The sequence below is a fragment of the Pseudomonas sp. NPDC089406 genome (assembly GCF_044900265.1).
In the GTDB taxonomy this organism is placed as follows: domain Bacteria; phylum Pseudomonadota; class Gammaproteobacteria; order Pseudomonadales; family Pseudomonadaceae; genus Aquipseudomonas; species Aquipseudomonas fakonensis.
Window position 1 is genome coordinate 57,015 of record NZ_JBJDNC010000024.1, and the last position, 48,733, is coordinate 105,747.

Consider the following 48,733-nt stretch of genomic DNA (forward strand, 5'->3'; position numbering starts at 1 on the left):
GACGATGGTGCGGCCAGCGGTGAGGAACAGTTGCTCACGGTCGGAGTGGGTGGCCAGGGTCGAACCGTTGCCCGGCAGGGCCAGGCCCAGCGCTTCGGTCAGGCAGTTCATCGAGTTGGCGGTGAACATGCCGGAGCACGAACCGCAGGTCGGGCAGGCGCTGCGCTCGTACTCGGCGACTTTTTCGTCACTGGCGCTGGAGTCGGCGGCGATCACCATGGCGTCGACCAGGTCCAGGCCGTGGCTGGCCAGCTTGGTCTTGCCGGCTTCCATCGGGCCGCCGGAAACGAAGATCACCGGGATGTTCAGGCGCAGGGCGGCCATCAGCATGCCGGGGGTGATCTTGTCGCAGTTGGAGATGCACACGATGGCGTCGGCGCAGTGGGCGTTGACCATGTACTCGACGGCGTCGGCGATGATCTCGCGGCTGGGCAGCGAGTACAGCATGCCGTCGTGGCCCATGGCGATGCCGTCATCCACGGCGATGGTGTTGAATTCCTTGGCCACGCCACCGGCGCGTTCGATCTCGCGGGCGACCAGCTGGCCCAGGTCCTTCAGGTGCACGTGGCCCGGGACGAACTGGGTGAACGAGTTGGCGATGGCGATGATCGGCTTTTTGAAGTCTTCGTCCTTCATCCCGGTGGCGCGCCACAGGGCACGGGCGCCGGCCATGTTGCGGCCGTGGGTGGAGGTCTTGGAACGATAATCAGGCATTGGCTGCTCCGGGCGGCTTAATCAGGTCACTAGTAGGAGAGTGAGCTTCTCTTGTCCTGAAACGCCGTGGCCGGTTGCCAGCGGCAAGGATGGGGGCCGATGTCCGCGCGGGATCGCCGCAGGCTCGACCAGAGCTCATAAACCCGCCGGGGATGACTGGCGATGAATAGGCCGATTCTACACCGCCGCGCCGGTGAGGGAATGGCGTTGTGATAATTGGCCGCGCCAGCACGGCCTTGGCTTTCAACCCGAGGCATTGGGTAGACTTGCGCGCCCTCGACTGGCCAAAAGGATTTGCAATGCCAGCTTCAATGCGTTCCCTGTCGTATTACATCGCCATCGGCCTGATCCAGGGCCTGGCGCTTTACCTCGCCACCAGCGACTACTTCCTCCTGCCCGGCCTGCCCTATGGGCTGTGCGCGGCCGTGCTGGTGGCCGGTGCCGAGCTGCAACTGCTCGGGGCCACGGTGCGCCAGCGGGGCACCGTCTGGCTGGTGCTGGGCCTGGCCCTGTTGATCGGTGGCCAGGTGTACTGGCTGTACAGCGATGGCCTCAGCGCCTGGGTACTGCAGACCGGGGTGTTCTGCGCAGGGGTGCTGAGCTACATCGGTATTGCCTTCATCCTCGCCTGGCCAACCCGGGCGGGCGGCTGGCCGCGCTACCAGGACCTGTTCCGGCACGCCTGGAACAACGTGTTCATCGTGCTGCTGGCGCTGCTGCTGACCGGGCTGTTCCTGAGCCTGCTGGCGCTGAGCATGAAGTTGTTCACGATGCTCGGCATCGCCCGGGTGGAGGCGCTGCTGAGCAGCCACACAGTCATCTCGCTCTCGCTGCCGGTGGTGTTCTCGCTGGGGATGCGCATGGGCCGGCAGAACGAGAAAGTCATCGGCCTGCTGCGCGGCATCCTGCTGACCTTGTGCCGCTTCCTGCTGCCGCTCGGTGCGCTGATCACCGTGCTGTTCACCCTGGCGCTGCCGTTCACCGGTGTGCAGGCGATCTGGGCCACCGGCCAGTCCACTACCATCCTGCTGACCCTGGTGGGTATCAACCTGTTTTTGGTCAATGGCGTGTTCCAGGACGGCCAGGCGGGTAGCGCCTACCCGCGGCTTCTGCGGCGCCTGGTGGAGGCCTGCCTGCTGTGCATGCCGGTGCTGGCCGGCCTGGCCGCTTGGTCGAGCTGGCTGCGGGTGGAGCAGTATGGCCTGACCCCCTCGCGCATCTTCGCCCTGCTGCTGGTGGCGGTGATGCTGGTGCACGGGCTGGCGGCGGCCTGGGCGGTGCTGGGGCGCAGCGCCACCTGGCTGGGCAGCCTGCGTTACAGCAACCCCTGGGTCGCCGTGCTCAGCGCCGTGTTGCTGGTGCTGTACTTCTCGCCGGTGATCGACCCCCTGGGCCGCAGCACCGACAGCCAGGTCGAGCGCCTGCTCAGTGGCCGCACCCCACCCGCCGACTTCGATGCCCAGGCACTGTACGGCTCGCTGGGCACCCCGGGGATCGTGGCCTTTACGCAACTTGAGCAGCGCCTGAAGCGCGACGAATTGTTCGACCCGGCCACGCGCAAGCAGTTGCTGGCGGCCATGGCCATGGCCAAACCGGGCTGGCTCGAGGAGCGGGCACCGACATTCGAATGGCTGGGGCCGCAGCAACCGGGGGTCGAGACCATCACCGGGGCTTCCGACAACCTCTACTTGTGCGACGACGGCTGCTACCTGTGGGCGGTCGACCTGGGCGGCGATGGGCGCGATGAAGTGCTGGTGATTCCCCGGGGCACCTACAACGCGCGCTTGAACGTGTACACCCAGGACGGCGCGGGTTGGCGCAAGGTCGGCAGCCTGCACACCCGCGCGCAGAACTTCGACGAAATGCTCGAGCAGATCCGGCAGGGGACGGTGAAGGCGGTGACGCCGCGTTACAAGACCCTGAGTTTTGCTGGCCAGGAGCTGCGCCAGGAGTTCGAGCAGTGACTGGCAGCCCGGCACCCCACGGGTGGAGTCGATCGTTGGGGTATTGCCTGCTGGTCGGGTTGCTGCAGGGGCTGTTGTTCCAGGCTGCGTTTTCCACCGGCTGGGTCACGGAGAAAGGGCTGGGCCTCGCCCTGTATGCGGCCATCGTGGTGGTCGGGGGCAACCTGCTATTGCTCGGTGCGGCGGTGCTGCAACGCGGCACGCTCTGGCTGGTGGCGGGCCTTGTGCTGTTGGTCGGCGCTATCAGCCTGTGGACTCATGCCTACACAGAGGAAGAGGGGCTCTGGTACTACTGGCTCGCCTGTGTTCCCGCGCTGGCCTACATCGGGACGGTGTTCACCCTCGCCTGGCCGGCCGGCCACGGGCTGCGCTTGCGCTACCAGGACCTGGCCCGGCATGCCTGGGACACGCCCTTAATCGTGCTGGTGGCGCTGTTTACCATGCTGCTGTTCTGGGCCCTGCTCTATTACTGCAGCCTGCAGCTCGTGAGGCTGGGTGTTTCGTACACCACCGTCCAGATCTGCATGAGGCCGGTAGAAGATATCGGCTGTTTCCTGGCATTCGCATTCGGGCTGCACATGGCGCAACGCAACGTCAGGCTCATCGGCCTGCTGCGCGGCCTGGCGCTGAACCTGTGTCGTCTGCTGCTGCCCCTGGTTGCCTCGGCCGTGGTGCTGCTGACCTTGCTGCTGCCGTTCATCGGTGTGCAAGCGCTCTGGGCCAGCGCTCAGGCAACGCTCCTGTTGCTGGCGCTGGTGGGCGTCGAACTGTTGCTGGTGAACGGGGTGCTTGGGCATGAACGCCCGTGGGCGGCCGGTTGCGCCCCGCTCAGGCGCCTGGTCGAGGCCAGCCTGCTGTGCCTGCCGGTGCTGGTGGGGCTGGCGGCGTGGGCGTGCGGGTTGCGCATCGAGCAGTATGGCGTGACCCCTCTGCGGCTGCTGGCTTTGCTGCTGGTGGCGCTGATGCTGCTGCATGGGCTGGCAGCGGCCTGGGCGGTGTGGGGGGCCGGGAGCACCTGGCTGGGCCGCCTGCGTGCCAGCAACCCGGGGCTGGCCTTGTTTGCCGGGCTGGCACTGGTGCTGTTCTTTTCGCCCCTGAACGACCCATTTGCACTCAGCGCCCGCAGCCAGGTGGCGCGGGTGCTCGACGGGCGGCTGGCCATTGCCGACTTCGATGCCGGCGATTTGTACTGGCGGCTGGGCAAGCCGGGGCGCGAAGCATTCGATGTGCTACAGGTGCGGCTTGAGGGTGGGGAGTTGCAGGGGCTGCCGGGGCGCGAGCTGTTGCGTGCGAAGCTGGCCGAGGTCACGGCATACCGCGAGCGAGCCGAGAATCGGTAACTATCCAACACCTTCTGGGGGTGTCAGCCGCCTAGGGTGGCCGTAGTTTCCGTTGTCCCGGGAGGACACCCCATGCGACTGTTCCACCCCCTGATCGGCATGCTCGGGCTTTTCTACGCGCTTGCCAGCTTGGCCTTCCCTCACTCTGACGATGCCTATTCCCACGACGCCAAGGATGCGTTCACCGACAAGAGCGCCTGGATGAGCGCGATCCGCGACGACGTGCGGTTGAGCGAGTTGGCCCTTGCCGGCACCCATGATTCGGCCACCTTCGACATCAGTGTGTTTCCGATCGTCGATGACATCGTGCGCACCCAGACACTCAGTTTCGATGAGCAGCTCAAATACGGCATCCGCGTGCTCGACCTGCGCATTCGACGTACGGGCGACGCGTTCGCGCTGCACCATGGTTCGGTCTACCTGGACAAGATGTTCGGCAACGCACTGCAGTCGATTGAGCACTTTCTCAAGGCGAACCCCAGCGAAACCGTGCTGTTTCGCATCAAGGAGGAGCACACCGCCGCCAGCGATGCGACCCTGAGCCTTGAGCAGGTCTTCAACCGTTATATGGACCAGTTCTCGGGCGTTTTCCTCAAGTCGCCCGCCAGCGACGTCACACTCGGCCAGGCACGCGGGAAGTTCGTCGTGCTGTCCAACATCGCCGAACTCAATAGCCTGGGGCTGAGCTATGCAAGCTTCGATATCCAGGACGACTCGACCCTGAAAACCAACTGGGACCTGCACGAAAAGTACCTCAAGGTCCGGCGCCACCTGCACCGCGCCGCGGGGGGCGACCCAGGTACCTTCTATGTGAACTACCTGTCCGGCAGTGTCGGGTCATTTCCTTATTTCGTCGCCAGCGGGCATGTCAGCTCGGCAACGGATGCGGCCAGGCTGTCCACCGGGCTGCTGGCCCTGGGGGATGTCGACTGGTACCCGTTCTTTCCAAGGACAACCTGCCTGGTGCGGGTCTGCTCGATTTCCTTCGAAGGCACCAACACCCTCGCCCGCGACGATATCAAGGACCTGAACGGCCCTGCACCGCTAAGGCGGACCGTAGGCATCATCATGGCGGACTTTCCTGGTGAGTCGTTGATCGCCAACATCATCGCCAACAACCATCACCCCACCCATGATCTTGGGCGCTGACCGGGCGCCAGGCACAGCCGCCAAGGTACAAGACCCTGAAACTTGAAGGCGTGGAGCTGGACTTCAATCCGCGCTGATGGGGCTCGGTGCAGAGGGGTAGCGATTGTCTTGTGCTGCCTGTGCCGGCCTCATCGCCGGCAAGCCGGCTCCTACAGGTACGGCACTGGTCTGAAGCTTATGCAGTCCCTGTGGGAGCAACTGTCTTGCTCAATTTCTAAAAGCTGGCGCTATCCCTGTGGGAGCGGGCTTGCCCGCGAACACGGGCGAAGCCCGTGCCAAGCCCCATAGGTGCCGGGGCGCGCTTGCGCCTGTAGTTCCCTGCGCGACAGCGCGGCCCGAAAGGGCTGCCGATCAGCTGTTGGGCAGCAGGCGGCAGGTGATGCTCTTGATGTAGCGGGTTTCGCTGATGGCCGGGTGCACCGGGTGGTCCGGGCCCTGGCCGCCGCGCTCGAGCAGTTGCAGGTTGCGGTCCAGGTGGCGGGCGCTGGTCAGCAGGATGTTGTGCAGGTCGTCCTCGGGCAGGTGCATCGAGCACGAGGCGCTGACCAGGATGCCGTCCTTGCTCAGCATGCGCATGGCCTGTTCGTTGAGGCGGCGGTAGGCGGCCTCGCCGTTTTTCAGGTCCTTCTTGCGCTTGATGAAGGCGGGCGGGTCGGCAACGATCACGTCAAAGCGCTCTTCGGCGGCTTTCAGCTCGCGCAGGGCCTCGAACACGTCACCTTCGATGCAGGTCAGCTTGTCGCCGATGCCGTTCAGCTGGGCGTTGCGCTCGACGCCGTCCAGGGCAAAGCCCGAGGCATCCACGCAGAACACTTCGCTGGCGCCGAACGCGCCGGCCTGCACGCCCCAGCCACCGATGTAGCTGAACAGGTCCAGTACCCGCTTGCCCTTCACGTAGGGGGCCAGGCGCGCACGGTTCATGCGGTGGTCGTAGAACCAGCCGGTCTTCTGCCCTTCACGTACCGGGGCTTCGAACTTCACGCCGTTTTCTTCCAGGGCGACCCAGTCCGGCACTTCGCCGTAGACGGTTTCGACATAGCGCTCCAGGCCTTCGGCGTCACGCGCGGCGGAGTCGTTCTTGAACAGGATGCCGCTGGGCTTGAGCACCTGCACCAGGGCGGCGATCACGTCGTCCTTGTGCGCTTCCATGGTGGCCGAGGCCAGCTGCACCACCAGAATGTCGAAGAAGCGGTCCACCACCAGGCCCGGCAGCAGGTCGGAATCGCCGTACACCAGGCGGTAGCACGGTTTGTCGAACAGGCGCTCGCGCAGCGACAGGGCCACGTTCAGGCGGTGCACCAGCAGCGACTTGTCCAGCGGCAACTTGATGTCGCGCGACAGCAGGCGGGCGCAGATCAGGTTGTTCGGGCTCAGGGCCACAACGCCCAGGGGCTTGCCGTTGGCCGCTTCGAGGATGGCCTGCTGGCCGGCCTTCAGGCCCTGCAGCGGGGTCGCGGCAACGTCGACTTCATTGCTGTAGACCCACAGGTGGCCGGCGCGCAGGCGGCGGTCGGCGTTGGCTTTGAGGCGAAGGCTGGGCAGGGACATGACGTCGCTCCGGGAAAAAAGAGCGGGAGTATAGCCTGTTGGGGCCGAGGCTTGCTCGGGCCGGTCGTCATCTTCACGGGCCATACAGGTGGCTGCGTTCCCCTGTAGGAGCCGGCTTGCCGGCGATAGGGCCGCCAAACCTAAAGAAAATCCTGGAACCAACGATCCACTGATTGGTGCCCTGGCGGACTGCAGGGTTTAGAATCCCCCGTCCCCATGGAGTAAGTGCTCATGTCCCAGGAACTCACCGCCGAACAGATCCAGCAGGCCCTGCAAGGCATCACCATCCCGCCGCAGCCGCAGATCATGGTCGATCTGCAGTTCGAGCAGTACATGCCCGACCCGGACCTGGAGACCATCGCCAAGCTGATCTCGCAAGACCCGGGCCTTGCCGGTGCCCTGCTCAAGCTGGTCAACTCGTCGCAGTTCGGCCTTTCCAACAAGATCGGCTCGATCCAGCGCGCGGTGAACCTGCTGGGTAGCCGCTCGATCATCAACCTGATCAACGCCCAGTCGATCCGCGGCGAGATGAGCGACGAGACCATCGTCACCCTCAACCGCTTCTGGGACACCGCCCAGGACGTGGCCATGACCTGCCTGACCCTGGCCAAGCGCACCGGCATCCAGGCCGTGGACGAGGCCTACACCCTGGGCCTGTTCCACGACTGCGGCGTGCCGTTGATGCACAAGCGCTTCCCCAACTACATGGAAGTGCTGGAAGAGTCCTACGCCAAGGCCAGTGACGAAATCCGCGTGGTCGACACCGAAAACCGCGCGTTCAATACCAACCACTCGGTGGTCGGCTATTTCACCGCCAAGTCCTGGCGCCTGCCGGAGCACATCAGTGCGGCCATCGCCAACCACCACAACGCCCTGGCGGTGTTCCGCGACGAGTCCTCGCGCAACACCCAGACCCAGCTGAAAAACCTGCTGGCGGTGCTGAAGATGGCCGAGCATATCTGCGCCTCGTACCGGGTGCTGGGCAATCAGAGCGTGGACCACGAGTGGAATGTGGTCGGCCCGCTGGTGCTCGACTACATCGGCTTGACCGAGTACGACTTCGAGCAGCTCAAGCAGAACATCCGCGAACTGGGCGGGCACTGACCGATGCCGGAATTACCCGAGGTCGAAACCACCCGCCGGGGCATCGCCCCGCACCTGGAAGGCCAGCGCGTCAGCCGCGTGGTGGTGCGCGACCGGCGCCTGCGCTGGCCGATCCCCGAGGACCTCGACGTGCGTTTGTCGGGGCAGCGCATCGTCAGTGTCGAGCGCCGCGCCAAGTACCTGCTGATCAATGCCGAGGTGGGCACCTTGATCAGCCACCTGGGCATGTCGGGCAATTTGCGCCTGGTCGAGCTGGGCTTGCCGGCGGGCAAGCACGAGCATGTGGACATTGAGCTGGAGTCGGGGCTGATGCTGCGCTACACCGACCCGCGGCGCTTCGGCGCCATGCTCTGGAGCCTCGACCCGCTCAACCACGAACTGCTGCTGCGCCTGGGGCCGGAGCCTTTGACCGACCTGTTCGACGGCGAGCGTTTGTTCCAGCTGTCACGCGGGCGGGCGATGGCGGTCAAGCCGTTCATCATGGACAACGCCGTGGTGGTGGGGGTGGGCAACATCTACGCCACCGAGGCGCTGTTCGCCGCCGGCATCGACCCGCGGCGCCCGGCGGGTGGCATTTCCCGGGCGCGGTACCTGAAACTTGCGATCGAGATCAAGCGGGTGCTGGCTGCAGCCATCGAACAGGGCGGCACCACGTTGCGTGATTTCATTGGTGGTGACGGGCAGCCGGGGTATTTCCAGCAGACGCTGTTCGCGTACGGGCGTGGCGGCCAGCCGTGCAAGGTGTGCGGCACCGAGCTGCGCACGGTGACCCTGGGCCAGCGCGCCAGTGCGTTCTGCCCGCGCTGTCAACGTTGAACCGCATTTAACAGGTACGGCGCTGGGGCCGGGTTTTGCACAATCCTGTAGGAGCGGGTTCACCCGCGAACACCGGCAGAGCCGGTGCCAGCCACCGCGTCGTCTGCTTCGCGGGTAAACCCGCTCCCACAGGTACGGCGCTGGACCAGGTTTTGCACAATCCTGTGGGAGCGGGCTTGCCGGAGTGCCGGACCACCGCGAACACCGGCAAAGCCGGTGCCAGCCACCGCGTCGTCTGCTTCGCGGGTAAACCCGCTCCCACAGGTACGGCGCTGGAGCCAGGTTTTGCAGAGTCCTGTAGGAGCGGGTTCACCCGCGAACACCGGCATAGCCGGTGCCAGCCACCGCGTCGTCTGCTTCGCGGGCAAGCCCGCTCCCACAGGTACGGCGCTGGGGCCGGGTTTTGCACAATCCTGTAGGAGCGGGTTCACCCGCGAACACCGGCAAAGCCGGTGCCAGCCACCGCGTCGTCTGCTTCGCGGGCAAGCCCGCTCCCACAGGTACGGCGCTGGATCCGGGTTTTGCACAATCCTGTAGGAGCGGGCTTGCCCGCGAACACCGGCATGGCCGGTGCCAGCCACCGCGTCGTCTGCTTCGCGGGCAAGCCCGCTCCCACAGGTACGGCGCTGAGGCCAGGTTTTGCACAATCCTGTGGGAGCGGGCTTGCCCGCGAACCCCGGCATAGCCGGTGCCAGCCACCGCGTCGTCTGCTTCGCGGGCAAGCCCGCTCCTACAGGTACGGCGCTGGAGCCGGGGTTTGCACAATCCTGTGGGAGCGGGCTTGCCCGCGAACACCGGCATAGCCGGTGCCATCCACCGCGCCTTACTTCTTGAACACCTTGTCCACCCGCTCGCTGATCTCGGTCTTGTCCCCTTGCCCGGAGATCTTGGCCTCCGGGCCGCCGCCGAGGTTCAAATCGAGCTGCCCGCCGGTGTTGATGATGCCGTTCTCGCCGGCATGGATATTGAAATTCTTGCAGCTGATGTTGATGTTGCCGTCGGCCAGCAGCTCGATCACGCTTTCGCCGCACACCAGGCGGATCTTGTCGCCGGCGTCCATCACGTAGTTGGCGCCGACGCTGTCGCGCTTGTTGCCGCCCACCTGCACGGTGTCGTGCTGGCGCACCGAGCGGATGCGGTCCTGGCCGATGGTGGCGACCTCCACCAGGCCTACGGTCTTGATCCGGCTGATGCCCACCGACAGCGTCTGGTTCTGCTCCACCACGCTGTCCATGTTGCGTTCGGCGTGCACGTACAGCTGCTCGGCGCCCTTCTTGTCCTCCATGCGGATTTCATTGAAGTTGGCCGGCGTACCGCCCTTGCTCGAACGGCTCTTCATGCCGCTTTGCGTGGCGCTGCCAGGCAAGTCGTAGGGCACTGCCTGCTCGGCGTTGTACACCCGCCCGGTGATGATCGGCCGGTCGGGGTCGCCTTCGAGGAAGCTGACAATCACCTCCTGACCGATGCGCGGCACCTGGATCGAACCCCAGTTCTTGCCCGCGGTGGCCTGGGACACGCGAATCCAGCACGAGCTGTTCTCGTTGGACTGGTCATGCCGGTCCCAGTGGAAGTGCACCTTCACCCGGCCGTACTGGTCGGTCCAGATCTCCTCGCCGGCCGGGCCCACCACCACAGCGGTCTGCGGCCCCTTGACGATCGGGCGCAGGGTGCTGCTGACCGGGCGGTAGCTCTGCTGCGCGTCAAGGCAGCTGAGGTTGCTCTCGAACTGCGCCGCGCCACTGCCGCCGCCGCTCTCCAGGCGCTCCTGGTGCACGTAGTAGCGGGCGGCGACGATCAGGTACTCGCGGTTCTGGTCCTGGCGGGTAAAGCCTTCGAGGCTGAACAGGTGGCCGCTGCCCAGGCCCCGGGCGTTGCCGCGCAGCTCGATACGCTCGTGCAGGCTTTGCAGCGACTCAAGCCGGGTGCGCGCGTAGTGCTCGCCGTCCTGGGTCTGCTCGTAGGCGCCGGGGTAGTCGTACAGCGGGTAGTCGCCGGCCTGGTGCGGGCGCGGCATGGCCGAGCGCACGTCGATGCGCGCGCTGGGGCGCTGGAAGTCGTAGTCGTTGAGCTCCATCGACCCCGGCTGCACCTCCTGGGCCAGGTGCCAGTCGTTGATATGGTCGCGCTCGCGGTGCTGCCCGTCGGGCGGGTAGTAGGGCACGCTCTCGTAGCCCGGGGCCTTCTGGTGCGCGCCATAGGCGTCGGCCAGCACCAGCACGTGGCGCTCCTGCTCGTGGCGGAAGAAGTAATAAATGCCTTCTTCCTCCATCAGCCGGCTGACGAAGTCGAAGCTGGTCTCGCGGTACTGCACGCAGTACTCGCGTTCGCGGTAGTTGCGGCTCAGGGCGTCTTCGAAGTCCGAGAAGCCCAGGTCGCGGAACACCTGCTTGATGATTTGCGGCACGCTCTGGTGCTGGAAGATCCGGCAGTCGCTGGTGCGGCTGAGCAGCCACAGCCACGGGCGCAGGGTCACCCGGTAGGCGGCGAACTGGCCCTGGTCCACCGACTGGCTGCAACGGGCAACGATGCCGTGAAAGTGCCGCGAACTGCCCACACCTAGCTGCACGCTCAGGCTCATGGGCTTGCCCAGCAGCTGGTTGAGGTCGATGGCCGGGTCGTCGCTGGTCAGCTGCAGCTCGTAGTCGAACAGGCGGCCGAGCTCTTCGCTGCCGCCCATCTCGGCCAAAATCAGCTTGTCCGGCCCCAGCGGGCTGTTGATCTGCGCCAGGCGCGTGAACTGCTTGAACAGCATCGTTGGCCCCGTCAGTCGGCAGTGCCGAAGTCATAGTGCAGGTCGTTGTCGCGCCCGCTGATGCGCACGCTGGCCAGCGGCTTGCCTTCGAGCATGCGGGTCAGGAACTCGCGGCTCATGTCTGGCAGCAGGCCGTTGGTGAGGATGGCGTCGATCATGCGGCCACCGCTTTCGGTCTCGCTGCAACGCGAGACGATCACATCCACCACGCCGTCGTCGTAGGCGAAGCCGACCTTGTGGGTACCCTCCACGCGCTTGCGGATGCGCTCCAGCTGCAGGCGGGTGATGGCCTTGAGCATGGCGTCGCTGAGCGGGTAGTAGGGGATGGTCACCAGGCGCCCGAGCAGCGCCGGCGGGAAAATCTCCAGCAGCGGCTGGCGCAGCGAGGTGGCTACGGCTTCCGGGTCGGGCAGGGACTGAGGGTCGCTGCAGGTGCGGGCGATCAGTTCGGTGCCGGCGTTGGTGGTCAGCAGGATCAGGGTGTTACGAAAATCGATCTGGCGGCCTTCGCCGTCTTCCATCACGCCCTTGTCGAACACCTGGAAGAAGATCTCGTGCACATCGGGGTGGGCCTTTTCCACCTCGTCCAGCAGCACCACGCTGTACGGCCGGCGGCGCACCGCTTCGGTCAGCACGCCGCCTTCGCCGTAGCCCACGTAGCCGGGCGGGGCGCCCTTGAGGGTGGACACGGTGTGGGCTTCCTGGAACTCGCTCATGTTGATGGTGATCAGGTTCTGCTCACCGCCATACATGGCCTCGGCCAGGGCCAGCGCGGTTTCGGTCTTGCCCACCCCGGAGGTGCCGGCGAGCATGAACACGCCGATTGGCTTGTTGGGGTTGTCCAGGCCTGCGCGGGAGGTCTGGATGCGCTTGGCGATCATCTTCAGCGCGTGGTCCTGGCCGATGATGCGCTTGGCCAGGTGGCTGTCGAGGTTGAGCACGGTCTCGATCTCGTTGCGCGCCATGCGCCCCACCGGAATGCCGGTCCAGTCGGCCACCACCGAGGCCACGGCCTGGTAGTCGACGGTTGGCAGAATCAGCGGGCTCTCGCCCTGCAGGGCGCTCAGGCGCTGTTGCAGGTCGATGAGCTTTTCGCGCAGCTCGTGGCTGCCTTGTACCTCGACTTCACGGTCCACCACGCCGACCTGCTCGCGCAGTTTTGCGCGGGTGGCCAGCAGCTCATCCACCAGGGCTTTCTCTTCGGCCCAGCGGCTTTCCAACTGGGCCAGGCGCTCGCGTTCCTCGCCCAGCAGGGTTTCGGCCTGGGCCTGGCGCTGCGTGGTGTTCACACCAATGGCCGCTTCCCGGGCGATGATTTGCAGCTCCACCTCCAGCGCCTCGATGCGCCGGCGGCTGTCGTCCACCTCGGCCGGCACCGCGTGCAGGCTGATGGCAACCCGGGCGCAGGCGGTGTCCAGCAGGCTCACCGACTTGTCCGGCAGCTGGCGCGCCGGAATGTAGCGGTGCGACAGCTTCACCGCCGCTTCCAGGGCTTCGTCGAGGATCTGCACCTGGTGGTGCTTTTCCATGGTCGAGGCCACGCCGCGCATCATCAACAGGGCCTTGGCCTCGCTCGGCTCGTCCACCTGCACCACCTGGAAGCGGCGGGTCAGGGCCGGGTCTTTCTCGATGTGCTTCTTGTACTCGGCCCAGGTAGTGGCTGCCACGGTGCGCAGGCTGCCGCGGGCCAGGGCCGGCTTGAGCAGGTTGGCCGCGTCACCGGTGCCGGCCGCGCCACCGGCGCCGACCAGGGTGTGGGCTTCGTCGATGAACAGGATGATCGGCTTGGGCGAGGCCTGTACGTCCTCGATCACCTGGCGCAGGCGCTGTTCGAACTCGCCCTTCATGCTGGCGCCGGCCTGCAGCAGGCCGACGTCCAGGCTGCGCAGCTCGACATCCTTGAGCGCCGGCGGCACGTCACCGGCGACGATGCGCAGGGCAAAGCCCTCGACCACCGCGGTTTTGCCCACGCCGGCCTCGCCGGTGAGGATCGGGTTGTTCTGCCGGCGGCGCATGAGGATATCCACCAGCTGGCGGATCTCTTCGTCACGGCCGACGATGGGGTCGAGCTTGCCGCTGCGGGCCTGCTCGGTGAGGTCGACGGTGAAGCGCTTGAGCGCCTCCTGCTTGCCCATGGCCGCTGGCGCTACGGCGCCGCTGGCCTCGCCGGGCACGCCAGCGCTGAAGCCGTCGCTGGCGGCCAGGTTGTTCTCGGGCGAGTCGCCCACGTACTCGTCGAAGCGCTCGGTCAGGGTTTCGGCCTTGAGCTTGGCGAACTCGCTGGAAAGCCCCAGCAGTGCATTGCGCAGGCTCGGGGTCTTGAGGATACCCACCAGCAGGTAGCCGGTGCGCACCTGGCTTTCGCCGAACAACAGGCTGCCGTACACCCAGCCGCGCTCCACCGACTCTTCCACCTGCGAAGACAGGTCGGTGATCGAGGTAGAGCCGCGCGGCAGGCGGTCCAGGGCGTCGGTCAGGTCACGGGCCAGGCGCGCCGGCTCCACGTTGAACTGGCGGATGATGCGGTGCAGGTCGCTGTCTTGCAGCTGCAGCAACTGGTGCAGCCAGTGCGCCAGCTCCACATAGGGGTTGCCGCGCAGCTTGCAGAACACGGTGGCGGCCTCGATGGCCTTGTAAGCGACGCTGTTGAGCTTGCCGAACAGCGCGGCGCGGCTGATTTCACCCATGGTCCTGGCTCCTTGTGTGGGGGGCGGCGACCGGCTGCTCGGCGTAGTACCGGGCAAGCTTCAGGTCGTTTGCATCGTGCGACGGGCGGCCGACCCAGGTATCGAACCCCAGGCGTTGGCCGGCATTGAGTTGCAGCGCCGGCACTTCGGCCTGCGCGAGGATCAGGTTGAGGTCCCAGTCCAGCTCCTGGCCCAGGTACTCGGCGACCCAGGCCGCCAGCTCGACGAACGCCTGGCCGCCGGGCAGCAGGGCGTGGTACTGGTCGAGGCTGAGCGGGCCCAGGCACAGGCGGAACTTGTGCTGGCGGTCCCATACATAGCGGCCCAGGCACAGGTCGACACCAACCCGGTTGGCGCGCACCCCCAGCTGGCTGCGCTCGGGCAGCTCCAGCCACTGGCCGACGTACTCTTCGAGCTTTACCGGCACGCCGAAGTAACCGGCCAGGATGCTGCACAGGCCGTCCGGGTAGCGGGTTTGCGCGGCCAGGTGGCCGGACCAGTGCAGCTTGGCGGTGTCGGCCAGCGGCCCCTGCTGTTGCAGCTCCGGCTGGCCACGGCCGCTCAGCGCGGCCAGGCGCGCGGCCCAGTAGTCATCGCCCGGGCGGTCGTGGCTGACGGTGGGCCGGGCCTCGGCCCAGGCGCGGTAGAACAGGCTCAGCAGGCGGTGGTGGAACACATCGAGGAAGCGCTTGCTGGTGGGGTCGGCGTGGTTGCGCTGGCGCTCGCGCATGTACTCGGTCAGGTGCAGCGGCAGCGGGCCGTTGGGCCCGCCCAGGCCGAAGAAGAACTGCTCCAGGCGCGCCGGGCCTTCATCGCTTGCCGACACCGAGGCCAGGGTGGCCGGGGCAAAGCCGCAGTCCAGGCGCTGGCCCAGGCGCACCGGCTCGTCGCTCAGCCGCAGCGAGTGGCCGAAGCGCGGCAGCTCGGGGTTTTCTGCCTCGAGGCGGCGCAGCGCCTGGAAGAAATCGTACTCCCAGGGCTCGGCCTGCATGGCCTGTAAGGTACTCACAGGGTCGGCCTGCGCCCGGGCTTGGCGGTAAAGCGCATGATCTCGCCCCGTTCACTGGTGCGCAGCACGGTTTCGGTGAAGCTGTTGATCGACACGTAGCGGGTCAAAAAGCGCTCGAACACCGCCCCCAGCAGAAACACCCCGGTGCCGCGGAAGGCGTTCTCGTCGAAGGTCAGGGTGATCTCAAGGCCACGGCCAAAGACGATCGGCCCGGGCATCGGCAAGCGCCGGGTGCAGGGCTTGCTGCTGACTTCGCGCAGGCCGTCGATCTGCAGCTGCAGGGCACTGTCATGCGGGTCGCCGTACAGGCGCAGCAACTCGCGCAGGGCCGCTGCGCCCTGGCCTTGTTCGGCCAGCGACAGGTAGTTCAGCGACAGCTGGCTGATCAGGCGCCAGGCGCGGTTGTCGTGGGCGTGGCTGGCCTTCGGCCGGCTGGGGCCGGCCAGGCAGCGCACGGCGGCAACCGGGGCGCTGTCGGCCAGGCTGAAGTCGCTGCGCCCGTCGCCCACGTTCATGAACAGTGGCAGGTCGCGGTTGCTGCACAGGGCGCTGATGCCCAGCTGGCGCAGGTCGTGGCGGTACGGTGCCTGCTGGCCATCGACCAGGCTGACGAAGGTTTCGCTGCCCATGTAGCTGGAGCGCGTGCCGTTGCGCCGCTGCTCGCTGGACAGCACCCGCGGCTCGCGGCGCACGATGTAGTAGGCCTGGTCGCGGCCATAGCGCGACGGGTCGCGCACGGCGTAGAAGGGCAGAAACGGCTGGTCCGGCCCGGTGCCGTGGCCGGTCACCTGTTGCAGCGAGTGGATCTCGAAATCGGTGGGCCGGGTGCGGTCGGCGATCACATGGTGTTCGTTGACCCGGTCGGTGAGGTGAATGCGGTCGACCCGGCGCGGGAACAGGTTGATCGCCGGGGTGCAGAACGGCACCAGCTGGCTGGCGCCGACGCTGCTCTCCAGCGCCTGGTCGAAGCGCTCGAACAGCACCAGAATTTCCAGCTCCTGGCCGTCGCAGCGCTTGACCGCACGCTCCAGCCCGGCGAAGTCGACGAACAGAAAACGCTGCGGCAGGGCGAAGTATTCCTGCATCAAGCGGTAGCCCTGGAACGCCTGCGGCACCACCGGCAGCGCCGCTTCGGCGTCATCGAAGCCGCAGGTCAGCAGGGCTTGCTCAACCGGAATGCGCTCAACCCAGTCGGCGCCCGGCTGGCGCACGAACACCGCGCAGGCAGCGCCCAGCAGTTGCTCGTACAGGCGGAACGGGGTTTCGTCGGCACCGTTCAGGTACAGCGGCAGGTGCGTCAGCGGCAGGCTGCTGAACGGGATTTCGGCGCCGCTGCGCAGGGTCAGGCGCAGGCCGGCGCGGGCCTTGGGTTCGCTGGCGGCCAGGCGGCCAAGCACCGCGCCGGGGTTGCCGAAGTATTCGGCGCGAGCCACCTGCAACGGCCACAGGGTTACATCCTGGGTGCTGCGAAACTCGCATGGGGTTTGCGAATTGCGGCCCAGGTTGGCGCGCAGCACGCTGCCGCGCGGCAGCTGGAAACCTGCCGCCAACGAGCCTTCGTCGGGGTCGGTCTGCAGCTGCACCACGGTCATCGACGGGGTCGGCGCCAGGTAGTGCGGGTAGGCGATTTCCAGCAGGTTGTGGGTGAAGGTCGGGTACTCGGCGTCGAGCTTGAGCTGCACCCGCGCGGTCAGGTAGGCAAAGCCTTCGAGCAGGCGCTCCACGTACGGGTCGGCGCACTCGATGCCCGACAGCGTCAGGCGCCCGGCGATCTTCGGGTATTCCTTGGCAAACTCCGCAGCACCCTCGCGGATGTGCTGCAGTTCCTGGTTGTACAGCTCGAGCAGGCGCGGGTTCATGCACGCCTCCGGCGCTCGGCGGGGGCCACACGCACATGGCCGGACTCAAGGTCGACGTCGGTCTGCAGCAGCAGCGGCAACGCCGCCGGCTGCGCCCACAGGTCGCCTTCGATCTCGAAGCTCAGGGCGTTGGCGTTCATCTCGCCAGGCGCTGCCTGGGCGCGCACCTTGAGGGTGTGGGCGAGAATGCGCGGTTCGTAGGTGGCGATGGCCTGGTGGATGATGCGCTCCAGGGCCGTGAGGTCGATGTTCGAGGCACTGTTGCCGGCCAATGCGGGCAGGCCGTAGTTGACCACTGAAGCACCGGCGTGGGTGTTCAGGGTGGCGGCGCTGTCCAGCAATGATGTGGTGTTCAGCAGCCAGGCCAGGTCGCGCAGCACCGAGGCCTTGAGTTGCTGCAGGCTGAGCACGCGCTTGTCGGGGGCTTCCTGCGGGTTGCCCGGGTCGTCGTCGGTGAGGCGATCGAGCAGCGAGGGCTGCAGGCGGTCGCGGGTGGCGATTTCGGCTACCACTGGAACATCCCTGTGAACATTTTCTGGTCTTCGAAGCCGGTGTCGCACGAGGCGCTGGGCGCGGGCGTGGAGGCCTCCAGGCCGGCCTGGGTCAGGCGCACGGCGCGCGAGGTCTTCAGGCATTCGCCTTTGAGCGTCGGGTGTGGCTGCACGTGGGTCACCAGCACGATCGGCGTGCCATTGAACTGCTCGACCCGGGCCTTGCCGGCGCGGTCCGGGCTCAGGCCGCAGGGCCATTGCATGTCCAGCGCCAGACGCTGTTCGCCACGATCGAGCACGCACTGGCCGGCATTCTCGCTCAGCTTCACGGTCTGCCCGCCGAGGTTGGCCTCGCTCAGCAATTCGGCGTTGGCGCAGGCGCTAAGGGCCAGCAGCAGGGTGCCCGTGAGGGCCACGCGGGTCATGTGAGCTCCCAGAACCAGACTTGCTTCGACTGGTAGTTTTGGTCGGAGAAACCTTTGGTCAGGCCGCGGTTCCACAGGTCTATATGGTCGCCCGTGCGGTTTTCCTGGCTCTGCCCGGCGCGGGCGAAGCAGTCTCTGTAGAAAATGATCCCGGTCTTGGCCTTGAGCGCGTCGCGGGCCTGGGCGGTACCAGCAATCTTCAGCGGGTAGAACAATCGTGTCTCCAGCCAGTTGGCCAGGGATTCGGCGCCACGGGCATGGCCGTGGGCGCACTTGGGTTCGGTATAAGTCGATTTGTTGACCTTGAGGCTCATCTCGCCGTTGAGCGCGATGCTCATGCGGATGGCACACTGGTTGTCCCACGGGCCGTCGCAGGGCGAGGACACGCTCGGGTAGGCATTCCACAGGTTGATGAAAGAAGGCTTGGCCATGATGTTCACCGTGAGCGGGTGACGCGTGGGGAGCCCGCGCCGTGCCCAGGCGCGACGCGGGCGCGGTCGATCAGATCTTGACGTTGGAGCGGATGTTCCAGCCGTACTTGACCGGGCCGCCTTCCTTGCTGCCGTCGGCTTTCTGCGGCTGGTAGTCGACGGTGACCTTGGCGAAGTTCAGGGTCACGTTCTCGGTCAGGCGGTCGTCGCTGCCCGAACCGCCGGTGCTCAGCGAACTGATCAGCACCTCTTCGAGGTTGAGGATCAGGTACTCCACCTGGCTTTCACCGCCGGCCTTGCGCACGGTCAGCTTGACCTTGTCGATGTGCTTGCCGCTGGAGCAGTGGGCCATCAGGTTGGGGCTGGACTTGTCGATGTACTTGGTGATCGACAGGTCCTGGATGTTGACCTTGCCCGAGCCGCCGCCGCTGCCCATGTGCATGTTGCCGGACTGGGACATGCCCCAGCTCCAGTTCAGCACGTCGATTTCGTCCTTGTGGGCCTTGTCCTGGGACTCGCCCTTGATGTCGCCGATCTTGATGAAAATATCTACAGCCATGATGTCCTCGGAGTTTCTCGTCGATTAACGGTGGTATGGCCGATCGCGGGGCAAGCCCGCTCCCACAAGGGGCGCGGGCATGCTCCATGAAGGTCAGGCCCCTTTGGCCGAAGGCAGCTTCGACACCAGGCGCAGCGACACGGTCAGCCCTTCGAGCTGGTAGTGCGGGCGCAGGTAGAAGCGCGAGTTGTAGTAACCCGGGTTGCCCTCGACGTCCTCGACCACCACTTCGGCAGCCGCCAGCGGGTGCTGGGCCTTGGTGGTCTCGGTGGAGTGCGCCGGGTCGCCGTCGACGTAGTTGAGGATCCAGTCCTGCAGCCAGCGCTGCATCTCGTCCTTTTCCTTGAACGAGCCGATCTTGTCGCGAACGATGCACTTCAGGTAATGGGCGAAGCGGCAGGTGGCGAACAGGTACGGCAGGCGCGCAGCCAGGTTGGCGTTGGCGGTGGCGTCCGGGTCGTCGTATTCGGCCGGCTTCTGCAACGACTGGGCACCGATGAAGGCGGCAAAGTCGGTGTTCTTCTTGTGCAGCAGGGGCATGAAGCCGTTCTTCGCCAGCTCCGCCTCGCGGCGGTCGGAAATGGCGATTTCGGTCGGGCACTTCATGTCCACGCCGCCGTCGTCGGTGGGGAAGGTGTGGGCCGGCAGGCCCTGCACTTCGCCGCCCGACTCCACGCCGCGGATGCGCGAGCACCAGCCGTAGTACTTGAACGAACGGTTGATGTTCACCGCCATGGCGTAGGCGGCGTTGGCCCAGGTGTACTTGCTGCTGTCGGCGCCGTCGGTGTCTTCTTCGAAGGCGAAGGCTTCCACCGGGTCGGTCTTGGCGCCATACGGCAGGCGGGCCAAAAAGCGCGGCATGGTCAGGCCGATGTAGCGCGAGTCTTCCGATTCACGCAGCGAGCGCCAGCCGGCGTATTCCGGGGTGGTGAAGATCTTGGTCAGGTCGCGCGGGTTGGACAGCTCCTGCCACGAACCCATGCCCATCACCGTCGGCGAAGCGGCGCTGATGAACGGCGCGTGCATCGAGGCGCACACCTTCGACATCTCGCCCAGCAGCTCCACGTCGGGCGGCGACTGGTCGAAGTAGTAGTCGCCCACCAGGCAGCCGTAAGGCTCGCCGCCGAACTGGCCGTACTCCTCTTCGTAGAGCTTCTTGAACACCGGGCTCTGGTCCCAGGCGGTGCCCTTGAACTTCTTCAGGGTGCGGTGCAGGTCGTTCTTCGAGATGTTGAGCACGCGGATTTTCAGCTGCTCGTCGCTCTCGGTGTTGTTGACCAGGTAGTGCAGGCCACGCCAGGCGCTTTCCAGCTGCTGGAAGTCGTCGTGGTGGATGATCTGGTTCACCTGCGCGGTGAGCTTCTGGTCGATGGCGGCGATGATCTGCTCGATCGAGCCGATGGCATCGTTGGACACCAGGTTGGTCTGCGCCAGGGCCTGCTCGGCGAGGGTGCGCACGGCGCTCTCGACGGCTTCCTTGGCGCGTTCGGTCTTGGGCTTGAACTCCTGCAGCAGCAGGTTTGCGAACTCGCTTGGGTCCTGGGTGGCCGTTGGCTGGGCCTGGGTGTCGCGCAATGGGTCGTTCATGGGCTGGCTCCTCAGGCGCTCGGCTCGGAATCGGCAGGTTTCGGGGCGCTGGCCAGGGCCTGCAGCAGGGCCGGGTCCTTGATGGCCTTGAGGATGATGTCCTCGGCGCCGGTCTTGCCGTCCATGTAGGTCAGCAGGTTGGCCAGCTGGGTGCGGGCCTCGAGCAGCTGGTTCAGGGCATCGACCTTGCGCGCCACGGCGGCCGGGCTGAAGTCGTCCATGCTCTCGAAGGTGATGTCCAGGCTCAGGTTGCCTTCACCGGTCAGCTCGTTGGGCACGTTGAACGCCACCCGTGGCTGCATGGCTTTGAGGCGCGAGTCGAAGTTGTCGACGTCGATTTCCAGGAACTTGCGGTCGGCCACCGCCGGCAGCGGCTCGGCTGGCTTGCCGGCGAGGTCCGACAGCACGCCCATGACGAACGGCAGCTGGACCTTCTTCTCGGCGCCGTACAGTTCGACGTCGTACTCGATCTGCACGCGCGGCGCGCGGTTGCGCGCGATGAATTTCTGGGAGCTGTCTTTCGCCACGTTGTTCCTCCTGGGCGCCGCTGCGGCGGCTCTGTTCGTTGCGGGCGTTCGGTTTTATGCGGCCTTGGGCGTTCAGTAGTCGCCGTCGGGGCCGCGCAGGTTCTCGAATTGCGACATGCCATCGGGGATCAGGTCGCGCACGATGGTCGCGAAATCGGCGTTGACCAGGTTCTTCGCCCGGCGCAGCAGCACCGGCAGCGGGCTCGAGGGCTCGTGGCGGGCGTAGTACTGCAGCAGGCGTTCGAGGCTTTGTTGCACGTCCTCGCGGCTGTTCACTTCGCCTGGGCGTGCGGCCGGGCGCGGCGCTGCGGCGGCGGGGGCTTGCGCGCTATCGTCGTTGGTGCTGTCGGCGGTTGCGTGGTCATCGCTACCCAGCGGCGCTGCGCCTTCCGGGCTGTAGTCGGCCAGCACCTGCTGCACCTGGCGCAGTGGCTGGCGCAGGGCCGAGAGGTCGACGCCGCTGGCCGAGCCGACCTGGTCGTTGACCCGGCTTTCGATGGCCTCCAGGGCCTCGCGGGCCACCTGCAGGGCTTGCAGGCACTGCTGCAGTTGCTCGGGGTCGGCGTCGCGCAGGGCGGCGGCGAGTTCTTCGGCGCTCAGTTGCTCGCTGGCAAAGTGCTGCACGCCGGCGGCATGCAGGGCGGCGCGCAGGCTCACCGGGCCGAAGGCGCGCGAACGCACCAGCACGGCGTCGCGCAGCAGGGCGATGTTGGTGTCGCAGACCAGGCCGGCCAGGGCGTTGACCCGCACGGTGGGGTCGTTGTCGTCGGCGGCGTCCAGTTGCGGGTGCAGGTACAGCCAGTATTCACCCAGCAGGTCGCGGATCAGTTCGAGGCTCGCCGCCAGGCCCGGCAGGCCGTGCAGCGCCAGGTTCGACTGCACCAGGAAGTGGGTGATGCGCAAATCCTTGCTGCGTTGCAGCAGGCCGGTGCACGCCTGCTCGATATCGCGCCACTGGGGCGGCTCGGCCGCTTGCACGGCATCGCCCATCACGCGCTCGGGGCGGCCCTGGGCATCGCGCTCCAGTTGCAGAAAATCGGCGTCGTATTCGAGGTCTTCGCCGCAGGGGAAGTCGGCGGAAACAGCGGCGAGCAACTGCGGCGAGTTCACCAGAATTCGATCTCCATATCGGCCCGTGGTGGGGCAGTTGTTGGCGCCAAGTTACTTTTGTGAACAAGCGCACAAACTTGTCAAAGAATGCGAAGTTGATATCAAGGTGATATCACTTTGGCACTCTGAAGTTGCGCATTTATGGTTTATTTGTAAACAAGTGTCAAGGTAAGCTACGCGCCGCGAGTGAGGGCTGTGAACTACTTGGCAGCCTGCGTTGTCCATGCGTCGGGTGCCATCAAAGTGCCTCGATTCTAGGATTAAATACGCCCTTCCAATCACCCTTTGCCGGTGTATTCCCCAATGTTTGCTGGGGTTTCTGCCGTTAGGTGGGGGCGGGCTCGCAAGCCTATTCAAATGAATGGGTGCGTGTTTCATATATATGCATGGAGGCATGATGGCACTTTGCCTAACTATCACCAGTTACCACAAGATCACGCCCGGGCAATGCCCGGAGAAGTTGCTGGAAACCGGTGCCATCACTGTTGGCCGTGCCGCGGATAATGACTGGGTACTTCCCGACCCAGAGCGCCTGGTGTCGTCGAAACATTGTGTGATCCAGTTCAAAGATGGGCGTTACTACCTCACCGATAACAGTACCAACGGTGTGGAATTGCTCAACGCCGGTATTCGCCTGCGCCGGGGTAACAGCGAGCCGTTGATGGACGGCGAAGTTATCCGTATTGGCGAGTATGAAATCCAGGCGCGCATCGACGCTGGCCACGCCATCACCACCGGCGGCCAGCCCGACGGCAACAGCTTCGAAGCGTTGATGGCCAACCAGGTGGCTGCGCCGGCCATCCCCGCTGCACCGATTTCCGGCGCGCCGGCAGCCTTTTTGCAAGGTGCGTCGAGCCACGACACGTTGCCCGACCTGTTCGATTTTCTCGGCCCGGCCAGTGTGCCGCCGGCCAGCCAGCCGGACCACGTGCCGGCCCAGCAGCATGATTTTCGCCCGCCCACCCCGGTGGCGCCGCCAGCACCTGTGGCGCCGCCTGCCGCGCCGGGCGTGATCCCGGCGGACTGGGACCTGCTCGACAGCACGCCGGCGCCCATTGCGCCGCCAGTGCCGATGCCGGAGCCGGTGCGCGCCGCCGAACCAGTTGCCGCCCCCGCGCCGACTCCAGCCCCGGCTCCAGCACCTGCACCCGCCCCGGCGGCCAGCAGCGATGCCCTGCTGCAAGCCTTCCTGCGCGGCGCCGGCATCGATCACCTGCGTATCGACGCCCAGGACGCCGCCGCGCAGATGGAGGCCATCGGCCGCAGCTACCGCTTGATGGTCGAGGGCCTGATCGACGTGCTGCGCGCGCGCAGCAGCCTCAAGGGCGAGTTCCGCATGCAGCAGACCAGCATCGCCCCGGTACAGAACAACCCGCTCAAGTTCGCCCCCAATGCCGAAGAGGCGCTGCTGTTGCTGCTGCGCCCCGGCAACCAGGCGTTCATGCCCCCCGACCAGGCGCTGCGCGACAGCTTTGACGACCTGCGCGCCCACCAGTTGGCGGTGATGGCCGGCGTGGAGGCGGCCATCAAGCACCTGCTGACGCGCTTCGAGCCGGCCCGCCTGGAGCAGCGCCTGGCCCCGGCCGCGGGGCTGGCCAAGCTGTTCGGCGGTTCGCGCCAGGCCCATTGCTGGCAGCAGTTCACCGAGCTTTACGGGCAGATTTCCCGCGAGGCCGAGGACGACTTCCAGGACCTGTTCGGCCGCGAATTCAGCCGCGCCTACGAGGCCCACGGCAGCCGCCTGCAACGCAACTGAAGCCCTGCCCACAGGAAGAACACGACACGTCATGAGGACGAGGATGAACGCAACACGACTGATCGCCGCCCTGGCCCTGGTGCTGCTTGGCGCCTGCAGCAAGGACGCGCCGGTCGAACCTGCCGCCGCAGACCCTGCCAGCGGCATCACCCTGTATTTCAGCGCCGCCGCCGGCCTGAACCCGGGCGCCACCGGCACCCCGGCGCCGGTGCGGGTGCGCCTGTACGAGCTGAAAAACAGCGCAGCCTTTGCCCGCGCCGATTATTTCGCCCTGGCCGAACGGGCCCAGGCCACCCTGGGCGCCGACTTGATCGACCAGGACGAAGTGCTGCTGCAGCCCGGCGAACAACTGCGCCTGGAGCGCCCGCTGAACCCGGCCACCCGCCAGCTCGGCCTGGTGGTCGGCTACCGCGAGATCGACCAGGCCCAGTGGCGCAGCGTGCTGCCGGTGCCGCCCCGTGATTATCAGATCAGCCTCGATGTGCGTGCCGTGCGCAGCGCCGTGGCCACCCCACAACCTGAGCCTGCCCGCTAGGCAATCGGAGTCCTCATGTCCTGGAACAATCGCGTGGTCTGGTCGGAAGGCATGTTCATCACGACCCAGCACTTCCAGCAGCACGACCGCTACCTGGAAAACTTCGTCGACGCCCGCAGCCGCCCGCTCAGCGCCGCCGCCTGGGGATTTTCCGAGCTGCTCATCGACCAGGGCCTGCTGGCCCAGGGCAAGCTGGCGATCCTCAGCGCCCGCGGCCTGTTGCCTGACGGCACGCCGTTCGACATCCCGCGTGACGACCTGCCGCCAGCGCCGCTGGAGGTGCCGGACGAGCTGCGCGATGGGGTGATCTACCTGGGCCTGCCGCTCAAGCGTGCCGGCGCCCGCGATACCGTCGACGACGGCGAGGCCGCCGATGGCGCGCGCTATGTCAGCCGTATCAGCGAAGTGCGCGACGACAATGCCCCGTTCGAAAACCGCGCGCCGCTGGCCCTGGGCAGCCGCGCCCTGCGCCTGCTGCGCGCCGAGGACGGGCTGAGCGACTACGCCGCGTTAGGTGTGGTGCGCATTCGCGAAAAGCGCGCCGACCGCGCCCTGGTACTGGACGAGCGCTATATCCCGCCGCTGCTGGACGTAACGGCGAATACCCAGCTGTCGGGGTTCCGTGGCGAGCTGCTGGGCTTGTTGCACCAGCGCGGCGAGGCCCTGGCCGGGCGTGTGGTGGCCTCGGCCAACGGCGGCGCTTCGGAGATCGCCGACTTCATGCTGCTGCAACTGGTCAACCGCGCCCAGCCGTTGGTGGAGCACCTCAACCAGCTGACCCCGTTGCACCCCGAGCGGCTGTACAGCGAGCTGGTGGCCCTGGCCGGCGAGTTCGCCACCTTCACCCGTGATGGCCGGCGCCCCGAGGGCTACCCGGTGTACCAGCACGACGACCTGGCCGCCACCTTCACCCCGGTGATGGCGGCGCTGCGCGAGGCGCTGTCGATGCTGATCGACAGCAAGGCGGTGGCCATCCCGCTGGTGGAAAAAGCCTACGGCATCCACGTCGGCATGCTCGCCGACCGCAGCCTGCTGGACAGCGCCAGCTTCATCCTTGTGGTACGCGCCGACGTGCCCAGCGAAACCCTGCGCGCGCGTTTTGGCCAGCAGAGCAAGATCGGCTCGGTGGAGCACATCCGCGACCTGGTCAACCTGCAACTGCCGGGCATCGGCCTGTTGCCGCTGCCGGTGGCGCCACGGCAGATCCCGTTCCATGCAGGTTCCACCTACTTCGAGCTGGACCGCGGTAGCGAGCACTGGAAGCAGCTGCAGCAGTCGGGCGGCTTTGCCTTCTACATGGCCGGCGAGTTCCCCGGGTTGAACCTGGCCTTCTGGGCGATTCGGGGGTAAGTCGATGGCGCTCGATATGGCCGCAATCCTGTGGGAGCGGGTTTACCGGGGTGCCGGACCACCGCGAAGCAGACAACACGGTGGATGGCACCGGCTGCGCCGGTGTTCGCGGCTAAAGCCGCTCCTACAGATCCTTGCCAGGCCAACAGACCTTGGGCAGCCCTGTGCCACCCCCCTTCCACGGACCGGAGACTAAGCCGCGATGCAATCGGATGACCGCACCCAGTTCATGCCGCGCCCCGGTGGCCGTGGCCCGCAGCCGGCCGCCGCGCAGCCGCAGGCAGCTGCTGCGCCGCTGAACATCCCCGCCGAACCCCTGGCCCCCGGCCAGGCGGTAGGCCTGAACCCCCTGGAGCAAGCCGCTGGCCCCCTGCTGGCGCTGCTCACCCGCCTGCGCAACACCATCGCCCACCCGGCGCCGGCCAGCCTGCGCGCGCAACTGCTGGCCTACCTGCGCCAGTTCGAGGAACGCGCCGAAGCCGGCGGCGTGCCGCGCAACGAAGTGCTGCTGGCCCGCTACGCACTGTGCACCGCCCTCGACGAAGCGGTGCTCAGCACCCCCTGGGGCAGCGCCAGCGACTGGGGCAAGCAAAGCTTGTTGATCACCGTGCACAACGAGGCCTGGGGCGGCGAAAAGGTGTTCCAGCTGATGGAGCACTGCCTGCAAAGCCCGCGTGAGCGCATCAACCTGCTGGAGCTTTTGTACCTGTGCACCAGCCTGGGCTTTGAAGGCCGCTACCGGGTAATGAACGGCGGCCGCGCCCAGCTCGAAGCCCTGCGCGAGCGCACTGCGGCGGCCATTCGCAGTGCCCGCGGCGACGTGGAGCGTGAGCTGTCGCCGCACTGGCGCGGCGTGACCGTGGCCCGCGACCGCCTGGCGCAGTTCGTGCCGCCGTGGGTTGGCCTGGCCATCGCCCTGGCGCTGCTGTTGCTGGTGCTGTTCGGCCTGCGCCTGAAGCTGGCCTCTGACGCAGAGCCGGTGTTCCGCGGCATCCACGCCTTGGGCGAAATCCCGGTGCAGGCCATGGACCGCCCGGTGGTGCAGCCCAAACCAGTGGAACGCCCGCGCCTGGCGGGCTTCCTGGCTGACGAAATCAAGGCCGGGCGCGTCGCCGTGGAAGATGCGGTGGACCGTTCGGTGGTGACCATCCGTGGCGACGAGCTGTTCGCCAGCGGCAGCGCCAGCATCAAGGGCGACTTCGAGCCGCTGATGCTGCGCATCGCCGAGGCAGTGGGCAAGGTCAAGGGCAACGTCAAGGTGACTGGCCACAGCGACAACCAACGCATCGCCACCATCCGCTTCCCGTCCAACTGGGCGTTGTCCCAGGCCCGTGCCGAGGAGGTGCGCGACATCCTCGCCGCCCGCACCGGGCAGGCGCAGCGCTTCACCGCGCAAGGGCTGAGCGACACCGAGCCGCTGGCGTCCAACGACAGCGCCCAGGGCCGGGCGAAGAATCGCCGGGTTGAAATCACCGTTCTGGCGGAGGGCGTCGAGTGAAGGCGTTTTTCAGTTTTGTCATTCGCTGGGTGATCCCGGTACTCGGCCTGCTGGCCCTGAGCCTGATCATCTGGTTCGTCGGCCCGCTGCTGGACGCGCTGGTGCCGGCCACCCCGCGGGTGGTGCTGATCGTCTTGCTGTTCGCGGTGTGGATCGGCTATCGCGTGTGGCGGGTGATCCAGGCCCGCCGCCAGGCTGCCAAGGTGATGGAAAGCCTGGCCGCCGAAACCGCGCCAGACCCTGCCAGCGTGGCCACCGCCGAAGAGCTGGCCACCCTGCGCCAGCGCATGGACGAAGCCCTGGTGCTGCTGAAAAAAGCGCGCCTGGGCGGTGACGAGCGGCGCAACCTGTACGAGCTGCCGTGGTACGTGATTATCGGCCCGCCCGGCTCGGGCAAGACCACCGCGCTGGTGAACTCCGGCCTGCACTTCCCGCTGGCCGCGCAACTGGGCGAGGGCGCCATCCGTGGCGTGGGCGGCACGCGCAACTGCGACTGGTGGTTCACCGACCAGGCCGTGCTGCTGGACACCGCCGGGCGCTACACCACCCAGGACAGCCATGCGCAAGTGGACAAGGCCGCCTGGCTGGGCTTTCTCGACCTGCTCAAGAGCCAGCGCTCGCGCCGCCCCATTGATGGCGCGTTCATCGCCATCAGCCTGTCTGACCTGCTGCTGGGCAGCGACGCCGAGCGCGCCGCCCATGCCGCAGCCATTCGCACCCGTATCCAGGAGCTGTACAGCCAGCTGGGGGTGCGCTTCCCGATCTACCTGATGCTGACCAAGCTCGACCTGGTGCCGGGCTTCATGGAGTTCTTCGACAACCTGGGCAAGGAAGAGCGCGCCCAGGTGTGGGGCATGACCTTCGCCCTGGACGACGGCCAGCACGGCGACGGCCCGCTGGCGCAGTTCAGCAATGAGTTCGGCCTGCTCGAACAACGCCTGAACCAGCGCTTGGTCGAGCGCCTGCAACAGGAGCGCGACCCGGCGCGGCGCGACCTGGTGTATGGCTTCGTGCAGCAGTTCGCGGCGCTGCGCGGCAACCTGAAAAGCTTCCTCGACGGCGTGTTCAAACCCAACGCCTTCGAAGAGCGCGCCCTGCTGCGCGGGGTGTACCTGACCAGCGGCACCCAGGAAGGCAGCCCCATCGACCGCCTGATCGGCAGCATGGCCCAGAGCATGGGCCTGGACCGCGCGCACCTGGCGCGGCAGAACGGCACCGGGCGCAGCTACTTCATCGAGAAGCTGTTCAGCGCCGTGGCTTTCGCCGAGCGGGGCCTGGTGGGCAGCAACCCGAAGGTCGAGCAGCGGCGCAAGTGGCTGGCCCGTGGCGCTCTGGCCCTGAGCGTGGCCCTGGTGCTGGTGGTCGGTAGCCTGTGGGCGGTGAGTTACCGCGCCAACCAGCAGTACATCGCCGAGGTGGACAGCCGCCTCAAGCCGGTGGGCAAGAGCGTGCAGGAGCTGAGCCCGGCGCAGCGCAACGTGCTCGAGGTGCTGCCGCTGCTCAACGCCGTGCGCCGCCTGGCCGACGACCCGCCCGGCTGGGCCGAGGGCCTGGGCCTGTACCAGGGCGACATGCTCGAAGGCGAATCGCAAAGTGTGTACCGCAAGCTGCTGATTGCCATATTCGCCCCGCGCCTGGTCACCCGCATCGAGGAGCAGCTGTACGCCGGCGGCCCCTCCGACTACCTGTACGAAGGCCTCAAGGCCTACCTGATGCTGGCCGACGGCGAGCACTACGACGCCGATTTCATCAAGGCCTGGGTCACCCTGGACTGGGAGCGCAGCCTGCCCCGCGACTTGGCCCCGGACATGCGCCAGGCCCTGGAACAGCACCTGGCGGCGCTGTTCGACAAGCGCCCGCCCAACGCCCGCCTGGACCAGCGCCTGATCGACGACACCCGCCGCCAGTTGCAGCAGCTGCCGGTGGCCCAGCGTGTGTACGACCGGGTCAAACGCCAGAAGCTGCCCGCTGGCGTGAGCGATTTTCGCGTCAGCGACGCCGCCGGGCGCGATGCTGCGCTGGTGTTCCGCTTCAAGAGCGGCAAGCCGTTGAGCGAGCCGCTGCCGGGCATCTTCAGCGTCGAGGGCTACCGCAAGGCGTTCCTGGCTGCCAGCCTTGCGCAAGCCACCACCCTGGCCGAAGAGCGCTGGGTGCTGGGCCGCGAACCGGGCGAGGCGGGTGATGCCAAGCGCCTGGCCGACGACGTGCTGCAGCTGTATTACCAGGACTACATCCGCCACTGGGATGCCCTGCTGGCCGACCTGGACTTTGTGCCCATCACCAGCGTCGGCCAGGCCGCCGATGTGCTGCGGGTGCTGTCCGGGCCGACTTCGCCGATGAAAAAACTGCTGCAGGCGGTGGCCCATGAAACCGACCTGTCCCAGCCCACCACCCTCGACAAGGTCAAGGACAAGGCCGAGCAGGCCGGCGTCGACCAGTTGCGCCAGCGCTTGGGCGGCCTGCTGGGCGACACGCCGCTGGCCAGCGACAACCCGGCCGCGCGCCAGCTGGACCCGGTCACCGAGCACTTCGCCGAAGTGGCCGCGCTGGTTGCAACCGGCGAAGGCCAGCCAGCGGCCATCGACGGCTTGCTCACCGACCTGAACGCGCTGTACGTGCAGGTGAGCGCCATGGTCGGGGCCAGTGGCGATGCGCTGCTGGGCGAGGCCAAGAACCAGGCCCAGGCTGCCGCGCAGCGGGTGGCCCTGGGCGCGGCGCGCCAGCCCAAGGTGGTGCAGAACCTGGTCAGCTCGGTGCTGGGCTCGACCCACAACATCGTCATGGGCGGGGTGCGCAGCCAGCTCAACGCCGCCTGGACCAGCGAAGTGGTCAACGTCTACCGCCAGTCCCTGAGCGGCCGCTACCCGCTGGTGGCCGGCAGCTCGCGGGACGCCACCCTGGAAGACTTCGGCCAGTTCTTCGGCGTTGGCGGGGTGATGGACAACTACTTCCGCAAGTACCTGCAGCCCTACGTCAACACCTCCAGCAGCCCCTGGAGCTGGCAGCCGGGTGCGGCGCAAAAGCTCGGCATCAACAGCAACGTGCTGGGCACCTTCCAGCGCGCGGCGAGCATCCGCGATGCGTTCTTCCGCAACACCAGCGGCCTGCAACCGGGGGTGCGCTTCGAGCTCAAGCCGGTGGCGATGGACGCCAGCATCACCCAGTTCCTGCTCGACCTCGACGGCCAGCAGGTCAGCTACGACCACGGCCCGAGCCGCCCGGTGGCGCTGCAGTGGCCCAACCCCAACAGCATCGGCGTGGTGCGCCTGTCGGTGACCCCGCCACTGGCCAGCGGCCGCTCCGGGCTGACCGTGGAAGGGCCGTGGGCGTGGTTCCGCCTGCTCGACCAGTCGGACCTGGTGGCCGGCAACTCGCCCGAGCGCTTCAACCTGCGCCTGCGCGTCGATGGCGCCAGCGTGTCCTACGAGCTGCGTGCCAGCAGCGCCTTCAACCCGTTCCGCAGCCGAGTGGTCAGCGGTTTCAGCCTGCCGGAGCGCCTGTGAACGAGCTTGGCTTCTACGGAAAACTGGCCTGCCGTGGCGACTTCGTCAGCCGTGGCCTGCCGCAGACCTTCATCCAGCCCTGGGACCAGTGGCTGGCGGCGGGGCTTCAGGCCAGCCAGCAGGGCCTCGGGGAGCATTGGCTCGAGGCGTATCTGGTCAGCCCGTTGTGGCGCTTTGCCTTGGCGCCGGGGGTGTGTGGGCCGGACGCCGTGGTGGGCGTGCTGATGCCGAGCATCGACCGGGTGGGGCGGTATTTCCCGTTGACCGTGGCCCAGGTGTTGGGGGCGGGGGAGTCGTTGGCCAGTGTCGTGGCGGGTGGGGATGAGTGGTTTGAGGGCGTCGAGCAGGTGTTGTTGGCGACGCTTGAGCCGGATGCTGCCTTCGAGAGTTTTGAGGCTGCTTTGCAGCCTTTTCGCGACGCAAGGCCGCTCCTACAAGGGCCGCGTAACACCTTTGGTGGGTTGCAGCGGCTGGACGCGACTTCGCCTGAGGGGCGAGCGCTGGCGTTGGCCGAGTGCGCCTGCGAGGGCATGAGCTTGTGGTGGGGCCGGGGTTCGGAACGCATTGCCCCGGGGCTGATGCGCTGTGCGGGCTTGCCGCGCAGTGCGGATTTCGCCGGCTTTTTATTGGGTAGCGAGGCTGCGATCGGATGACCGACATGCAATACAGCGCCGCCAGCTACAGCCATGTCGGCATGGTGCGCAAGATCAACGAAGACGCCTGCCTGGACCTGACCTGGGCCGGCCTGTGGGCGGTGGCCGACGGTATGGGCGGGCATGCTGCCGGCGACTATGTGGCAAGCCTGGCCGTGGACAGCCTGCGCAGCCTGCCGATGCTCGATTCGCTGAAAGAATTCGCCGACGAGGTGCGTGACGGCCTGGCCTGGGTCAACCGCACCGTGCGTGACGAAACCGCCCGCCGCGGCGTGGCGATGATGGGCAGCACCGTGGTGGTGCTGGCCGCACGCGGCGAGCTGGCCATCGGCCTGTGGGCCGGCGACAGCCGCCTGTACCGCCTGCGTGATGGCTGCATCGAGCGCCTGTCCCACGACCACAGCTACGTGCAGGAGCTGCAGGACAGCGGCCTGCTCAGCGAGGCCGAGGCGCGGGTGCACCCGCGCGGCAACATCGTCACCCGCGCCCTGGGCGTGGAGGAGCATTTCGAATTGCAGTCGGTGGCCTTGCAGGTGCAGCCCGGCGACACCTACCTGTTGTGCAGCGACGGCCTGAACAAGACCGCCGAAGACCATGAAATCGCCGATGTGCTCGGCCACGCCGACCCCTACCAGGTGGTGCGCAGCCTGGTGCACCTGGGCCTGACCCGCGGCGCGCCCGACAACATCACCGCCGTGGTGGTGAAGGCCAACTGATGAGCATGAACATGCAGATCCCAGGTTTTGACATCGACGGCGAGATTGGCCAGGGCGCCATGGCCAGCGTGTACCTGGCCACCCAGCGCTCGCTGGAGCGCAAGGTGGCGCTGAAGGTGATGGCGGCCAGCCTTGCCGCCGACCCGACCTTTTGCGAGCGCTTTTTGCGCGAAGGCCGCACCCTGGCGCGCCTGGCGCACCCGAACATCGCCACCATCCACGACATCGGCAATGTCGGCGAGCTGTACTACATGGCCATGGAGTTCTTGCCCAGCGGCACGCTGAAGGAGCGCATCGCCGCGGGCCTGACGCCCGAGCAGGGCCTGGTGTACGTGCGCCAGATGGCCCAGGCGCTGGGCTATGCCCACGCCCAGGGCCTGGTGCACCGCGACGTCAAACCGGCCAACATCCTGTTCCGCGCCGACGGCACGGCGGTGCTGTCGGACTTCGGCATCGCCAAGTCGCTTGATGACCGCACCCAGTTCACCCAGGCCGGCTTTGCCGTGGGCACCCCCAGCTACATGAGCCCCGAGCAGGCCCGCGGGCTTGAGATCGACGGGCGCGCCGACCTGTATGCACTGGGCGTGGTGCTGTACGAAATCCTCGTCGGCAAGCTGCCGTACAACGGTACTGACGCGCTGTCCACGGCGCTGGCGCACCTCACCGAGCCGCTGCCGGAGCTGCCCATCGAGCATGGCCGCTACCAGGACATCCTGCGCGGGCTGCTGGCCAAGGACCCCAACGAGCGCTACGCCGATGCCGCCGCGCTGCTGGCCGCGCTGGACCGGCTGCCGGCCGAGGACACCCTGAGCACGCTGATCCAGCCGTTGCCGCTGGTCGCGCCTGTGGCGCCTGCGGTGCCAGACCTGGGCGGGCTGACCCCGGTGTCCATCGACATTCCACAAGCCGCGCCGGCGCCAACCCCTGAGCCGGTCAAGCAGCCCGTGCCCAAGCCCAGTGCGCCGGTAAAGTCCGGCTCCAGCAAACCGGCCAAGGCCGTGCTGGCCGTGGCCATCGCCGCTGCGCTGGGCCTGGGCGGGGCGTTCTTCTGGCTGCTGAGCGGCAGCGACACCCCCGAGCCGGAAACCCCGGTGGTGCAAACCCCCGTTGAGCCGGTTGCGCCGCCGCCGGTTGCCGCCAGCGAAGACGGCCGCCCGCTGCTGATGCCCGGCAAGAAAACCCTGTTCCAGCGCGTGCTGAGCAAGCCCGATGCGCAATTGGTGGCCCAGCCCGGCGATGCTTCGGGCGACCCGCTGCCGGCGTTTTCGGTGCTGTACGTGTACCAGCGCAAGGACGTCGACGGCCAGGCCTGGGTGCAGGTGGGCGCCGCCAGCGACGGCCAGCGTGACGGCTGGCTGAAGGCTGGGCAAACCAGCGACTGGAAGCAGAGCCTGGTGCTCAAGTTCACCGAACGCTCCGGCCGCTCGCCGGTGATGTTCCTGCGCCAGGCCGATGATGTGCAGCAGTTGCTGGACAATACCAGTCAGGCCCGCGACAGCCTGCTCAAGGCGCAGAACAACCCCGACCAGGTACCCCAGGTGATGGCCCTGGAGCCGGCCGCCAGCGCCGTGCCGCAGAACCAGTTCTACCTGATGCCGATCTTCGACTACCGCGAAAGCTTCGACGCCGACGGCCAGCCGGTGCAACTGCTCAACATCGCTTCCATCGACCCCGGCAGCAGCGCCCGCGACAGCGCGCCGAAGGCCGCAGGCGTGGTGGCGGCCAGCGACAACAGCTTCCGCACCGGTATCGTGCTGGTGGTGGATACCTCGGTGTCGATGCAGCCCTACATCGACCGGGTGCGCGATGTGGTCAGCGAGTTGCAGCAGCAACTGGCCGCCCGTGGCGAGCTGGGCAGCGTCAGCTTCGGTTTGGTGGGTTTCCGTAACAACGTCAAGCGCACCCCGGGCCTTGAGTACCTGAGCAAGACCCTGGTGAGCCTGGAGCAGGGCAGCGACCCGGCGCGCTTCCTCAAGGCTGCGAGCCAGGTGAAAGCCACCACAGTGTCCAGCCACTCGTTCAACGAAGACGCCTTTGCCGGTGTGATGCAGGCGGTAGAGGGCATGGACTGGTCGGGTTACGGCGGGCGCATCATCCTGCTGGTCAGCGATGCCGGCGCCTTGCGCAAGAACGACCCGTTCAGCAGCACCCAGATGAACGAAGCCGAAGTGCGCCAGGCTGCGCTGAGCAAGCAGATCAAGATCTACGCCCTGCACCTGCGCACCCCGGCCGGGGTGAAGAACCACGGCGCCGCCGAAAGCCAGTACCGCGTGCTCACCGCCGACAGCAACCCGAAAATCGGCGACCTGTACGTGGGGGTGCCGGGCGGCGAGGTGGGCGCGTTCGGCGAGCGGGTGCGCGAGATCGGCTCGACCTTCGCAGAGCTTGTGCACCAGGTGCGCAACCAGCAGCCGCAACCGGTGCCGCTGCTGGCCAGCGGGGCGAGCCTGGCGGCCAAGTCGCAGGCGGTGGGTTATGCCATGCACATGGACTTCCTCGGCCGCCACGGCGCCAGCCAGGCGCCGCAGCTGGTCAGCGCCTGGACCGCCGACCGCGACCTGACCAACCCGGCGCTGCCCACCCTGCAGGTGTGCGTGATGCTGACCAAGCTGCAGCTCAACGACCTGCAGCAGTCGCTGAAGCTGATCGTCGATGCCGCGCGCAAGACCCGCAGTTCGCCGGGCGACTTCTTCAACGAAATCGCCAGCGCCAGTGCCTACATGAGCCGCGACCCGGCGGCCTTGAGCAAGGGCGCCAACCTGGCCCAGGGCGGGGTACTTGGCGAATACCTCGACGGCCTGCCGTACCGCAGCAAGTCGCTGGCCATGACCCAGGACTTGTGGCTGTCGCTGTCGGTGGCCGAGCAGGAGGACTTCATCGACGAGCTGGACTCGAAGATCCGCCTGTACGAAACCTTCCACAACGACATGGCCAACTGGGTGCGCTTCGGCAAGGCCGAGCCGGGCGACGCCTTGTACCGTGTACCGCTGTCGACGCTGCCGTGATGATCAGCCTGAGCGGTGTGCACAAGACGCGCGGGCAGGGTGCCCAGCGTTACAGCCTGCAGGTGGAGCGCTTGCAAATGGCCGCCGGCGAGCGGGTGGCGCTGGTGGGGCCGAGCGGCTGCGGCAAGAGCACGCTGCTGGATTTGCTGGCGCTGGTGCTGGCACCGGATGGCGCCGAGGGCTTTGCCCTGGGCGGTGAGGATATCGCCGGGCTGTGGCGCCAGCGCGCCCTCGACCGCCTGGCCGCGCTGCGCAGCCGCCATTTGGGTTATGTGCTGCAGGCCGGCGGGCTGCTGGGCTTTCTGGATGTGCGCGGCAATATCCGCCTGCCGCGCCAGTTGCTGGGTTTGAGTGATGACGGCAGCGTCGAGCGTCTGGCCCAGGCGCTGGATGTGCACGATCAGCTGGGCAAAAAGCCTGCGGCGTTATCGCTTGGCCAGCGCCAGCGGGTCAGCTGCGCCCGCGCCCTGGCCCACGCCCCGGCGCTGCTGCTGGCTGATGAGCCGACGGCGGCGCTGGACCCGGTGAACGCCGGGCGGGTGATGCAGCTGCTGCTGCACGAAGCCGGGCAGCGCCAGGTGACCTGCGTGATCGCCACCCACGATGAACAACTGGCCCGCGCCGCCGGGCTGCGGGTGTTGCGCATGGCCTGCCGGCGCGATGCCGACGGCGGCGTTACCGCCACTGTGGAGCAGGCTGCCTGATGCGCCCGCTGCTGATCGCCAGCCTGGCCTGGCAGGACTACCGCAACGAAGCGCGGCTGTCGGCCTGTGGCGTGCTGGCGCTGGTGGCGGTGATCGCGCCGTTGCTGGTGCTGTTTGGCCTGAAGTTCGGCCTGGTGGGCAGCCTGACCGAGCGCTTGCAGCGCGACCCGGGCGTGCGCGAGGTGATCCCACTGGGTGGTGGGCGCTTCAGCGCAGGCTTTATCGAAGAACTGGCGCAGCGCCCGGGCGTGGCCTTCGCCATCCCGCGCACCCGGCAGATTGCTGCCACCGCAGAGCTGCTGATGCCGGCCTTGGGCCGTGGCGTGACGGTGGAGATGCTGCCGACCGCCAAGGGCGACCCGTTGCTGCTGCACGTGACGCCGCCCGAGGGCGTGCAACAGGTGGTGCTGAGTTTTACCGCCGCCGAAAAACTCGGTGCCAGGGCCGGCGACGAGGTGCAGGCCAGTTTCAGCCGCCAGCAGGCCGGCCAGGTGCAGTGGCGCCAGACCCGCTTGCAGGTGACCGCTGTGCTGCCCCTGGCCGCCTTCGAGCGCGATGGGCTGTTCGCCCCGCTGGCGCTGCTGGAGGCGGTGGAAGACTACCGCGATGGCCGCGCGGTGCCGGCGCTGGGCTGGCCGGGCGATGAGGTGGCTGCTGAAACCCGGCGCGTGTACCCGGCGTTTCGCCTGTACGCCCGCGAGCTCACCGACGTGGAGCCGCTGCGCCGGTTCTTTGCCGAACGCAAGCTGCTGGTATCGACCCAGGCCGCGCAGATCGCCCAGGTGCAGTCGCTGAGCCGCAACCTCGACTTGGTGTTCTGGATTATTGCCGCGCTGGCCGTGGCGGGCGCCGTGGCGGCTACAGCCGCTGGTGCGGTGGCGGCGGTGGAGCGCAAGCAGCGTGAGCTTGCGGTGTTGCGCCTGCTGGGCTTTGGCAGCGCCGCGCTGCTGCTGTTCGTGATGTTGCAGGCGCTGTACAGCGGCCTGCTGGCCGCCGCCGTGGCGGGGCTGTTGTACCTGCTGGCCGAACACGGCCTTAACCGACTTTTCATGCAGGTGCCGGGCGAGTTCGCCAGCCGCCTGCTGCCCGTGCATTACCTCGTTGCGCTGGGTGCCGTGCTGCTGGCCAGCACCACCGCCGCCGCCCTGGGTGGCTGGCGGGTTTCGCGCATCGACGCTGCCCAAGGAATTCGTGATGTCTGATAACCGCCTCAAGGCTGCGGCCTTGCTTTTGACTGCCCTGGGCCTGGCGGCCTGCTCGCCGGCCGATGGCGACGACAAGCCCAAGCCCGAAGCCCAGGCCGCCACACAGCCGGTCGATGCCAGCAAGCTGGACAACCCCAAGCCCCTGCCGGGCGATGTCAGCCTGCCGCTGCCATGCGGCGGCGAACTGGTGTTGCGCAGCGTCTACGTGCTGGCCCAGGGCAGCCTGGACGACCGCGAGGTGAACCTTGGCTACCCGTTCAGCGAAGGCGAGGCGGGCTACAAGCAGTCGTTCATCTCCGGCTACCGGCGCGACTTCATCAATGGCCAGTTCAGCCTGACTGACCTGCCGGCGCAGTGGCAGCAGGCCGTTGGCCCGACCCTGCCCAAGCTCGACAAGGGCGCGCCGCTCAAACCGATGATGTACTTCATCGGCAAGTACGAGGTGACCGCGCGCCAGTACGCCCAGGTGATGGCCCAGGCGCAGTCGCTGGCCAGTGGTGACGCGGCGCCGGCCTGCCAGGCCGAAACCAGCGCCGCCGGGCGCCTGCCCAAGGTCAAGCTGTCGCGCTTCGAGGCCGAACGCTTTGCCGCCGTGTACAGCGCCTGGCTGATGAAGCACCACCGCGATTTGCTGCCGGTCAGTGGCCGGGGCAGCAAGGCCGAAGACGGCGGCGTGGGTTTTGTGCGCCTGCCCACCGAGGTGGAATGGGAATTCGCCGCCCGTGGCGGCTCGCAGGTCACTCGCCAGGAACTGGAAGGCCGATTGTTCCCGCGCAAGGTCGAGGGCAGTGACAGCGAAGGGCCGCTGGCCGACTGGGCGGTGTTCAACCAAGTGGCCGGTGGCACCGGGCAGGCGGCGCGCTTGATGCCGATCGGTACCAAGCAGCCCAACCCGCTTGGGCTGTTCGACGTGATCGGCAACGCCGCCGAGATGGTCCAGGAGTCGTTCCAGCTGGTGAATGCCGGGCGCCTGCAAGGCGCTTATGGCGGCTTTGTGGTCAAGGGCGGCAACTACCTGGAAGGCGAGGGCACGCTGTTCACCGGCATGCGCCGCGAATACCCGCTGTTTGGCGGCGATGGTACCGAGCAGCGCAACGAAACCACCGGTTTTCGTATTGCCATCGGCGCCCTGTCGGCGCCGCGCTCGCGCTACCAGGAGCTGTTCGAGCAGTGGCAGAAGGAGGGCCGCCTGGCCGGGCTGACCGACGATATCGACGCCGCACAAGACCCGACCAAGCGCCTGGACAGCATCATTGCCGCCACCAGCGACCCGCGCCAGCAGGCCGAGCTTGGGGTGGTGAACGAAGAGCTCAAGCGCAACGTGTCGCTGATTGCCCGCCAGCGCGAAGAGGCCGCCGGCAACCTGATCCAGTCCGCCGCCTTGGTGGCCGAGACCATCAACAACTACAACATCCGCCTGACCAACCTGAAGAACACCCAGGCCAAGGCCGAGGCTTCGGGCGACCAGACCAGCGCGCGCATGTACGGCGCCGCCATCGCCAATGGCCGCGCGGCGCTGGATGGCGCCGTGGCGATCTACATCGACAACCTGGCCAGCGGCACGCGCTACACCGATGCGGTGATCCAGGCGCAGTTCCAGCGCGTGCGCGAAGAACTCAACCGCAAGCCGGTGCTGGGCAACAGCCTGGTGACCCGCGCCACCCTGTTCGTCCGCCATGTCGGGGAGTACCGCCAAAGCCGGCGGGCCGACCCGGCGACGATCCTCAAGGAGCTGCTGGCATCGGCCGCCCCGCGCCCCTAGGCACATTTTCAACTGAAAGGAACACCGGGCGGCCTTTTGCCCCCGGCCATCGACAAACCCAAGAGAGAACCTGACCATGTTCACCCGCAAACCCCTGATCAATGCCACCCAGGCCCGTACCGCACTGCTGCTGGCTGCAGGTTTCAGCACCGTGCTGCTGGCCGGTTGCGCCGGCTCGCCGGTCTCCAAGGTAGGCGCCACCACCAAGGTCGAGTACTACCCCAACTGCTACGAGCCGGTGCAGCACCTGCGCAGCACCGACGGTGACATGACCCGCTCGGTAGCCACTGGCGCGGTGATCGGTGCCCTCGGTGGTGCCCTGGCTGGTGCCCTGGTGGATGACGACAAGCGCGGCCGCAACGCCGCCATCGGTGCGGCTGGCGGCGCCCTGGTGGGTGGTGCTGCCGGCTACTACACCGAGCGCCAGAAGCAGATCACCGACGACAAGCAGCGCATCGCCTCGTACGCCACCGACATCAGCAAGAACGCAGCCGACGTCGACCGCACCACGGCCTACGCCAAGTCGTCCCAGGCCTGCTACCAGCGTGAGTTCACCAGCCTGATCGATGGCCGCAAATCGGGCCGCATCAACGACGCCGAGGGTCGCAAGCGCCTGGCCGAGATCGTCTCGGGCCTGCAGGAGTCGAACAAGCTGCTGACCGCGGTCAACGGCCGTTTGGGTGAGAACCTGAACAACTACACCCAGGCCTACGAGCAGGACCTCAAGCAGGTGGGCGTGCAGCGCACCGAAGTGGTGGCCGTGGCCGAGCCGCCGAAGGTCGCCACCACCGGCAAGAAGAAAACCCAGAAAGTGCAGCCGGCCAAGGTCAACAAGAACGTGCCGCAGGAGGCCGTGGCCACCGAGAAGACCCTGCAGAACGCCACCACCAAGCAGGCTGAGGCGCAGCAAGTGGCCAAGGCCGGTAACGACCAGGTGAACGGCATGTGCCGCAACCCGGACATGGGCGACTGGGCACCGGTGCCTTGCCCGAACGTTTGATGATCACCATTCGCTGATTCGGCTCGCTCTTTGTAGGAGCGGCCTTGTGTCGCGAATGGGCTGCGTGAGCAGCCCCGGGGGTTCAGGCCCCCTGCAAAATCGCCGGGGCTGCTGTGCAGCCCTTTCGCGACACAAGGCCGCTCCTACAGGGGCGGCGCAGCGCTCTGAAGCCCGTTTCTGGCGCTGGGTGGGCTTAGATGGAGGCGAATTTTGAGTAAGGAAACCGACCCGTGACAGACCTTCTGGTCAATTCCCTGGCCAACAGTTCCCAGTTCCTGGCCCGCCAGCGTATCCAGGCCCGGATCAACCTGCCGCAGATGTTCGCCGCCATCGACGCCGACCCGCGTATCGTCGGCGCCGGGGTGGTGTACATCGACGCCGAATACAACGTGATCACCCTGCGCGAATTCCAGCCGATCTGCAGCATTCGCCCCAAGCGGGTGATCCTGCGCGAGATCAAGAAGTACCAGACCCCCGCCCAGTACACCGAACAGTTGCAGACCAACCCGCGTGAGTCGCGGGTGGTGAAAGAGGCGGTGAACACCACGCTGTCCTGTGCCGGTGCGGTGATTGGCTGGTTCGTGGTGTTCAGCGGCACCATCGCCGCGCCTTTTTCTGCGGGTACCAGCCTGGTGCTGACTTACGTTGGTGGCGCCGCAGCGACCGCCAGCAGTATCCAGTGCGGCATCGGCATCATGCGCACAGTGCGCGAGGTGACCAACCCGGCGGCTAACGACGCGCTGGACAACAGCCAGTGGTACCAGACCGCATCCCTGGTGCTCGATGGCGTATCGCTACTGGGCGTCGGCGCTTCGGGCCTGACCACCCTCAAGTACCTGCAGGTGCACAAAGCCTCTACTGGCCGCAGCTGGCTGGAGCTGACCAAGAGCCTCAGCCGCCAGCAGCGCAAGGCGCTGACCGACGAGTTGCTGTCGATCAAGCACCCGAGCCTCACTGCCAAGCAGCTCAAGCTGGAGCAGGCCGCAGGCAACCTGACCAAGCGCTACACCCCGGCGCAGATCAACCATGCCACGCAAACCCTGCTGCGCGACTCGCTTGGCGCGACGCTGGGCTTTGCCGGGAGTGGTTCGGTGCAGAGCATTGCCGTGGGGCTGTACGAGGAATTCGAATGATGAAACCCGGTGAGTTTCAAGGGTTCATGCGCCAGTACTTCCCGACCTTTGTGTTGGGCTTTTTCATGTGTGTAGTGGCGGCTGCGTTATCGCTGGTCTTGTGGGTGGATGAGCACTGGTTAAATCACCCCGACAACCCGCTGTACACCATGACTTTCAGCGCCGCGCTGATCGTGCCGCTGTGCATCGGGCACTTCGCGATGATTCGTGGCCATGCATGGGCGATGTGGGCGGTGCTGCCGGTGCCGGTTGTGGCGCTGTTGCTGGCGCTGAGCCTGTTCGGCAGCGGCTTGCCGGTGGTGTTGTTGGCAATCGTCATGGCGCTGGCGTTGCTGGCACTGCTGGTGTTCAACAGTGCGCGGCATCGTGAGATGCGCCGGCGGTTGGTGGAGTTGCGTCGGCAGCGCAGGTGCTGATTCGAGGAGGCAGTTGGCGGATGGAACGCAGCCAGGAATTCATTGCATTCGTGCAGCGCTATTTTGCCGTGTTCATTGGCACCTGGTTTACCTCGCTGGTGGCGGTGGCGTGGAGCTTCGTGCTGGTGTGGGGGACCTGGTTCAGGGCGGGGAGCAAGGATGAAATGCGCGCCACCTTGGTCGCGCTGTTGGTGGTCTTCATGCTTGGCCACGGCGCGGTAGTGCGCGGGCGGGTGTGGGGGGCGTGGATTGTGGCGGCGATGTGCGTGGCCTGTGTGGTGCTGGTAATCGGGACCTACGGGCAACGCCCGCATCTGTTGCTGTTCAGCGCAAGCGTTGCGTTTGCCTTGGGGACATTGCTGTTGCTGAACAGCAGGCGCTATCGGGAAATGCAGCAGGTGTTGGCGGAGCATCGGCAAAGACGTCAGGCTGCCCGTTGCCGTCGATAGTGAAATGCGGACGCCCCAAGATCATTCGGCAGCGCGGGCGCTGATTCGAGGAGCTTGTTGGCGGAGCATTGGACGTACGGGTGACGCCGTACCCTGTAGGAGCGGCCTTGTGCCGCGAAAGGCGCGCGTAGCGGGCCCAGGATTTGCGCACCATGCAAGATTGCCGGGCCTGCTACGCAGGCCTTTCGCGACACAAGGCCGCTCCTACAGGATTGCGCCAGCCTGAATGCTGCGCTGTACCCGTGGGAGCGGGCTTGCCCCGCGATGGGGTTGGCGCTCAGTGGCGCCGGTTACGGGCAATCTCGATATCGTTCATCAGCGCCTTGGCCAGGGCGCTGAGGTAGTCTGCGGCGCCCAGCAGTTTGTGGTCATCCTCGGCATCGCCTTCGCGGATCAGGTGCTTGATGTAGCCCAGTAAAATCGACACCTGTTCGTAGGCATCGTCGATGGGGATGCCGGGCATTACCCGTAGCAGCGGCAGCGGCGGGTTGCCAGCCTCCAGTAGGGTTTCGACGCCTGCGGTTACGGCGGTGGGTTCGGCCATTTCATGCCTCGCTTCTGAACATGCTCATGTCCAGCCTGCCCAGCACATGCTCGCCCAAAGCGCGGGCGATGTCGGTGGCGTGGGCGGCGTTGGCGAGCATGCTCAAGCCCGGTTCGCCTGCGTGGTTGCGGCAGTGTTCGTCGATGGTTTCCGAGACGCCGCGCAGCAGCTCGTTGAGGTGCATGAGGGCGTCGGGCGGGTACATGTCGGTGCGGACGGTGAAGAAGGGGGTGAGGGGGAGTTTGCCCAGGGGTGGGTCGGGGACGATTTTTTTCATGATGCAGCTCCAAGGTTCGTTTCAAGGAGCTGCCACGTCGACCTTCTCACGGGTAGAGGGTGGCAGCCGTGCGTGGGGTGAGAAACCGAGGGAACCTTGGAAAACTCGGCCAGGCAAAGCCTGCCCGCGCACGGCTGCCATGACGACTCAGCCGCTGAAGGATTCCCGACGGGTTCTCACACCCGGTCACCTGATGGCGACCCGAGGACGTTATTCCCGAGGTGAAAGACCGGCAACGGTGAAGCTTCTGAGTCGGGCGTAGGATAGGTCCGAAGCTGCTTGATCCTGAAGCATTTGGTAGCAGGTTCGGAAATGTCGTACAGGTTTGAGGCAGGCAGCTTAGCGGTTTCAAACCGTGCACCAAGGTGGGGAAAGGTTTGCCACCTGTAGGAGCGGCCTTGTGTCGCGAAAGGCGCGCGTAGCGGGCCCGGGATTTACGCATCATGCAAGATTGCCGGGCCTGCTACGCAGGCCTTTCGCGACACAAGGCCGCTCCTACAGGATTGAGCCAGCCTGAAGGTTGCGTTTTACCATCGCGATAGCGCCAGCTCACTTGCAAGATCCCGCATCACATCTCCCCCGGCCCAACCCACCACCCTGACCATAATTCCCACCGAACCGCCCATTCGTCGCTTTGGTGGGTATAGTGTTGATAGATCGCTTTCGGTGGTTATACTAACCACCGCTGCGTACAACCCAAGGACAGGGTTAATGAACAGCCGCGAAATGATTTCGGTGATCGAGGCCGATGGTTGGTACCTGGTGCGTTCCAAAGGCAGCCACCACCACTTCAAGCACCCTCAAAAGCCCGGGCTGGTAACCATCCCGCACCCGAAAAAGGACCTGCTGCCCGCCACTGCGGCCAGCATCCTGCGCCAGGCGCGAATCGGTTACGTCAGCTGACCAGGAGAACCATTGCCATGTTGTTTCCCATCGCCATCCTCGCCGGTGACGACCAGCACGCCTGGGGCGTTGAAGTGCCGGATATTCCTGGCTGCTTCTCGGCCGGTGAAGACCTCGACCACGCCATCGCCATGGCCCGCGAGGCTATCGAGGGCCACCTCGAACTGCTGGCCCAGGACCAGCAGGAGATCCCCAAGGCCAGCACCGTGACCGTACATGCGGCCAACCCCGAATATGCCGGCTGCACCTGGGCGCTGATCGATATCGACATCACCCGCTACCTGGGCAAGGCCGAGAAGCTCAACATCACCCTGCCGGCTTACCTGCTGACCCGTATCGACAGCTATGTGCAGAACCACCCCGAGCACAAGAGCCGGTCGGGGTTTTTGGCCGAGGCGGCGTTGCGGATTTTGCAGGGGGATTGCAAGTAGACGGGTTGAGCGCCTTTTGGGGTTGCTGCTTTGGGTTGCCTGGGCTGGCCTCATCGCCGGCAAGCCGGCTCCTACAGGTGCGGCGCCGGGCTGAAGGAAGCCAGATATTCAACCAGCGGGGCCGCCTTTGGGTAGCAGCACGCTGGCCCGCAGGCCACCACCCTCGCGATTGTTCAGCAGCAGTTCACCGCCATGGCTGGCAGCAATGCGCTGGGCGATGCTCAGGCCCAGGCCGTAGCCACCGGAGGCCTGGTTGCGCGAATTTTCGCCGCGCACGAACGGGTCGGTGACGGTGGCCAGCAAGGCTGGCGCGATGCCGGGGCCGCGGTCGTCGATGTGGATGTAAACGCCGGTGATTGCCGCTTCCAGCGTGACCGACACCTCGCGGCCATAGCGCAGCGCGTTGACCAGCAGGTTTTGCAGGCAACGCTGCATCAACAAGGCATCCACCCGCACCTTGCCGGCGTGGCCATGCACCGGCAGCGGCTCATCGCTGCTGGCAAGGTCAGCGCACAGGCGCGCCACCAGGCGGTCGAGGTCCACTTCCTGCAGGTTCTGCTGCTCGCCGGCACGCAGGTAATCCAGCACCTGGCCGATCATGCCGTCCATCTGCGCGATGTTCTGGCGTAGCCGCTCCTTGTGCTCGCCGTCTTCCAGCCGCTCCAGGCGCAGGCGCATGCGCGTCAGCGGGGTACGCAGGTCGTGGGACACCGCGGCGAGGAAGTAGGCCTTGTCGTTGACCATGGCGATCAGCCGCTGCTGCATGGCATTAAAGGCCAGGGCGGCGTGGCGCACCTCCTCGGGGCCGTCCAGCGGCAGCGGCGCCTGCTCGAGGTTACGGCCAAGGCCTCTGGCGGCTTCGGCCAGGCGGCGCACCGGGCGCAGGCACAGGCGTACCGCCACCAGGCACACCAGCAGTACCGCAACGATACGCAGGGCGTACACCCGCAGCAGGTAGTCGCTGATCAGTACCCAGGCCGATTCGCCGCTCCAGCCTTGCAGCTCTTGCCCGTCGATGGTCAGCCAGTGGCCGTCGGCCAGGGGCACGGCGAACTCGATATGGGCCTGGGCGGTGCGCAGGCCGAACAGGCTGCGCCAGACGATGGGCTGGCCCAGCTCGTCGGTGAGCTGCACCTTGAGCAGACGCACCTGCGGGTCGCGGCCCAGCTCGTAGGCCAGCGCCTGGTGCAGCAGCAGTTCGATGCGCCGCCGGCCACGGCGCTCGTCGTGCTGGGCCTCGGGCAGCGACTCGGCGCAGCGCAGCTGGTAGCGGCGCGGCACCTGCAAGGTGCCGGCGTGGCATTGCGCCTGGGCGATCAGCGGGGCGCTGCGCGCGGCGATCAGGCGCACCGGTGCCTCCAGCACCTGGGCAAAGCGCACATCGAACCAGATGCTGCTGGACATCAGCTGGATCACCAGGGTGCCGCTGACCATGATCAGCAGCAGCTGGCCGAACAGCGTGCGTGGCCACAACCGGCGCAGCAGGCGCACCTCAGGCCCCCGACGCTTCGCGGCTGAGGCTCAGCAGGTAGCCCTCGTTGCGGATGGTGAGAATCTGCGCGGCGTTGCCCGGTGCGCGACGCAGTTGCTGGCGCAGGCGGCTGATGCACATGTCTACCGAGCGGTCGTCGGGCAGGTGGTCGCGGCCGAATGCGCTGCGCGTGAGGTGATCGCGGGACACCACGCGGTTGTTGGCCTCCAGCAGCTCGCGCAGCACCCGGTAGTCGGAGCGCGGCAGGGTCAGGGCCTGGCCGTCGGGGTGGGTGAGCAGGCGCTTGACCGGGTCCAGGCGAAAACCTGCGAACAGGTGGGGTTCGGCGTCACTTTCTTCGGTTTGCGCCTCCAGGCGCTGCGGGCGGCGCAGCACGGCCTTGATCCGGGCGATCAGCTCGCGCGGCTCGAAGGGCTTGGCCAGGTAGTCGTCGGCGCCCACCTCCAGGCCGATGATGCGGTCCAAGGTGCTGCCCTTGGCCGACAGCATGATCACCGCAAGCCCCGGCATCGCCTGCAACTGGCGGCACAGGCTCAGGCCATCTTCGCCGGGCAGCATCAGGTCGAGCACCACCAGGTCGACCTTGCAGCGCGCCAGTTGCTCGCGCATCTGCTCGCCGTCGGCAGCCGCCAGCACGTTGTAGCCGGCCTCGGTGAGGTATTCACAAAGAAGTTCGCGGATCTCGTCGTCATCGTCGACGACCAGCAGGGTCATGCTCATCACTGATGTACCTGTAGAGGAGGGCTTGTGCGCTCGTTACGTCCGATTACATCCCCGTACATGCCGGGCATGGAGCGCAGAAGGCGGATGCCTAGAATCGTAACAAAAAATCATCTGCAAATACGAAGCCTTCCCAAACGGTACGCCAACACACCATGAACGACGCATTCTGCATGACCCGAGGTGGCAGCCGCCTCACCCCGCTCGCTTTCTTCGTCGCCTTCGGGCTTTCCGGTACTGCCATGGCCGCCGATGGCCAGGCGCTGGTGCTGGACGCTACCAACATCGACAGCAGCGCCCTGCCAGTGGCTGATGATGCTGGGCAAATCGGCTACACCGTCGAGAGCACCCGCAGCTCCACCGGCCTGAACCTGACCCCGCGCCAGACCCCGCAGTCGGTGACCACCATCACCCGCGAGCAGATGGACGACCGCGGCGTACAGAACATCGAGCAGGCGCTGGAAACCACGCCTGGTGTCAGCGTCAGCAAAAGCGAGGTAGGCGGGCGCACCGACTTCCGCGCCCGTGGCTACTCGATCAGCAACTGGAAGGTCGACGGCTTGCAGTTCCAGGGCGGCTCGGACTTCAGCAACGGCGGCAGCGCGCTGAACATGGACCTGTACGAGCGCATCGACATCGTGCGCGGCGCCAACGGCCTGCTGGGCGGCACTGGCGACCCGTCGGCCACGGTCAACCTGATCCGCAAGGCGCCCACCCGCACCTTCGGCGGCAGCGCCTACGCCACCTACGGCAGCTGGGACAAGCGCCGCCTGGGCGCCGACCTGAACCTGCCGCTGTCCGAGGACGGCCGCCTGCGTTCGCGCTTCGTGATGACCCAGCAGGACGCCAACTCGTTCCGTGACAACCAGTCCGAGCGCTCGCGCGCGGCCCTGGCCAACTTCGAGTTCGACCTGGACGACGCCACCACCCTGGGCGCCGGTTACCAGTACGAATACAGCAAGGTGATCGGTGCCGGCTGGGGTGCCAACATCCCGATCTGGTTCGGTGACGGCAGCACCACCAACCTGCCGCGCAGCAGCAACGTGGCGCCGAGCTGGAGCTTTGGCGAAACCATCACCCGCACCACCTTCGGCTCGCTGGCGCACCGCTTCGACAACGACTGGAGCCTGGACCTGAAGCTGGCCCAGAGCGAAACCGAAGCGCTCAACCACCGCGGCCTGGCCAAGGTCAACTCGACCACCGGCGGCTATGGCGGCTATTGGGACCAGGACGGCAGCGGCGCGGTGCTCAACGGCCTGCACAGCTCCTCCGACACCACCCAGCAGTCGGCGCAGATCGACCTGTCGGGGCCGTTCCAGATGTTCGGCCGCACCCACCAGGCGATGGTCGGCTACAACGACAGCCGCACCGTGGCCTGGGCGCCGGAGTACAACTGCCGCATGGTCGGCGACGGCCTGAGCAGCAACGGTTTGCGCGGTTGCCAGTTCCGCGCCAACAACGGCCTGCCGATCAGCAACTGGGGCAATGGCGTGGATGCCGACTACCAGCTGCTGGCCTCCAAGACCGACCGCCACACCAAGACCACCACGCGCCTGCAGGGCATGTATGCCGCCACCCGCCTGAGCATCACCGACCCGCTGTCGGTGATCGCCGGCGCACGGGTTACCGACTATTCGGCGACCACCCTGGCGCTCACTGGCGCGCGCAGCAACCAGCAGAACAACGGCATCGTCACGCCTTACCTGGGCGCGGTGTATGACCTCAACGACACCTACTCGGCGTATGTCAGCTACACCGACATCTTCAACCCGCAGACCCAGGAAACCGTCAACGGCACCAAGGTGGCGCCGATCCGTGGCAAGAGCTACGAAACCGGTATCAAGGGTGCGTGGTTCGATGGCCGCCTGAACGCTTCGGCGGCGTACTTCCTGACCAAGCAGGCGGGCAAGGCAGTGATGGACGGCAGCCAGTCCACCCCGACCGGCGCCCAGGCCTACACCGCCGGCACCGGCCAGGAAACCGACGGTATCGACCTGGAAGTGGCAGGCGCGCTGACGCCGAACTGGAATGTGTATGCCGGCTACACCTACCTGCACTTCCGCCGTGTTGACAGCGATGGCCGCAGCGACCCGTCGCATCTGTTCAAGGCCTCGACCACCTACCGCCTGTCCGGCCCGCTGGACCGCCTGACCCTGGGCGCCGGGGTGACTGCGCAAAGCAACATCCGCGCGATTTCCAGCCCGGCTGGCCAGCCGACCAACGGCCGCAGCACCGGCGCCACCGACGTCAACTGGTCGGGCTATGCCATCTGGAATGCCATGGCCAAGTACCAGCTGACCGACGACACCGACGTCAGCCTCAGGGCCAACAACCTGTTCGACAAGCACTACTACAGCCAGTACGGGTTTTATGCGGGGGCGATTTATGGTGACCCGCGCAACCTGGAGTTGACGGTGAGTACGTCGTTCTAAGCAGAAAAAGCCCGCTGATGCGGGCTTTTTTCTTGGCGATGGCCCGCTCCCACAGGCATCGCATGGCCTTCAGGCATTTGCTGTACCTGTAGGAGCCGGCTTGCCGGCGATCACCGGCACAGCCGGTGCCAGCATTCGCCTGTGCCGGCCCTATCGCCGGCAAGCCGGCTCCTACAG

40 protein-coding genes (1 of these 40 running past the window's edge) are annotated in these 48,733 nt (G+C 66.6%); 23 read left to right on the forward strand and 17 right to left on the reverse strand.

Going from position 1 to position 48,733, the window contains the following annotated elements:
- Positions 1–714: the 5' portion of a dihydroxy-acid dehydratase gene (gene ilvD, locus ACI2KK_RS17730; RefSeq protein ID WP_404669882.1), read on the reverse strand. Its footprint begins 1,128 nt before the window's first position; 714 of the gene's 1,842 nt are visible here — the first part of the coding sequence; its start codon is at positions 712–714; the stop codon falls past the left edge of the window.
- Positions 715–1,013: 299 nt separating this feature from the next.
- Between ilvD and ACI2KK_RS17735 the strand changes: the two genes are divergently transcribed.
- The 3 genes from ACI2KK_RS17735 (at position 1,014) to ACI2KK_RS17745 (ending at position 5,167) form a co-directional block, all read left to right on the forward strand.
- Complete coding sequence (locus ACI2KK_RS17735; protein ID WP_404669883.1) at positions 1,014–2,678, forward strand: DUF4153 domain-containing protein; 1,665 nt, start codon at positions 1,014–1,016, stop codon at positions 2,676–2,678.
- A complete protein-coding gene (locus tag ACI2KK_RS17740) occupies positions 2,675–4,018 on the forward strand; it encodes a DUF4153 domain-containing protein (RefSeq protein ID WP_404669884.1) in 1,344 nt (447 codons plus the stop codon). Before ACI2KK_RS17735 ends, ACI2KK_RS17740 begins: the two co-directional genes overlap by 4 nt.
- Positions 4,019–4,090: 72 nt before the next feature.
- Positions 4,091–5,167 carry a phosphatidylinositol-specific phospholipase C gene (locus ACI2KK_RS17745; protein ID WP_404669885.1) on the forward strand — a complete coding sequence of 359 codons (1,077 nt, stop codon included), beginning with the start codon at positions 4,091–4,093 and terminating at the stop codon, positions 5,165–5,167.
- 351 nt (positions 5,168–5,518) lie between these two features.
- Here ACI2KK_RS17745 and ACI2KK_RS17750 read toward each other — a convergent pair whose 3' ends face one another.
- Entirely contained in the window at positions 5,519–6,715 is a 1,197-nt protein-coding gene (locus ACI2KK_RS17750) for a class I SAM-dependent rRNA methyltransferase (RefSeq protein ID WP_369989159.1), read from the reverse strand.
- A gap of 285 nt (positions 6,716–7,000) precedes the next feature.
- Here ACI2KK_RS17750 and ACI2KK_RS17755 point away from each other — a divergent pair, with 285 nt between their 5' ends.
- Together ACI2KK_RS17755 and mutM are read left to right on the forward strand one after the other, a co-directional pair.
- Positions 7,001–7,819, forward strand: a complete 819-nt coding sequence (locus ACI2KK_RS17755; protein ID WP_369992083.1) for an HDOD domain-containing protein — start codon at positions 7,001–7,003, stop codon at positions 7,817–7,819.
- 3 nt (positions 7,820–7,822) lie between these two features.
- On the forward strand, positions 7,823–8,635 hold the full coding sequence (mutM, locus tag ACI2KK_RS17760; RefSeq protein ID WP_369989160.1) for a bifunctional DNA-formamidopyrimidine glycosylase/DNA-(apurinic or apyrimidinic site) lyase: 813 nt from the start codon (positions 7,823–7,825) through the stop codon (positions 8,633–8,635).
- A gap of 823 nt (positions 8,636–9,458) precedes the next feature.
- Here mutM and ACI2KK_RS17765 read toward each other — a convergent pair.
- The 11 genes from ACI2KK_RS17765 to tssA form a co-directional block, all read right to left on the reverse strand.
- Positions 9,459–11,387: a type VI secretion system Vgr family protein gene (locus ACI2KK_RS17765; protein WP_404669886.1), complete on the reverse strand. Its 1,929-nt coding sequence runs from the start codon at positions 11,385–11,387 to the stop codon at positions 9,459–9,461.
- Between the two features lie 11 nt (positions 11,388–11,398).
- Positions 11,399–14,074 (reverse strand): type VI secretion system ATPase TssH, encoded by a 2,676-nt coding sequence (gene tssH / locus ACI2KK_RS17770; protein ID WP_404669887.1) that lies wholly within the window; start codon positions 14,072–14,074, stop codon positions 11,399–11,401.
- On the reverse strand, positions 14,067–15,065 hold the full coding sequence (gene tssG, locus ACI2KK_RS17775) for a type VI secretion system baseplate subunit TssG (protein WP_404669912.1): 999 nt from the start codon (positions 15,063–15,065) through the stop codon (positions 14,067–14,069). The genes tssH and tssG overlap by 8 nt, the downstream gene beginning before the upstream one ends.
- Before the next feature lie 14 nt (positions 15,066–15,079).
- A complete protein-coding gene (gene tssF / locus ACI2KK_RS17780; RefSeq protein WP_404669888.1) occupies positions 15,080–16,942 on the reverse strand; it encodes a type VI secretion system baseplate subunit TssF in 1,863 nt (620 codons plus the stop codon).
- Positions 16,939–17,454: a type VI secretion system baseplate subunit TssE gene (tssE, locus tag ACI2KK_RS17785; RefSeq protein WP_217841328.1), complete on the reverse strand. Its 516-nt coding sequence runs from the start codon at positions 17,452–17,454 to the stop codon at positions 16,939–16,941. Before tssE ends, tssF begins: the two co-directional genes overlap by 4 nt.
- Positions 17,448–17,858 carry a hypothetical protein gene (locus ACI2KK_RS17790; RefSeq protein WP_404669889.1) on the reverse strand — a complete coding sequence of 137 codons (411 nt, stop codon included), beginning with the start codon at positions 17,856–17,858 and terminating at the stop codon, positions 17,448–17,450. The genes tssE and ACI2KK_RS17790 overlap by 7 nt, the downstream gene beginning before the upstream one ends.
- Positions 17,855–18,289, reverse strand: coding sequence for a type VI secretion system amidase effector protein Tae4 (locus ACI2KK_RS17795; RefSeq protein ID WP_404669890.1), 435 nt, complete (start codon positions 18,287–18,289; stop codon positions 17,855–17,857). The genes ACI2KK_RS17790 and ACI2KK_RS17795 overlap by 4 nt, the downstream gene beginning before the upstream one ends.
- 70 nt (positions 18,290–18,359) lie before the next feature.
- Positions 18,360–18,848, reverse strand: coding sequence for a type VI secretion system tube protein Hcp (locus ACI2KK_RS17800; RefSeq protein ID WP_217841329.1), 489 nt, complete (start codon positions 18,846–18,848; stop codon positions 18,360–18,362).
- A gap of 93 nt (positions 18,849–18,941) precedes the next feature.
- The gene (gene tssC, locus ACI2KK_RS17805) at positions 18,942–20,435 is read right to left on the reverse strand and encodes a type VI secretion system contractile sheath large subunit (RefSeq protein WP_404669891.1); all 1,494 of its coding nucleotides are present in this window, start codon (positions 20,433–20,435) and stop codon (positions 18,942–18,944) included.
- Positions 20,436–20,446: 11 nt separating this feature from the next.
- Positions 20,447–20,962 carry a type VI secretion system contractile sheath small subunit gene (gene tssB / locus ACI2KK_RS17810; protein ID WP_404669892.1) on the reverse strand — a complete coding sequence of 172 codons (516 nt, stop codon included), beginning with the start codon at positions 20,960–20,962 and terminating at the stop codon, positions 20,447–20,449.
- A 72-nt stretch (positions 20,963–21,034) separates the two neighbouring features.
- Entirely contained in the window at positions 21,035–22,072 is a 1,038-nt protein-coding gene (tssA, locus tag ACI2KK_RS17815) for a type VI secretion system protein TssA (RefSeq protein WP_404669893.1), read from the reverse strand.
- A 397-nt stretch (positions 22,073–22,469) separates the two neighbouring features.
- On the opposite strand from tssA, the gene tagH reads away from it, so the two are divergent.
- From tagH to ACI2KK_RS17890, 15 genes are all read left to right on the forward strand, one after another.
- Complete coding sequence (gene tagH / locus ACI2KK_RS17820; RefSeq protein ID WP_404669894.1) at positions 22,470–23,828, forward strand: type VI secretion system-associated FHA domain protein TagH; 1,359 nt, start codon at positions 22,470–22,472, stop codon at positions 23,826–23,828.
- A gap of 43 nt (positions 23,829–23,871) precedes the next feature.
- Positions 23,872–24,363 carry a type VI secretion system lipoprotein TssJ gene (gene tssJ, locus ACI2KK_RS17825; RefSeq protein ID WP_404669895.1) on the forward strand — a complete coding sequence of 164 codons (492 nt, stop codon included), beginning with the start codon at positions 23,872–23,874 and terminating at the stop codon, positions 24,361–24,363.
- Between the two features lie 15 nt (positions 24,364–24,378).
- Complete coding sequence (tssK, locus tag ACI2KK_RS17830) at positions 24,379–25,713, forward strand: type VI secretion system baseplate subunit TssK (RefSeq protein WP_404669896.1); 1,335 nt, start codon at positions 24,379–24,381, stop codon at positions 25,711–25,713.
- Between the two features lie 202 nt (positions 25,714–25,915).
- On the forward strand, positions 25,916–27,211 hold the full coding sequence (locus ACI2KK_RS17835) for a DotU family type VI secretion system protein (protein ID WP_404669897.1): 1,296 nt from the start codon (positions 25,916–25,918) through the stop codon (positions 27,209–27,211).
- Positions 27,208–30,714: a type VI secretion system membrane subunit TssM gene (gene tssM, locus ACI2KK_RS17840; RefSeq protein ID WP_404669898.1), complete on the forward strand. Its 3,507-nt coding sequence runs from the start codon at positions 27,208–27,210 to the stop codon at positions 30,712–30,714. Before ACI2KK_RS17835 ends, tssM begins: the two co-directional genes overlap by 4 nt.
- A complete protein-coding gene (gene tagF / locus ACI2KK_RS17845; RefSeq protein WP_404669899.1) occupies positions 30,711–31,367 on the forward strand; it encodes a type VI secretion system-associated protein TagF in 657 nt (218 codons plus the stop codon). Before tssM ends, tagF begins: the two co-directional genes overlap by 4 nt.
- Complete coding sequence (locus ACI2KK_RS17850) at positions 31,364–32,083, forward strand: PP2C family serine/threonine-protein phosphatase (protein ID WP_217841338.1); 720 nt, start codon at positions 31,364–31,366, stop codon at positions 32,081–32,083. Before tagF ends, ACI2KK_RS17850 begins: the two co-directional genes overlap by 4 nt.
- A 5-nt stretch (positions 32,084–32,088) precedes the next feature.
- Complete coding sequence (locus ACI2KK_RS17855; RefSeq protein ID WP_404669913.1) at positions 32,089–35,088, forward strand: protein kinase; 3,000 nt, start codon at positions 32,089–32,091, stop codon at positions 35,086–35,088.
- Complete coding sequence (locus tag ACI2KK_RS17860) at positions 35,088–35,792, forward strand: ATP-binding cassette domain-containing protein (RefSeq protein ID WP_404669900.1); 705 nt, start codon at positions 35,088–35,090, stop codon at positions 35,790–35,792. The genes ACI2KK_RS17855 and ACI2KK_RS17860 overlap by 1 nt, the downstream gene beginning before the upstream one ends.
- Positions 35,792–36,994 carry an FtsX-like permease family protein gene (locus ACI2KK_RS17865; RefSeq protein ID WP_404669901.1) on the forward strand — a complete coding sequence of 401 codons (1,203 nt, stop codon included), beginning with the start codon at positions 35,792–35,794 and terminating at the stop codon, positions 36,992–36,994. The genes ACI2KK_RS17860 and ACI2KK_RS17865 overlap by 1 nt, the downstream gene beginning before the upstream one ends.
- Positions 36,987–38,759: a formylglycine-generating enzyme family protein gene (locus ACI2KK_RS17870; protein WP_404669902.1), complete on the forward strand. Its 1,773-nt coding sequence runs from the start codon at positions 36,987–36,989 to the stop codon at positions 38,757–38,759. Before ACI2KK_RS17865 ends, ACI2KK_RS17870 begins: the two co-directional genes overlap by 8 nt.
- Before the next feature lie 76 nt (positions 38,760–38,835).
- Complete coding sequence (gene tagQ, locus ACI2KK_RS17875; RefSeq protein ID WP_404669903.1) at positions 38,836–39,759, forward strand: type VI secretion system-associated lipoprotein TagQ; 924 nt, start codon at positions 38,836–38,838, stop codon at positions 39,757–39,759.
- Positions 39,760–39,989: 230 nt separating this feature from the next.
- Entirely contained in the window at positions 39,990–40,892 is a 903-nt protein-coding gene (locus ACI2KK_RS17880; protein WP_217841343.1) for an NAD synthetase, read from the forward strand.
- Positions 40,889–41,308, forward strand: coding sequence for a hypothetical protein (locus ACI2KK_RS17885; RefSeq protein WP_404669904.1), 420 nt, complete (start codon positions 40,889–40,891; stop codon positions 41,306–41,308). The genes ACI2KK_RS17880 and ACI2KK_RS17885 overlap by 4 nt, the downstream gene beginning before the upstream one ends.
- A 20-nt stretch (positions 41,309–41,328) precedes the next feature.
- Complete coding sequence (locus ACI2KK_RS17890) at positions 41,329–41,757, forward strand: hypothetical protein (protein WP_404669905.1); 429 nt, start codon at positions 41,329–41,331, stop codon at positions 41,755–41,757.
- A 277-nt stretch (positions 41,758–42,034) separates the two neighbouring features.
- On the opposite strand, the gene ACI2KK_RS17895 is transcribed toward ACI2KK_RS17890, so the two are convergent.
- Positions 42,035–42,301: a DUF3077 domain-containing protein gene (locus ACI2KK_RS17895; RefSeq protein ID WP_217841348.1), complete on the reverse strand. Its 267-nt coding sequence runs from the start codon at positions 42,299–42,301 to the stop codon at positions 42,035–42,037.
- A 1-nt stretch (position 42,302) separates the two neighbouring features.
- Positions 42,303–42,578 carry a hypothetical protein gene (locus tag ACI2KK_RS17900; protein ID WP_217886717.1) on the reverse strand — a complete coding sequence of 92 codons (276 nt, stop codon included), beginning with the start codon at positions 42,576–42,578 and terminating at the stop codon, positions 42,303–42,305.
- Between the two features lie 711 nt (positions 42,579–43,289).
- Here ACI2KK_RS17900 and ACI2KK_RS17905 point away from each other — a divergent pair.
- Both ACI2KK_RS17905 and ACI2KK_RS17910 read left to right on the forward strand, forming a co-directional pair.
- Positions 43,290–43,481: a type II toxin-antitoxin system HicA family toxin gene (locus ACI2KK_RS17905; RefSeq protein WP_404669906.1), complete on the forward strand. Its 192-nt coding sequence runs from the start codon at positions 43,290–43,292 to the stop codon at positions 43,479–43,481.
- A gap of 17 nt (positions 43,482–43,498) precedes the next feature.
- Complete coding sequence (locus ACI2KK_RS17910) at positions 43,499–43,912, forward strand: type II toxin-antitoxin system HicB family antitoxin (RefSeq protein WP_217886716.1); 414 nt, start codon at positions 43,499–43,501, stop codon at positions 43,910–43,912.
- Positions 43,913–44,020: 108 nt separating this feature from the next.
- On the opposite strand, the gene ACI2KK_RS17915 is transcribed toward ACI2KK_RS17910, so the two are convergent.
- Positions 44,021–45,403, reverse strand: coding sequence for an ATP-binding protein (locus ACI2KK_RS17915; protein ID WP_404669907.1), 1,383 nt, complete (start codon positions 45,401–45,403; stop codon positions 44,021–44,023).
- 1 nt (position 45,404) lies between these two features.
- On the reverse strand, positions 45,405–46,124 hold the full coding sequence (locus ACI2KK_RS17920) for a response regulator (RefSeq protein WP_404669908.1): 720 nt from the start codon (positions 46,122–46,124) through the stop codon (positions 45,405–45,407).
- A gap of 155 nt (positions 46,125–46,279) precedes the next feature.
- Here ACI2KK_RS17920 and ACI2KK_RS17925 point away from each other — a divergent pair, with 155 nt between their 5' ends.
- On the forward strand, positions 46,280–48,556 hold the full coding sequence (locus tag ACI2KK_RS17925; protein ID WP_404669909.1) for a TonB-dependent siderophore receptor: 2,277 nt from the start codon (positions 46,280–46,282) through the stop codon (positions 48,554–48,556).
- Positions 48,557–48,733 lie beyond the last annotated feature (177 nt).

What these genes read in the sequence shown, in the direction of transcription:
- ACI2KK_RS17735 (WP_404669883.1), top strand. Translation starts at nt 1,014, where the DNA reads ATGCCAGCTTCAATGCGTTCCCTGTCGTATTACATCGCCATCGGCCTG.
- ACI2KK_RS17745 (WP_404669885.1), top strand. Translation starts at nt 4,091, where the DNA reads ATGCGACTGTTCCACCCCCTGATCGGCATGCTCGGGCTTTTCTACGCG.
- ACI2KK_RS17750 (WP_369989159.1), bottom strand. Translation starts at nt 6,715, where the DNA reads ATGTCCCTGCCCAGCCTTCGCCTCAAAGCCAACGCCGACCGCCGCCTG.
- mutM (WP_369989160.1), top strand. Translation starts at nt 7,823, where the DNA reads ATGCCGGAATTACCCGAGGTCGAAACCACCCGCCGGGGCATCGCCCCG.
- ACI2KK_RS17765 (WP_404669886.1), bottom strand. Translation starts at nt 11,387, where the DNA reads ATGCTGTTCAAGCAGTTCACGCGCCTGGCGCAGATCAACAGCCCGCTG.
- tssH (WP_404669887.1), bottom strand. Translation starts at nt 14,074, where the DNA reads ATGGGTGAAATCAGCCGCGCCGCGCTGTTCGGCAAGCTCAACAGCGTC.
- tssG (WP_404669912.1), bottom strand. Translation starts at nt 15,065, where the DNA reads ATGCAGGCCGAGCCCTGGGAGTACGATTTCTTCCAGGCGCTGCGCCGC.
- tssF (WP_404669888.1), bottom strand. Translation starts at nt 16,942, where the DNA reads ATGAACCCGCGCCTGCTCGAGCTGTACAACCAGGAACTGCAGCACATC.
- ACI2KK_RS17790 (WP_404669889.1), bottom strand. Translation starts at nt 17,858, where the DNA reads ATGACCCGCGTGGCCCTCACGGGCACCCTGCTGCTGGCCCTTAGCGCC.
- ACI2KK_RS17795 (WP_404669890.1), bottom strand. Translation starts at nt 18,289, where the DNA reads ATGGCCAAGCCTTCTTTCATCAACCTGTGGAATGCCTACCCGAGCGTG.
- ACI2KK_RS17800 (WP_217841329.1), bottom strand. Translation starts at nt 18,848, where the DNA reads ATGGCTGTAGATATTTTCATCAAGATCGGCGACATCAAGGGCGAGTCC.
- tssC (WP_404669891.1), bottom strand. Translation starts at nt 20,435, where the DNA reads ATGAACGACCCATTGCGCGACACCCAGGCCCAGCCAACGGCCACCCAG.
- tagH (WP_404669894.1), top strand. Translation starts at nt 22,470, where the DNA reads ATGGCACTTTGCCTAACTATCACCAGTTACCACAAGATCACGCCCGGG.
- tssJ (WP_404669895.1), top strand. Translation starts at nt 23,872, where the DNA reads ATGAACGCAACACGACTGATCGCCGCCCTGGCCCTGGTGCTGCTTGGC.
- tssK (WP_404669896.1), top strand. Translation starts at nt 24,379, where the DNA reads ATGTCCTGGAACAATCGCGTGGTCTGGTCGGAAGGCATGTTCATCACG.
- ACI2KK_RS17835 (WP_404669897.1), top strand. Translation starts at nt 25,916, where the DNA reads ATGCAATCGGATGACCGCACCCAGTTCATGCCGCGCCCCGGTGGCCGT.
- ACI2KK_RS17850 (WP_217841338.1), top strand. Translation starts at nt 31,364, where the DNA reads ATGACCGACATGCAATACAGCGCCGCCAGCTACAGCCATGTCGGCATG.
- ACI2KK_RS17855 (WP_404669913.1), top strand. Translation starts at nt 32,089, where the DNA reads ATGAACATGCAGATCCCAGGTTTTGACATCGACGGCGAGATTGGCCAG.
- ACI2KK_RS17860 (WP_404669900.1), top strand. Translation starts at nt 35,088, where the DNA reads ATGATCAGCCTGAGCGGTGTGCACAAGACGCGCGGGCAGGGTGCCCAG.
- ACI2KK_RS17865 (WP_404669901.1), top strand. Translation starts at nt 35,792, where the DNA reads ATGCGCCCGCTGCTGATCGCCAGCCTGGCCTGGCAGGACTACCGCAAC.
- ACI2KK_RS17870 (WP_404669902.1), top strand. Translation starts at nt 36,987, where the DNA reads ATGTCTGATAACCGCCTCAAGGCTGCGGCCTTGCTTTTGACTGCCCTG.
- tagQ (WP_404669903.1), top strand. Translation starts at nt 38,836, where the DNA reads ATGTTCACCCGCAAACCCCTGATCAATGCCACCCAGGCCCGTACCGCA.
- ACI2KK_RS17885 (WP_404669904.1), top strand. Translation starts at nt 40,889, where the DNA reads ATGATGAAACCCGGTGAGTTTCAAGGGTTCATGCGCCAGTACTTCCCG.
- ACI2KK_RS17890 (WP_404669905.1), top strand. Translation starts at nt 41,329, where the DNA reads ATGGAACGCAGCCAGGAATTCATTGCATTCGTGCAGCGCTATTTTGCC.
- ACI2KK_RS17895 (WP_217841348.1), bottom strand. Translation starts at nt 42,301, where the DNA reads ATGGCCGAACCCACCGCCGTAACCGCAGGCGTCGAAACCCTACTGGAG.
- ACI2KK_RS17900 (WP_217886717.1), bottom strand. Translation starts at nt 42,578, where the DNA reads ATGAAAAAAATCGTCCCCGACCCACCCCTGGGCAAACTCCCCCTCACC.
- ACI2KK_RS17905 (WP_404669906.1), top strand. Translation starts at nt 43,290, where the DNA reads ATGAACAGCCGCGAAATGATTTCGGTGATCGAGGCCGATGGTTGGTAC.
- ACI2KK_RS17910 (WP_217886716.1), top strand. Translation starts at nt 43,499, where the DNA reads ATGTTGTTTCCCATCGCCATCCTCGCCGGTGACGACCAGCACGCCTGG.
- ACI2KK_RS17920 (WP_404669908.1), bottom strand. Translation starts at nt 46,124, where the DNA reads ATGAGCATGACCCTGCTGGTCGTCGACGATGACGACGAGATCCGCGAA.
- ACI2KK_RS17925 (WP_404669909.1), top strand. Translation starts at nt 46,280, where the DNA reads ATGAACGACGCATTCTGCATGACCCGAGGTGGCAGCCGCCTCACCCCG.